The following is a 41,664-nucleotide window of genomic DNA, read 5'->3' on the forward strand; positions in this document are numbered from 1 at the left end:
AGGAAGTCGTACACGAGCTCGGCGGGTCCGTTGACGCGTACGGAGTCCTCGAAGGACAGCACCAGATCATCCAGCCGCCCCCACCGCTCCGCCAGGCCCTTGAGACGGCCGAGCTCCGCCCGGCTGTTGGTGTCCGTGGCCCGGTTGACCCACTCGACGTCCTCGGGACGGTCGTCCGCCACCGTGAAGTCGTGCAGCAGGGTCAGCCGCGAGGAGCCCTCCCCCAGCTCCTCGACGATCCAGGTGCCGCCCATCCCCGTGAGCGGGGCGGCCGGGATCTCCTGGCGGAACTCGATGCGCCGCGCGGCGGGATCCAGCGTGCGGCGTGACGTCCAGGACTTGACCGCGCCGTTGGCGGTCGCCCACATCCGCAGCCGCTCGCTGGTCCCGTCGAACTCCAGCCGCTCCACGTGCACGTTCGGCGGGAAGAACAGCGGCCACCGCTCCGTGTCCGCGATGAACCCGTAGACGACCGCCGCCGGTGCGGCGATCTCCACGTCGTGCGATGTGCGGTGAACCCGTTCAGCCGACACCTTCACTACCCTTCTCTCTTGGTCGAAGCCCGAAGCCCGAAGCCCGAAGCCCGAAGCCCGAAGCCCTGGGCGCGAGGCTCAGAAATTGCCGAGGCCGCCGCAGACGTTGAGGGCCTGCGCGGTGATCGAGGCGGCCGTCTCGGTGGCCAGGTAGCCGACCAGCCCGGCGACCTCCTCCGGGGTCGAGTAGCGGCCGAGCGGGATCTTCGCCTCGAACTGTTCCTGTACGTACTCCTGCGTCGTGTCCCACGCGGCGGCGTAGCCCTGGCGCACGCGCTCGGCCATGGGCGTCTCGACGTAGCCGGGGCAGACGGCGTTGACCGTGATGCCGGAAGGGGCCAGTTCCTTGCCGAGCGCCTTGGTGAAGCCGACGACGCCGTGCTTGGAGGCGCTGTAGGGGGCGCCCAGCAGGACGCCCTGCTTGCCGGCGGTCGAGGCGATGTTGATGATCCGGCCGTAGGGCGCGTCGCTCATGCCGCCCTTCTTCAGCACCTCGCGGGTGAGCCGGAACACGCTGTTGAGGTTGGTGTCGATGACGTCGTACCAGAGCTCGTCGGAGATGTCGGCCGTAGGACCGCCACCGCTGCGCCCGGCGTTGTTCACCAGGATGCCGATCGGGCCGTACGCCTCGACGGCGGCGGCGACGAGCTTCGTCACCGACTCGGGGGACCGGACGTCGGCCGCGATGCCGTCGGCGTCGATGCCCTCCTCGCGGAGGTCCTCCACGGTCTGCTTGACCTGCTGCTCGGTCCTCGCGCACAGGAAGACCTGGTGGCCTCGGCGGCCCAGTTCGCGGGCCACGGCCAGGCCGATACCACTCGTTCCGCCGGTGATCAGCGCGACGGGCTTCGTCGTTGTCGTCATCGGTTTCCTTCCAGGAGCGCCTTGGTGACTCCGACCGTGTCCCGTGGCGCTTGAGGTCCGGCGGAAGGGCGCTCAACCCCGCCGGGAGGCCCGGGGTTATCACGCCGTGATAACCCGGAGGGCCGTACCGGGGCGCCGGGACGGGGGCTTGAGGGATCTTCCAACCGCGTGCGACCGGCCCCGCCCAGGCTGGCGGGTGGCCGAATCGACCCAAGGAGACCCCCATGACGCTCGCGCCCGAGTTCGCCCAGAGCCCTGCCCCCGCCGCCTGGTCCGCTTCCCTGCACGCGGAGGTCCAGCAGTTCTACGCGCACCAGATGCAGTTGCTCGACCTCGGCGAGGCCGAGCAGTGGGCGCGGACCTTCACCGAGGACGCGACGTTCGCCGTGCCGACCCTGCCCGAGCCGGTGCGCGGCCACGCCGGGCTGATCGCGGCGACGAGCCGGGCCGCGGCCGAGCTCGCGGCGGCGGGCCAGCGACACCGCCACTTCATCGGCATGTTCGACGTCCGCCCCCGGCCCGACGGCGCGGTGGACGTCCGCTCCTACGCGATCGTGTACGCCTCGCAGATCGGCGGCGAGTCCCGGGTGCACCGCGTGTGCGTCTGCGAGGACGTCCTGGTGCGCGACGGCGGCGAGCTGCGGGTCTCCGCCCGCACGGTCACCCGCGACGACCTCGCCTGAGCGCGACCACCCGCCTGAGCGGCGCTCCACCGGCGCCCGGCCGCCTCTCCACTCCGGCCGGTCAGCCTCTGCCAGAGAAACGACTGCCACACCGACTGCCACCCGATGGGGGTTTCCCGACATGACGCAGACGACGATCGCCCGGCCGGAGGTCTCGGCCCTTCAGCAGGCCGTCCAGGGCGCCGCTGACCGGCTCGTCGAAGCCGGAGCCGCAGGCGTGCAGTTCCGGGTCGCCCGGGGGGACGAATCCTTCGTGGTGACGTCCGGCATCGCGGAGCTGGGCACCGATCGTCCCGTTCCCGCCGACGGCCGCTTCCGCATCTCCTGCATCACCAAGCCATTCGTGGCCGTCGTGGTGCTCCAGCTCGTCGCCGAGGGCAAGATCGACCTCGACCGCAGCGTCGAGAGCTACCTGCCGGGTCTGCTGCCGTACGGCGAGAAGATCACCATCCGCAACCTGATGCAGCACACCAGCGGCCTGTACAACTACATGGACTCGTTCCAGAAGCCCGGCGACCGCTTCCTGCGCGACCGCTACAAGCACTACGAGCCCGAGGACCTGATCGCCATCGCGGCCGCCAAGCCGCTGGAGTTCGAGCCGGGCACCAAGTTCGCGTACTGCAACACCAACTACTTCATCGTCGGCCTGCTCATCAAGAAGGTGACCGGCCGCTCGTACCGCGACGAGATCCGCGAGCGGGTCCTGGAGCCGCTCGGGCTGAACGAGACCGTGCTGCCCGGCGACGACCCGAACATCCCCGAGCCGCACGCGCGCGGCTACATGCAGATCGGCGGCGAGCCGGTGGACGTCACGCTGATGAACCCCTCCGAGGCCGGCTGCGCGGGCGAGATCATCTCCACCACCGCGGACCTCGACCGCTTCTTCTCCGCGCTGTTCAGCGGCAAGCTCCTGAACGAGCCGGAGTTCACCGAGATGACCACCCCGCTGCCGCCCGAGATGATCGAGAACCTGCCCATGGGCATCGGCTACGGCCTGGGCATCATGAAGCTCGAGAACGACAACGACCTCGACCTGTGGGGCCACGGCGCCGGCATCCCCGGCTACGCCACCTTCGCGGCCACCACCCGCGACCTGAGCGCCCGCGTGCAGCTCTCGTTCACCATCGGCGACAAGGACTTCGGGCCGGACGCCGAGCAGGCCGTCATCCGCGGCGTCAACATCGCCCTGTGCTCGTGAGGTCACGGTGACGAATCCTGAGGAAAAGGCCGTGAAGGAGGCCGTGGAAAAGGCCGTCATCGTCACCGGTGGCGGTACGGGAATCGGAGCGGCGACGGCCCGCGCATTCGCCGAGAGCGGCGCCCATGTGCTCATCGTCGGCCGCAGTGAATCGACGCTCAAGGAAACCGCGGACGGTCATGACCGTATTCGCGTTCTGGCGGCGGACATTCACGACCACGACGCGCCGGAACTGATCATCGGAACCGCGCTGCGCGAATTCGGGCGGCTCGACGTCCTGGTCAACAATGCGGCCGTCACCGGATTCGCCTCCCTCGACGGCCTGGACCGTGACTCCGTGCGCGCCCAGCTCGGCACCAATCTGATCGCCCCGGTGTTCCTGACCCAGCGGGCGCTGGACGCCCTGGAGGCGACCGGCGGAGTGGTCGTCAACGTCAGTTCCGCGGGCTCGCTCGGCCGCCGGGCGTGGCCGGAGAACTCCGTCTACGGCATGGCCAAGGTCGCCCTCGACTTCCTCACCCGTACCTGGGCGGTGGAGCTAGCCCCGCGCGGCATCCGCTCGGTCGGCATCGCGCCGGGCGTCGTCGACACCGGCGTCGGCGTGCGGGCCGGGATGCCCCCGGAGGCGTACGAGGCGTTCCTCGGCGAGATGTCGAAGAGGGTCCCCTCGGGCAGGGTCGGCCGACCCGAGGACATCGCCTGGTGGATCGTCCAGCTCACGCGGCCGGAGGCCGCCTACGCCAACGGCACGGTCCTGGCGGTGGACGGCGCGCTGTCCGTGACGTGACCTGGTGTCAGATCGTGCGGAAGGCCCCCGGGGATTCCGGGGGCCTTCCGGCATGGACGTACGTACGTCAGCGGGCGACCGTGGCCGTGACGTAGCGGACCGGGACGTCGATGTGGACCAGGCCGTCCTCGCCGCGCAGGGCGTCGAGCGCCGTGATGAGCCGGGCGCGCAGGGAGGCCGCCTCGCCGGCCGGCAGGTGCTGCCACAGCAGGCGCATGCCCTGGGTGTGCGACCAGTCGACCCACGCCTCACCGGAGCGGGCCGTCATGTCCACCGACTCGTCGACGATACGGACGTCGCCGAAGCCCGCCCTGTCCAGCGCGGCCGTCAGGTCCGCCGGGTCCTCCAGCCAGGAGTGGAGCTGCCGCTGGAGCTGCTCGGGGTGCCAGGCGGCCGGCAGGTGGCGCAGCAGGGACATCGGGATCAGGTCGGTGAACAGCGGCGGCAGGAACGGGAAGGTGTCCCGGGTGAACACCGGGCTGGTGAAGGCGATCCGGCCGCCGTCGCGCAGCAGTCCGGCGTAGCGGGCGAGCGCGGCCCGGGCGTCCGGCAGGAAGATGACGCTGTAGCTGCCGAGCACCAGGTCGAAGGAGCGGGCGGGCAGGTCGGGGTGCTCGCCGTCCATCACCCGCAGTTCGACGTTTCCGATGCCCTGCCGCGCCGCCTCGCGGCCGGCCTCCTCGATCATGGCCTCGGCGATGTCGATGCCGAGCGCGCTGCCCGCGGGGCCCACCAGCCGCGCCGCCGGCAGCAGGGTGGCGCCCAGGCCGCAGCCGACGTCCAGGAGCCGCTGGCCGGGGCGCGGGCCGGCGAATTCCACCAGCCGCTCGCCCATCGGCGTGAAGAATTCCACCCCGAGCCGGTCATAGGTCGCCGCGGCCCCGTTGAAGGCGGCGGTGACTTTCGTCTTGTAGGTCGCTGTGTCCGTGTCCATGTGCCACATGCTGGGGCCCCCGCCACGCGCGGAGCTGGAGGATTCATCGAGGATCGGTGGACGGCGGCCGCACAAATGCCTGGAGAACAAAAGGAGTCGGGAATTCTTCCCTTGCCCGGCCCCGGCGTCCGCACACAGAATACGGCCAGTAGCCGCCGCCCTTGGAGGCCGCCGTGGAGGGAATTCGATGAGTAGCCAAATAGCTGCTGTACGCCGCATGATCGAGGCGTACAACACCGGTAAAACCGAGGACGTCGCGGAATACATCCACCCGGAATACCTCAACCCGGCGACGATGGAGCACATGGACCTGCGCGGTCCCGACTCCTTCGCGATGGCCGTCAAGTGGCTGCGCATGACGTTCTCCGAGGAGGCGCACCTGGAGGAGGTGCTGCTGGAGGAGCGCGGCGACTGGGTCCGCGCGAACCTCGTCCTGTACGGCCGGCACATCGGGGACCTGGTCGGCATGGCGCCGACCGGCCGCCGCTTCTCCGGTGAGCAGATCCACCTCATCCGGTTCGTCGACGGCAAGATCCGCGACCACCGCGACTGGCCCGACTACCAGGGCACGTACCGTCAGCTCGGCTCGCCGTGGCCGGAGCCGCAGGGCTGGAGGGCCTGACCATGATTCTCGTCACCGGAGCCACGGGCAAGGTCGGCCGCGAGGCCGTCGAGCAGCTCACCGCCCAGGGCCGGCAGGTCAGAGCGCTCAGCAGGAAGCCCGATGAGGCGAACCTGCCCGAGGGCGTCGAGGTCGTGGCCGGCAGCCCGGCCGACCCCGCGTCGCTGGCCGCCGCGTTCGCCGGCGTCACCTCGGCGCTGGTCGTGCTCTCCGGCGATGTGGCCGGGGAGGCCCGCAACATCGCCAAGGCCGCCGCGGCCGCGAGCGTCGAGCACATCGTGTTCCTGTCCTCGGCGAGCGTGCTGCACCCGCTGCCGCACGGCATCGCCGACGAGCACCGGGCCGCCGAGGAGGCGATCACCGAGTCCGGCGTCGCCACCACGTTCCTGCGCCCCGGCCCGTTCCACGCCAACACCTCGTGGTGGATCAAGACCGTCCGCGAGAGCGACTCGGTGCGCTGCTGGATCGGCAACAACCCCGGCGCGCCGATCGACGAGTACGACATCGCCTCCGCCGCCGTCGCCGCGCTCACCCAGGACGGCCACCGCGGCAAGGCGTACGTCCTGACCGGCGGCGAGGTCCTCACCTCCGAGGAGCAGGCCCGCATCCTGAGCGACGTCCTGGGCCGCTGCTTGAACTTCTCCGTGGCGCCGCAGGAGGAGGTCGTCGAGGTCTTCGCCGGCATCACCGGCGACCGCCCGGCGGCCGTGACCAACGTGGCCGCGCTGCACAGCCCCCAGGTGCCGTGGGCCACGCCCACGACGGCCGTGAAGGACCTGACCGGCCGCGACCCCCGTCCGTACCGTGCCTGGGCGGCCGCCAACGCCGCGCTGTTCGGCTGAGGAAAGGCACAGAGCAGACATGGCGAACGACATGACGACGACCGGGGCGAACGGCCCCGTCCTGGTGATCGGTGCCACCGGCCTCCAGGGCGGCGCCACCGCACGGGAACTGGTGCGGCGCGGCCGGGACACGGCGGCGCTGGTGCGCGACCCGGAGTCGGACGCGGCCCGCGCGCTCGCTGCCACCGGCGTACGGCTGGTCACCGGCGACCTGGACGACGAGGCGTCGCTGCGCGCGGCCATGGAGGGCGTGCACGGGGTCTTCTCCGTGCAGAACTTCATGACCCCCAAGGGCCTGGGCGGCGAGGTCCGCCAGGGCCGCGCGGTGGCCCGGGCGGCGAAGGCCACCGGGGTCGCGCACGTGGTGTACAGCTCGGTGGGCGGCGCCGAACGCCACAGCGGCGTGCCGCACTTCGACTCCAAGCGGCACATCGAGCGGTACCTGGAGGAGCTGGGCGTGCCGACGACGGTGCTGCGCCCGACGTTCTTCATGGACAACTTCGCCGCGCACGGCCCGCAGAACGTCGACGGCACGCTGGTCGTGCAGTTGGCGCTGAAGCCGGACACCCGGGTGCAGTTCATCGCCGTGGACGACATCGGCTTCTTCGCCGCCGAGGCCTTCGACCGGCCGCAGGAATACCTGGGCCGGGCCGTGGAGCTGGCGGGCGACGAGCTGACGGCCACCGGGATCGCCGAGGCGTTCGCCGCCCGCAGCGGCCTGCCGGCCCGCTTCGAGGAGCTGCCGCTCGACGCGGTGGCGGCCAACCCGTACATCCCGAACGCCCCGGAGATCGCCCTGATGTTCGAGTGGTTCCAGGAGCACGGCTACCGCGCGGACATCCCCGCGCTGCGCGCCGCGCACCCGGGGCTCCAGACGTTCGCGACGTACCTGAAGGGCATCGACGTCTGACGCGTACGCACTCCTCCACCAGGCCGGCGGCTCTCCCCTGCGGGGGAAGGGCCGCCGACGCCTGCCGCCACGGTGTCACTCCCCGCCGGCCGTTTCGCCGGACGTCCCGCGCAGCCCATGCCGGTCCGCCCAGGAGGAGACCGCCGCGGCGATCTCGGCAGGGCGGTCCTCCGGGGTGTGGTGCCCGGCCGGGACGTCATGGCGCGCGACCTCCAGCGCGGCCATGTGCTCCGCGCACCAGGCGACGAGGCCCGGGCCCATCATGGCCCCCGGGCCGGGTGCGAAGTCGATCAGCAGCTTCGGCACGTCGCCACTTCCGGCGAGCCACGCGCCGTACGCCTCGACGCGGGCCACGACATCGGCCGGCTCGCCTCCCAGGGGCATCGCGCGCGGCCACTGGAGCAGCGGCCGGCGGCTCTCCCGCGTCGGGTAGGGCCGGAGGTACGCCTCCAGGTCGGCGGGGTCGAGCGGGGTGGCGACCGTGCCGGGCAGGCCCTTCTCGACCATGAGGTTGTCGTCGAGGATCATGGCCTCCCCCACCCCTTCCGTCTTGATGGCCCGGAACAGTTCGCGGCCGCCCTCGGGGAACTCCTCCCAGGCCATCGGCTTGACGATGGTCTCGGTGAAGGCGATGCCCCGGACGCGGCCGGGGTGGCGGGCGGCGAAGTCGAAGGCGAGCGCGCCACCCCAGTCGTGGCCGACCAGGACGACGCCGTCGAGGCGGAGCGCGTCGAACCAGGCGTCGAGGTAGCGGGCGTGGTCGTCGAAGGTGTAGGCGATGTCGGGTTTTCCGGAGCCGCCCATGCCGATGAGATCGGGGGCGAGCAGGCGTCCCGGGCCGACGGCCGGCAGGACGTTGCGCCACAGGTGCGAGGAGGTGGGGTTGCCGTGCAGGAAGACGATCGGCGTGCCTGACCCGCGCTCGCGGTGGGCGATCGTCGAATCGAGGACGGGCGTGGTCGGCATGGTTTCTCTCCCGGGAGTGCGTCGAGGGGGCGTGCGGCCAGGTCCCATCAGCGGAAGGCGGCGGTGCTGCGGGCGGCCCAGTCCGTGAACGGCCGGGGCGCGCGGCCCAGGACCCGCTCGACGTCGGGGCTCACCCGGCGCTCGGCCGGCAGCGGGTCCCCGAGGATGGCGAGGGTGCCCTCCACCACCGGCTCGGGCATGAACGCGAGCATCTGCTCCCGCGCCTCCTGGCGGGTCTGCTCGACGAAGCGGACCGGCTCGCCGAGTGCGGCGCCGATGGCCGCGGCCCGCTCGCGCGGGGTGACCGGGGCAGGGCCGGTGAGCTCGTACACGGCACCGGCGTGGCCGGGCCCGAGCAGCGCGGCGGCGGCCACCTCGGCGACGTCCGCCGGGTCGACCACCGGCAGGCCCACGTCGCCGAACGGGGCGGCGGCCAGCCGCTTGGCGCGGATCGACCCGGCCCAGGCCAGGGCGTTGGAGCCCAGGCCGCCGCAGCGCAGCACGGTCCCGTCGAGGCCGGAGCCGCGCAGCGCGGCCTCGAAGGCGGCGGGGTGGCGGTAGGCGTCCGGGCGGGTGGCGACGCCGAGGGAGGAGACCAGGACGACGCGGCGGACCCCGCCGGCCTTCGCGGCGTCGAGGATGCCCTGCGGGTCGTCGCCCGCGACCAGCAGGAACAGCGCGTCGGCACCGTCGAGCGCGGGGCGCAGTCCGTCGGGGTCGGCGAGGTCGGCCCGCACATGGCGTACGCCCGCGGGCAGTTCGCGTGCCTCGCCGCGCGAGACCGTGGTCACCGCCTCGCCCGCCCGGGCGAGGATGCGGACCAGCTCACGGCCGACGTTCCCGGTGGCTCCCGTCACTGCGATCATGGAGCGGCTCCTTGTTAGTTAGTTGACTAACTCACTTGAGGCATGACCGTAGCACGGGATCAGGGCGAGATCTACAGTTGGTCAGGTGACTGACTCACCGAAGCCCAGGGCGCGGGCGGCCGACAAGCGCCGCCGCCTCACCACCGCGGCAGCACAGGTCCTGCACGAACAGGGCGTCGAACGCACCACCCTCGCCGACATCGCACGCGCGGCCGGCGTCCCCGTCGGGAACGTCTACTACTACTTCAAGACCAAGGACGACCTGGTCCGGGCCGCGTTGGCCGAGCACAGCGCGCACCTGGACGAACTCACCGGTGCGCTGGACCGGTTGCCCGACCCGCGCGAGCGTCTCAAGGGCCTGATCGAAGCCTGGGTCAGCAGGCGCGACACCGCCGCCCGCTACGGGTGCCCCACCGGCACCCTCGCCGTCGAGCTCGACAAGCGCGCCGACGGCCTCCTCGACGCGGAGGCCGGCGTCGTGATCCGCCGGCTGCTGGACTGGGCCGGCCACCAGTTCCGCGCCCTGGGTCTGCCCGACCCCGACGACCTCGCCGTCACCCTCGTCTCCGCCTACCAGGGCATGTCGCTGCTGGCCAACGCCCTGCGCGACCCGGACATCATGACCCGCGAAGGCGCCCGCCTCCTCCGCTGGCTCGACTCCCTGGAGGCTCCGGACCGGAGCGCCCGACCCGGGCGATGATCCTGCTCGGGCGGCGCGGCGACGAACCGCGTGGGCGCCCGGCCCCGGTGAGGCCGGGCGCCCCGCGTGACGTCAGGCGCGGCAGGTGGGCAGCCCGCCGTGGTACTCCGTCATCTCCCGGAACAGGGCCGGGACGTCCAGCGCCTCCCCCGGCGCCGCGCCGCGCTCCTCCGCGTAGGCCCGGTGCAGGTTCGGCACCAGCCGTTCGGCGTCCAGCAGCCCCTCGAAGGGGCCGGGGCCGGTGGCGCGGGCCAGCTCCAGCGGACTCGCCCCGTCGGCGACGCCCTGCCGGGCGAGGCCAAGCAGCCAGCGGAAGTACGCCTCGTTGGCGTCGAGCACCTCGGGGCCGCCGACCGGCCCGTGGCCGGGCACGACCACCAGCGGGTCCAGCCCGCGCATCCGCTCCAGGGCGTCCAGGGAGCCGCTGACGGACCCCATCACGCAGAACGGCGTCACGCCCGACATCACCAGGTCACCGGTGAACAGCACCCGCTGCTCGGGCAGCCACACCACGGTGTCGTTGGTGGTGTGCGCGGCCGGGCCGAGGTGCAGCAGTTCCACCCGCACCCCGCCGGCGTGCAGGGTGAGCGCGTCGCGGAAGGTGACCTCGGGCAGGGCGAGTTCGATGTCGCCCCAGCACACGTCCGGCCACAGGGAGGTCAGGTGCAGCCCGGCGGCCGCCATGTCGGAGCGCGTCCGCTCGTGCGCGACGACCAGGGCCTCCGGGAAGAGGTGGTTGCCGAACGTGTGGTCGCCGTGGAAGTGCGTGTTGACCAGCGTGCGCGGCGGCGTGCCCGCGACGCGCAGCACCTCCTCGCGAAGCCGCCGCGCGCGGGCCTCGGTCGCCGCCGTGTCGACGAGCACGGCACGGCCGTCGTCACCGGCGACCAGGCCCGCGTTGTTCAGGCACCAGCCGCCGTCGGGCTGCACGAAGGCGTACACCCCGTCGGCGACCTCGGTCAGCTCCCCCGCGAGGGCGACGGCGGTGCTCACAGCACGTCCGAGGGGACGAAGCCCAGCTCCTTGAGCATCGGCAGGTAGTTGAACACGTCGTAGTGCTCGATGATCTGGCCGGCGTCGTTGAAGCGCAGCTCCTCGAGCATGAACCAGGTGACCTTCTTGCCGGTCGGGGCCTTGCCCATGAACTCGCCCAGGTGGGTCGCCGTCACGGTGATCCGCAGGATCACCCGGTCGCCCTCCGAGACGGCGCTCTTGACGTCCAGGTGCAGGTCGGGGAAGGCGGCGAGGCCGCCCTGCATCGCGCCGATCATCTGCTGGGTGTCGACGGGACGGTCCTCGGAGAAGTGCCGGATGTCCGGCGCCCAGTGCTTGAGGATGCCGTCCAGCTCCCAGCGGTTCCAGGCGGCGGCGCAGTCGAGCGCGATCCGCTTGTTGCGCTCCTGGACGGACTGGACGGACGGCTCGGTCAGCGTCGTGGACATGGTGGGGTTCCTTTGCGGTGGTGAGAGGTCAGGGAAGGAGTACGTGCCTGCCGGCGGAGCGCCCGTCCAGCAGCTCCCGCGGCACGGCGCCGGCGGTCATGCGGCCAGCTCCTCGGAGACGGGGGCGAAGTCGGCGGCGTGGTCGGCCGCCCACTGGGCGAACGTCCGGGCGGGCACGCCGGTGACGCGCTCGACGGTGTCGGCGACCGAGGGCGGGTTGACCACCGCGTCGGCCAGGTAGCCCAGCACCATCTCCACGACCGGCGCGGGCATGGCGTGGCCCATCAGTTCACGGGCCTCGTCGGGGGTGATCTCCTCGAAGCGGATCTCCCGCCCCAGCGCACCGGAGATGGCCCGCACCTGGTCGGCCTGGGTGATCGCCTCCGGCCCGGTCAGCACGTACGCCTTGCCCGCGTGCCCGTCCTCCAGCAGCGCGGTCACCGCCACGGCGGCGACGTCCGCCTCGTGGATGAGGACGCGCGGGGCGTTGCCGTACGGGGCGCGCACCACACCCTCGGCGCGGATCGAGTGGCCCCACTTCCACAGGACGTTGGTGGCGAACTCGTCGGGACGCACGAACGTCCAGTCGATGCCGGACTCCTCCACGGCCCGCTCCACGGCCCGGTGGTACTCACCGCTGTGGTTGTCGCCCGACTCGTCCAGGACGGAGGACGAGGACAGCACGACGATACGGCTCACCCCGGCCTCCTTGGCGGCCGCGACGACCTCGCGGGCCGTCTCCGGGACCGGGAAGAGGTAGAGGCGCTCCACCCCGCGCAGCGCCGCGCGCAGCGTGTCGGGACGGGTGAGGTCACCCTCGTGGACGTCCACGCCCTCCGGCAGCCCGGCGGTGGCCGGATTCCTGGTCAGCGCCCGCACCGTGGCGCCCGCGGCCACGAGCCGCTCGACCACATGACGGCCGACCGATCCTGTTGCACCTGTCACCAGAACTGTCACGCCTGCTCCACGAGTTCGTTGGCCAGTAAGTGCTGCCCAGCGTCGGGAACCCCGCTGGAGAATGCCCGGAGAGGCGGTCGACCGCCTCGACCCCGCCTCAAGCGGAAGGGGGAACCATCAGATCGGTTACCACTCCCCATAGGACACGAAGGCGAGGCAGCGTTTTGTCCGCTCCCACCACCGCGCCCGGAAAACCCACGTCCAAGGACGACCGCAAGAAGAGCAAGAAGAAGAGATTCGAACTGAGCCGCCGGGGCCGCAAGCTGACCCTGGCCATCCACGTCGTCACGTCCGTCGGCTGGGTCGGCCTGTCACTGTCCATGGCCGTCCTGGCCTTCATGGGGTACACCACCGACGACGCGGCGGTCGCCAAGGGCGTGTACTACGCCATGTACGTGTTCGACGACACCAGCGTCACGGTGTTCAGCGTCGCCGCGTCGATCTCCGGCATCGTGCTGTCCTGCGGTACGGCCTGGGGTCTGCTGCTGCACTGGTGGATCGTCGCCAAGTGGGTCATCACCCTGTTCATGACGATCTTCGCGTGGTTCGTCATCCACCCGATCGTCATGAAGGCCACCGAGAACACGGCGGAGGCCGGCGGCGCTCCCCCGCGCCCGGGCTGGCCCGCCGACTTCCTGGTGTGGAGCGTGCCCGCGCTGTTCGTGCTGCTGACGGCCGCCGCGGTCATCTCGGTCTACAAGCCCTGGGGCCGCACCGCCCGGGGCCGCCGCGCCACCGTCCGCCCGCGCCGCGCCTGATCCTGCGCCCGGTCAGCCCCTTGGAACCTCCGGCCCGCCCGTCAAGGCGGGCCGGACGGCGTTCACAGGGGCGTTCAGGGGCGCGTTCAGAGGGCGTTCAGGGCGCCTGCCGGGGCGCGACGGGCGGCGTCCAGGGCGGCGCACCAGTGCCCCGGGTGCGGGGCGCGCAGCAGGCCCGTACCGATGAGCAGGCCCTGGAAGCCCGCCTCCAGGAGCCGGGCCGCGTCGGCGGGATCGGCGATGCCGCTGGCGCTGACCGCGCAGCGGGTGCCCGTGGCCCGCACGGCCGGCAGCAGCGCGGCGCTGCGGTCGAGGTCACCGGGCAGCCGTTCACGGGTGGCGATGTCCTTGTTGTTGACGGCGACCACGCACTGCGCCGCCCTCGGCACCGCCGCCGCCTCGGCCGCGTCGGCGACCTCCACGAACGGGGTCAGCCCGAGGTCCAGGGCGTGGTCCACCAGCCGCGCCAGCACGCCGGCGGGCAGGAGCTTCACGGTCAGCAGCACGGCGGAGGCGCCCAGTTCACGAGTGCGTTCGAGCTGGCGCCGGCTGGTGACGAAGTCCTTGCGCAGCAGCGGCAGGCGGGTGAGCGCGGCGACCTCGCGCAGCAGCTCCTCGCTGCCACCGAACCACCGGCCGGTGACCACCGAGACGCACGGCGCCCCGGCCTCCTCGTACGCGGCGACGACCTCGGGCACCGTACGCGGCCACATGAGGTCGGTGCCGTCCGCGTCCCGCCGCTTGACCTCCATGATCACGGGACGTGGAGCGGACAGCAGCGCGTCCGTGAACGTCATGACGCCTCCCTCCAGGCACGGGTGACCGCCGCCGCGTTCGCCCGGGCGAGCAGCCCGTCCTCGCCACGGGCGGCGGAGTCCACGTCGATGCCGAGGAACCGGGGGTGGGCGACGGCCCCGCCGAACCGGTCCCGGTTGCGCGCGCCCAGCCCGCCCGCGAGCAGGAACGGCCGCTCCATGCGGTCGGCCAGCCCCGTCACCGTGGCGTCGTCCAGGCTCACCGCCGTACTGCCCACCCGCCCGCCGGCGCCGACCGCGTCGAGCAGGAAGCAGTCCGTGCCGGCCCGCTCGTACGCGCCGATCAGCCGTGCCTCCACGCACGAGGTGCCCTCGACGTGCAGCACCTTGACGATGCGTACGCCATCGGGGACCAGCGCCCGCAGGGCGCGGACCATGCCGGGCGGCTGGTAACCGTGGAGCTGTATCCAGGACGGGCCCTGGCCGCCCGTGAGGCGGGCCAGCGCCTCGGCGTCGGCGGAGAAGGTGACCAGCACCGCCTCCAGGCGCCCGGTGGCCCGCGCCTCGGCGGCGAGCCCGGCCAACTGCCCGGCGGACAGGTCCGCCCGGCCCCCGGCCACCCCGTGCCACAGCCCGACCAGGTCCGCCCCGGCGTCGGCGACGCCCCGCACCTCGGCGGTGGTCGTCGCACCGCAGATCTTGACCAGCACTACGCCGCCTCACCGACGAGGGAACCCTCCGCGAATCGGTCCCCCTCGCCCTCGAACAGCCTCGGGTGCGCGGCGCGCAGGTCGCCGATCACCCACTCGTAGGGCAGGTCGTCGAACTCGCCGTGCGTCCGCAGGAACTCCATCTGCCGCCGCCCCTTCAGATCGAAGGGGTGGTGCAGGCTGTCGGCGGTGCCGTCGAAGTCCAGCGGCGCCATCCGGTACAGCTTGCACAGCGTCTTGTTGAAGACCGGCGTCGCCTTCACCCACCGGCCCTCCAGCCACACCGAGGTCAGCCCGTGCTGGTGGAACACATCCCCGCCGAGCAGCTCCTTCAGCCGCTCGGAGGCGAGGTGGTTGCGTACGTCGGTCAGGACCAGGCGCGCCGGTATGCCGAGCGAGCGCAGCCCGGCCGCGTACAGCACCGACTTGTGCAGGCACATGCCGGAGCCGGTGCGCACCACCTGGCCGGCGCGCAGCCCCTCGCGGGACAGGTCCGCGCCGTACACCTCGTAGCGGATGCCGTCGCGCACCGCGTAGTACAGGGCCACGGCCCGCTCGGTGGGGGTGGTGGCGCTCGCCGGCAGCGCGCGGCGGACGAAGTCGCGCACCTCGGGGCTGTCGTGGTCGATGAACTCGGTCGCTGCCAGCGCGGGCTGGAGGGTCATGGTGGCGTGTTCCGCTTCCGTCGTAGGGTGATCACAGGCCGAGCATCGAGGCGATGCGGTTGCGCTGGATCTCGGACGTGCCGGAGTAGATGGTCCCGGCGACCGAGTTGCGCAGCTCCTTCTCGATGCCGTACTCGGCCATGTAGCCGTTGCCTCCGAAGATCTGGACGGCGGCGAGCGCGGAGGCGACGTTGGCCTCGCTGGTGACGAGCTTGGCGATGGCGATGTCCCGGGTGACGTTCTCCCCCGCCGCCATCTTGCGGGCGGCGGAGTACAGCCAGTGCCGGGCCGTCTCCACCCCGATCTCCATGTCCACGATTCTGTGGGAGACGGCCTGGTACGAGCCGATCGGCTGCCCGAACTGGGTGCGGGTGCGCGCGTACTCGGCGCAGCGCTCCACCCGGTCGCGCATCTCCCCCGCGTTGATGACGAAGGAGCACAGGATCTCCCAGCGCATCACGTGGTCCAGGACGAGGAAGCCGCCGCCGGGCCGGCCCACGACCCGCGAGGCGGGCACGCGGCAGTCGTCGAAGAACAGCTCGCACAGCGGCGAGGTGCGCAACCCCATCTTGGCGACCGGCCGCCCGACGCTCAGGCCGGGCGTGTCGCGGTCGACGAGGAACGCGGTGATGCTCAGCGGGCCGGGACGGTCGCTGGTACGGGCGTAGACGGTGACCACGTCGGCGACCGGCCCGTTGCTGACGAAGGCCTTGCTGCCGTTGAGCACGTACGCGTCGCCGTCGCGCACGGCGCGGGTACGCATCGCCAGCGCGTCCGAGCCGCTGTCGGGCTCGCTGATGGCGTGGGCGCCGATCAGGTCGCCCGAGCACAGCCCCGGCAGGTAGCGCTCCTTCAGCTCCGGCGAGCCGAACCGGTGCAGGGGGACGCCGGTGCTGACCAGGTGGCTGCACACGGAGAAGTTCAGCCCCGCGTCGCGGCAGCCCTGGCCCAGCCCCTCCAGGACGTACATCGTGGTCAGCAGGTCCTGTCCGAGCCCGCCCCACCGCTCCTCGAAGGGCAGGCCCAGGATGCCCGAGGCGCGCAGCAGGTCCCACTGCTCGCGGGGGAAGGCGGCCTCGGCGTCACGCTCGACGTGTCCGGCGCTGAGCTTGTCCAGCAGCGGCGCCAGACCGTCGCGCAGCCGCTGCTGGTCGTCGGTCCACGTGATCATCAGTACTGGGAGAACTCGGCCGAGTCGAGGTTGTGGACCTCGTCGCCGCGCAGCGCCGGGGTGAACATGCACACCAGGCGCAGGTCCTCGTCCGGGCCGGCGATCAGCCAGTGCGCGTCGTGCTTGTCGAGGGCGTAGAGGGTGCCGGGGGTGATGGGGTGGGAGGTGCCGGCCATGTCGACGATCTCGCCGCTGCCCTCGATGCAGTAGCAGGCCTCCAGGTGGCGGCGGTACTCCAGCCGCGACTTGGTACCGGCCCGCACGATCGTGTCGGTGACGGTGTAACCGAGGCCGTCGGATTCGGTGAGGAACCGGCGGCTGAGGCCGTTGCCCCAGTCGACGCAGCGGACGCTGTCGAGCTTGCGGACGATCATGGGTGGGTCCCTTCGTTCGTACGGTGGGGGGCGGTGGGGCGGCGCAGCTCCGCGACGAAGGAGGCGAACTCCTCCACCGGGTCGCGCCGCCGGTCCAGGGCCTGTTCGATGCGCGCCACGCCCGCGCTGCCGACGACCGCCGCGTCCGCGCCGAGCGCCTCCAGGGCGGCGATGTCGGCCCGCGTACGGACGCCGAAGCCGACCGCGACCGGGGCGCGGGTGGCGGCGCGCAGTCCGCCGAGGGCCGCGGCGAGCCGCTCGCGGTCGGGTGCGGCGGTGGTGCCGCTGCGCCCGTAGTGGGCGACCAGGTAGAGGTACGCGGAGGCGTGCCGGGCCGCCTCCGCCGCGGTCGCGGCGTCCGAGACGGCGTAGCAGGTGGTGACCAGGGGCAGCCCGGCCCGGTGGGCGGCCTCGTAGTGGGCGGTACGCAGCCGGGGCGGCAGCCCGTGCAGCAGCAGCCCGTCGCAGCCGGCGTCGGCGACGGAGCGGGCGAAGTCGCCCAGGTCCGTGCCCTTGACGGTGTGGCTCCAGTCGGCGAGCAGCGCGATCCGCAGCCGCCGCAAGCTGGGGCGCACGGCGGCCACCGCGTCCAGGACGGCGGCCAGGGTGACCCCGCCGGCCAGCGCCCGGTCGGCGGACCGGCGGATCACGGGGCCGTCGGTGACGGAGTCGGGGAACGGAACGGCCAGTTCGAGGCAGTCGACGTCGCTGTCGTCCAGCATCGCGGCCAGCTCCGGCAGCGCGCCGAGCGGCGGATCGCCCGCGTTCACGAACACGGCGAGCCCGGGCCTGCCGGGCCGCCGCCGCGCGAAGAACCCGCGCCCGGCGCCGCCGTCCGGACCGCCGCCGTCCGGACCGCCGCCGTGCGCACCGGTACCGCCCGCCCCGGAGGCCGCCCGCACAGCGGCCCCCGAGGCGGCACGGGCGGCACCCGTGCCGGAGGCACCGGACGATCCGCCAGTACCACCCGTCCCGCCCGCCCCCGAGGCCCCGTTCCGGCAGGACGCCAGGGACAGGGCGGCCACGCCCGGGACGGCGGCCGGGGCGAGGCCCGACAGAGGTGGTGGGCCGGGCACGCAGCCCGACACCGGGGCGACGGTGAGGAGACGTTCAGGCATGGGCCGCCTCCAGCGTCCGCAGCCGGTCGACCAGTCCCAGCGCCGAGCCGTCGTGCAGCGTGGCGTGCGCGGCGCGCAGCGCCTGGTGCCAGTCACCGGTCAGCCGGCCGGCGACCGCCAGGGCCGCGGCGTTGAGGCAGACGGTCTGCGTCGCCGCCGGGCCGCCGCGCCCGGCCAGCACGTCCCGGAACAGCTCGGCGGCGCCCCCCGCCCCGCCCTCGGCCTGCGCCAGGTCCGCCAGGCGCCCGGCGCCCAGGCCCAGCGCGGCGGGCGTGAGCGTGAACTCGTCCTCGCCGCCGTCCTCGTAGGCCCGCACCCGGTTGGCGGTGAAGGCGAGGAGCTCGTCGGCGCCGGCGTCGTTGCCGGCCAGCCACACCGTACGGCCGGTGGCGCGGGAGGTGTGCCCGGCGGCGTACCGCAGGGCCTCCAGCGCCTCGGGGCGGGACACCCCGGTCACCTGGGCGCGCACCGGCATGTCGGCCAGGAAGGGGCCGAGGGCGTTGACGAACGCCCCCAGCAGGCGCATGTCCAGCGGGGCGACGGCCCGCGCGAGCAGCGCGATCTCCGCCGGGTACACGAAGTACCCGGCGAAGGCGATGCCGCACCGCTCCAGGACCTCCTGGGTCTGCTCGTACGACGTCGTCGGCGCGATCCCCAACCGCTCCAGCAGGTCCAGGGAGCCGCAGGTGCTGGTGTAGGCCCGCGAACCGGTCTTGACGACCCGCACGCCCATGGCCGCGGCCACGAACGCGGCGGCCGTGGAGATGTTGAAGGTGCGCGGCCCGCCCCCGGTGCCGACGATGTTGACGGCCGCCCCGAACGCGTCCGCCGGGCGGGCGGGACGGCGCTCGGCCAGCGAGTCCAGGAACGCGCACAGGGTGACCCGGTCGGGCATCCGGGTGGACAGGGAGGCCAGCAGAGCCGTGGCTTCGCCCCTGCGCAAGTCCCCCGCGTGGAGCCGGTCCCAGAACGACCGCCACACCGGCAGCTCCACCGGACGGTCCCGGCCGATGAGCGAGACGACGGCTTCGTGCATGGCTACGCGGCCCCCGCGTGCTCGCGCGGCGCGTCCGCGAGGAACGCGGCGATGGCCGCGACGGAGGTGAAGGACTCCGGGTCGAGGTCGACGGCGTCGGTGTCGACGCCGTAGCGGTCCTCCAGCCAGGCGATCACCTTGAGCAGCCCGAGGCTGTCGATGATGCCGTTCTCCATGAGGTCGTGGTCGTCGGCCAGCTCGTGGGCGGCCACGTCCGGCAGGAACTCCTCGACGATGAACTCCCTGACGGCCTGGGCGTACTGCATGTCAGTTCTCCTTGGTGAAGTGGGCCGAAGCGACCCGGTCGCGGTCGACCTTGCCGGTGGAGGTCCGGGGCAGCGCGTCGTCGGTGATGCGCAGCACCGAGGGGACCGCCGCCCGGGGCAGCCGGCGGGCGAGGTGCCCGCGCAGCGTCAGGCTGTTGAGGCCCGAGTCCGGTGAACGCCGCACGACCGCGTGCAGCAGGCGCCCCGCGATCGGGTCGGGCAGGGCCAGGACGGCCGCCTCGGTCACATCGCGGTGGCCGAGCAGGACGTGCTCCACCTCCTGGGCGTTGACCCGCACCCCGCGCACCTTGACCTGGTGGTCGGTGCGGCCCTCCAGGGTCAGCGAGCCGTCCGGGTGCCTGCGCACCAGGTCGCCGCTGCGGAAGTAGCGCCGGCCGTCGTCGCGCACGGGATGCGGTACGAAGACCTTCCTGGCGGCCGCGGCGCCCAGGTAGCCGCGCGTCTGGAACGGTGTGGAGACCAGCAGTTCACCCGTGCCGGGCCCGTCCAGCACCGCGCCCTCGGCCGTGACGACGAGCGCCTCGACGCCGGGCAGCGGGACGCCGATGGGGAGGGGCGGCGAGGCGGGGGCGCGGGTGTCGACCTCGTGGACGTAACTGTCGTTGGTCTCGGTGCACCCGTAGATGTTGTGGAGCCGGGCCCCGGGCAGCAGGCCGGGCAGCCGGTCGAGGAGCGGCCCGGGTATGGCGTCGCCGGTGAACATGGCGTGCCGCACGGCGGGCAGGGCCGCCCCGGTGGCGTCCGCCGCGTCGGCGAGCAGCCGGAAGAACATGGGTACGGCCTGGACGACGTGCACCTCGTGCCGCTGGAGGAGCCCGAGCAGGCGCGCCCCTTCCAGGGCGTGGTCGGGGTCGACGAGGACGACACGGCCGCCGTGGGCGAGGGTGGTCCAGACGTCGAGCAGGCACAGGTCGAAGTTGAGCGGCGCGTAGTTGAGGACGGTGGTGCCCGGTCCGATGCCGAAAGCGCCGGCTGCCCAGTCGGTGAAGGCGTCGATGGCGTCCGCGTCCAGCGGGACGATCTTCGGCAGCCCGGTGGAACCGGACGTGGTCAGCAGCAGGGCCGGCCGGCCGGTGGGCGGCGCGGGGGGCGCGGGCGCGCCGGCCTCCGCTTCGGCGACGTCGCACGGCCGCAGCACGTGCCGTACGCCGGCCTGCTCGTGCAGCTCGTCCAGGGCGTCCTGCCCGAGCGTCGCCGCGGGCAGCAGGACCGGCCGCCGCTCCAGCAGGCATGCCAGGACCAGCGCGATCGTGGCGGGTGACTTCACGGCGGGCACCGAGACCGGCTCGTCGCCCGGCAGTTGTGCGATTCGGGCCCGCTCCCGCGCCGTGCGGTGCAGCAGCGACCCGTAACTGATCTCCTCGTCCCGCCACACCAGGGCCGTCGCACGCGGCGCCCGCCGCGCCTGCCCGACGATGCCGTCGAGCAGACCCCGACGGCCCTCTGCCGCGCCCACGCTTCCGCTCACGGCTCCTCCCCCAGCTCGCCTTGCGCTCCTGTGGGTTCCGATGGTGGTTTCGCCGTCTGGAGGATCGATGGAGCCCCGCTGAACTCTTGTGCGTACCCCCGCACATACGAGGGGGCCGCGTCACCGGGCAGGTGACGCGGCCCCCTCGGGGCCGTACGGTTCGTGCGGCGCTCAGCCGGCGGTCAGCTCCACGAGCACGTCCGCCGGGTCGCTGTGCGGCGCCCCGGCGGGCCACCACGCGCCCGACTCCTCGCGGTAGGGGTACCACCGCCCGTCGCGGCCCAGGCGCAGTTGGATGCCCTGTCCGGCGAGGGTCCAGTGGTTGTCCCGGACCTCCAGCTCGGGCAGCTCGTCCGCCTCCCAGCCCGCCGACAGCGCCGCCCGGGCCCGGGCGGTCTCCTGGGCGGACGGCGACCAGGTGCGCTCCAGCACCTCCAGCCCGGCCGCCCCGCCGGTGCGCCAGGCGGCGGCCGCGCGGTCCAGCTCCCCGGGCGGCCTGCCGCAGCTCTCGCGCAGCCGCGCCGGCACCCTCGGGTCCGGGTGCGTGGCGGCGATCCGCACGGTGTCCTGCCACAGGTCCAGCGGCGGCGCGGGCTCGGCGGTCAGCCCGAGGGCGTAAGCGAGCAGTCCGCGCGCCCGGACGGCCGCGTCGGCGACCAACTGCTCCAGGGGGTCGGCCTCGATGCCGGTGACCGGCTCGTCGGTGCCGGCCGGCGCGGCCGGCAGCGGCGGCAGGGCGGGCAGCGGCGACGCTTCACGGGTCCACGCCGCCACGGGGTCGAGGCCCGGCGGCGGACCGGCCGCGTCCTCGCCGCCGCCCTCGCCCTCGTACCCGTCCTCGTCCTCCTCCTCGACCGAGTCCTCGTCGTCCTCGTCCGCGCCCGTCATCGCCCGCAGCAGCAGCTCCGACTTGAGCTCCTCCACGGCCTCCTCGGCGTCCCTGCCCCGCACCAGCGGCAGCAGCCACGGCTCCGTCTCCAGCAGCCACGACACCTGGTAGCACAGCGCCGTGGCGTGCGGGCACGGGTGCTCCAGGGCGTCGCAGTCGCAGTCCGCGTCCAGGTCGCCGTACCCGGGCAGCATCCGTACCCGGGCGTCCTCCACGGCCTCCAGGAGGTCCTCCGGCAGCTCACCCGCGAGGAGTTCCTCCGTCACGGCCGGCCGGTCGGCGGCCTTCTCCCAGAGCAGCTCCCACTCCCCCGCGTCCAGCTCCGCGAGCGTGACCACGGTCGTGTACGCGGCCTCGCCCCCGTACACCTCCGCCGAGATCCGCCCCGGGCTGACGGTGATCGGGCCGATCCGCCCGGTGCGCGCGAAGGCCCGGCCCTTCTTCAGGGACTCCTCCTCCGGCCAGGTGTCCTCCACGGCCTCGGTCCACGCCTTGGCCCAGAACGACTGGCCGCGGGCGCGCCCGCCCTTGCGCGCCGGGAAGGCGGGAAAGCCCCGTGCACCGCTCTCCTGTGCCTCGCCCATCACTCGCTCCTCAGCTCGACCAGGTTGGCCAGCTCGTCGTTCGTCAGCTCCGTCAACGCCTGCTCCCCCGTGCCCAGCACCGCGTCCGCCAGCTCCTTCTTGGACTCCAGCAGCGCGGCGATCCGGTCCTCGACGGTGCCCTCGGCGATCAGCCGGTGCACCTGGACCGGCTTGGTCTGGCCGATACGGTACGCACGGTCCGTGGCCTGGGCCTCCACCGCGGGGTTCCACCAGCGGTCGTAGTGCACGACGTGATCGGCCCGGGTGAGGTTCAGCCCGGTGCCCGCCGCCTTCAGCGACAGCAGGAACACGGGCACTTCCCCGTCCTGGAAACGCTGCACCAGCTCCTCGCGCTTCGGCACGGGCGTGCCGCCGTGCAGGAGCTGCGCGGGTACGCCCCGCTCCCGCAGGTGCCGCTCCAGCAGTCGCGCCATGGCGACGTACTGGGTGAACACCAGCGCGGCGCCGCCCTCGGCGGTGATCGTGTCGAGGAGTTCGTCGAGCAGCTCCAGCTTCCCGGAGCGCCCGGTGAGGGGGGCCGCGCCCTCCTCCTTGAGGAACTGGGCGGGGTGGTTGCAGATCTGCTTCAGCCCGGTGAGCAGCTTCAGGACCAGACCGCTGCGGGCGATGCCCTCGCTGCCGCGGATCTGCGCCATCACCTCCCGTACATGTGTGCGGTACAGGGCCGACTGTTCGGCACTGAGCGAGACCGGTCGGTCCGTCTCGGTCTTGGGCGGCAGCTCCGGCGCGATGCCCGGGTCGGACTTGCGGCGGCGCAGCAGGAACGGGCGTACGAGACCGGCCAGGCGCTGGGCCGTGGCCCGCTCCCCCGCCCCCTCGGCACGCTCCGCCTCGATCGGCGCCATCCAGCGCCGGCGGAACTCCCCGTACCCGCCCAGCAGTCCGGGCGTCGTCCAGTCGAGGATGGCCCACAGCTCGGAGAGGCTGTTCTCCACGGGCGTGCCGGTGAGCGCGACCTTCGCGTCGGCACCGATCAGCCGCAGCGCCTTCGCGGTGCTGGAGTGCGGGTTCTTGACGTGCTGGGCCTCGTCGGCGACGACCATGCTCCAGCGGTGCCCGGCCAGCCGCTCGGCGTCCAGCCGCATGGTGCCGTACGTCGTCAGGACGAACCCGTCGTCGGCGCCCTCCAGGGTGCGCCCGGTGCCGTGGAAGCGGCGGACGGCGGTGCCGGGCGCGAACCGGCCCACCTCCCGCTGCCAGTTGCCCAGCAGCGAGGCCGGGCAGACGACGAGCGTCGGGCCGGCGCTGTCCTCGTGCTCCTGGCGCAGCAGGTGCAGCGAGATGAGCTGGAGGGTCTTGCCCAGGCCCATGTCGTCGGCGAGGCAGCCGCCCAGGCCCAGCGAGGTCATCCGGTCCAGCCAGCGCAGCCCCCGGAGCTGGTAGTCGCGCAGCGTGGCGGTGAGCGCGGCGGGCTGCCGGACGGGTTCACTGCCGCCGTCCGGGTCGGACAGTCGGGCGCGCAGCGCCAGCAGCCAGGCGGTGGGCGCGACGGGCACCTGCTCGGTGCCGATCCGCGCGTACCCGCTCAGCGCGACGGCGAGGGCCTCGATCGCGGTGAGGGAGCCCACCTCCCGCTCGCGCGCCTTGCGGGCGAGGTCCGCGCCGACGAGGGTCCACCTGCCGCGCAGCCGTACGACGGGCCGGCCGGTGCCGACCGCCGCCATCTCCTCCTCGGTGAGCGGGTCGCCGTCGAGGTCGAGCTGCCGGCGCAGATCGACCGTGCCGTCGCCGCCGAAGAAGGAGCGCAGGTCGGTGGGTGGCGGCAGGTCGGCGCCGACGACGGCGCGGGCGGTCAGCGACCGGTGGGCGTCCTCGGGCCACAGGACGTCGATGCCGTGGGCGCGCAGCCGGCCGGCCCCGTCGCCCAGCAGGTCGGTGACGTCCCGGTCGGACAGGTCCATGGCGCGCGGTACGGGCAGCAGCCGCTCCAGCGGTGGCCACACGCCCGCGGCGCGGCGCACGGCGAGCACGGTGTCGGCCTGGGCGCGCGGGCCCAGCGCGTGGTCGGCGCTCTCGAACAGCTCGCCCGCGTCGAGCGCCAGGGTCGGGTCGGCGAGGCTGTGGGCGCGCGGTACGAGCCGCAGGGCGGGCGGTTCCACTCCCCCGCCGTCCGCGTCCCCGCGCCCCGCGAGCTCGACCCGCAGCGAGACCCGTACCCCGGAGTCGAGCCCCGCCGAGATCTCCTCGGCCCACGCCCGCAGTTGCGGCACGTGCTGCGGCTCGACCGCCGCGAACGCCGCCCGGCCGGTCGCCGCGTGCGCCGCGGGGGTGCGCGGCAGGGTGTCGGCGACGGCGTCCAGGAACGCCCGTACCAGAGCCTCCGGTTCGGCCAGGCGCACGTGCGCGCCGCCCGTGCCCGGCAGGGCGGCGGCGTACGCCTCGGGCGGCGCGGCGGCCGCCAGTTCCCGTACGCGCCGCACGTCGTCCAGGTCCAGGGGCCCGGTCCGCCAGGCGTCGTAGCCGCCCGGGGTGACGCCCGGCAGCAGCCGCTCGCGGGCCGCCAGGTGCAGGGCGATCGCGGCCGCCCGGCCCCAGAACGCGGCGGCCGAATGGGCCGTCTCCCCCGGCCTGGCCGCGCGGGCCAGCACCGGCAGGGCGTCGGCGACCGACAGGCGCACGACCGGGACGGTGCGGGTCACGGGCGCCCCGTCCTCGACGGTGACGACGTCCGCCTCGCCGGCGTCCCCGCACCCGTCCCGGCCCACCGGAGGCGGGCCGCCCTGCGGGTCCCAGAACACCACCTTGCCGGCGCGGGGCGGGTCGGCCGCTTCGAACAGCGCCGCGCACCGCGTGAGTTCGCCGGTGCGCACACCCGTCGTCACTGTCATGTCCCTCTGGAATCCTTTCCGTCCGGCGTGGCCGGTTTCAGCCGTCGAGCCGCTGGTAGCGTCGCACGGCCAGAGGGAAGAAGATCGCGAAAATGACCACCGGCCAGATCACGGCCAGGACTATGGCCTGATCCGACGCCCATGTCCCGGTGTCCCAGCCGGGGTTGCCGAACAGTTTCCGCGTCGCCGTCACCGTCGCCGACAGCGGATTCCACTCGGAGACCGCGGCGAGCCAGCCCGGCATGGTGTCCGGCGAGACGAACGCGTTCGACAGGAACCCGAGTGGCCACACCAGCGTCTCCGCGGCGGTCACGGCGGCCGTGTCCCTGAAGACGAGACCCAGGTAGATGCCCACCCACAGCAGCGCGAAGCGCAGCAGCAGGAGCAGGCCGACCGCCGTGAGAGCCGGGCCCAGCCCGCTGTTCGCCCGCCAGCCGACCGCAAGACCGCACAGGAGCATCAAGGTCAGGCCGAGGACCGAGTTGAGCATGTCGGCGATGCTGCGGGCGGTCAGCACCGCCCCGGAGGACGTGGGCATCGCACGGAACCGGTCGGTGACGCCCTTGTTGGCGTCGCCGATCACGGCCAGCATCGTCACCTCGATGCCGAAGACCATCGTCATGGCGAACATGCCCGGCATCATGAACTCGCGGTAACTGCCGCCTTCGGGCACCTGCATCGCGCCGCCGAGCAGGTACCCGAACATCAGCACCATCATGATCGGGAAAAGCATCCTGAGGATGACCGGAGCGGGGTTGCGGGCCCAGTGGGCCAGGGCACGGCCGGTCAGGACCCAGGAGTCGGACAGGGCCCAGCGGGCACCGCCCGTCGCGGTCGTGAGCTGCGGGGCTGCGGTGGTCACACCGTCACCTCTTCCTTGTTCTCGTCGCGGACCGTCCGGGCCGCCCTCGTGTCCGAGTCCTTGACTGTGTCCTTGTCCGTCCCCGTGAGGTGCAGGAACACCTCGTCCAGGGGCGGGCGGCGCAACGCGATGTCCTCGGCCACCACCCCGGCGTCGCCGAGCGCGCGTACCGTCTCGGTCAGCGCGACGACCCGGTCCTGGACCGGCACACCCAGCCGCCAGTTCTCCGCGTCGGTGTCGGGAACCCGACCGGTGACCCGCGCCAGCACCTGGGTCGCGACGGCGAAATCGTCGGCGTTGCGGACCGTGATGTCGATCCGGTCGCCGCCGATCGTCGACTTCAGCTCGTCGGGCGTGCCCTCGGCGATCACCCGCCCGCCCGCGCCGCCCTGCGACGCGATGACCGAGATCCGGTCGGCGAGCTGGTCCGCCTCGTCCAGGTACTGCGTGGTCAGCAGCACGGTCGTGCCGTCGTCGACCAGCGAACGCACCGCCGCCCAGACCTCGTTGCGGCTGCGCGGGTCCAGTCCCGTCGTCGGCTCGTCGAGGAAGAGCACCTGGGGCGCGACGATCAAGCTGGCCGCCAGGTCGAGGCGCCGGCGCATACCGCCCGAGTAGTCCTTGACGGGCTTGGTGCCCGTGTCGGTGAGCGCGAACTGCTCCAGCAGCGCGTCCGCGCGCTCCTCCGCCGCCCGCTTCCCCAAGTGGTACAGCCGGCCGAACATCACCAGGTTCTGCCGACCGCTGAGCACCTCGTCGACCGCCGCGTACTGCCCGAGCAGACCGATCCGCGTGCGCACCTCCGCGCTGTGGCGGACCACGTCGAAACCGGCGACCTCGGCGCGGCCCTCGTCCAGCCGGGTCAGCGTGGACAGGATGCGCACCGCGGTGGTCTTGCCCGCGCCGTTGGGCCCGAGCAGCCCGTGCACGGTCCCCTGGGCCACCCGCAGGTCGAACCCGCTCAGGGCCGGGGCCTCGCCGTACCGCTTGCACAGGTTCTCGGCGAGGATCGCGTGTTCAAGTCCCATTGGTGTCCTTCCCCCGGGGTGGATGACGTGTGCTGAGCAGTGTCGGCGCCGGTGCTCGGCTCCCCTTCGAGCCCCGCTCGACCCGCAGGCGGAAGCGTCGGGACGTCAGCGCACACCCACCGGCCCGGAGGAGCACGTGGTCACCTTCATCAACCGCTTCACGGTCACTGGCCCCGCCGAGGAGTTCGAGCGGCTCTTCGACGACACCTCGGCCTTCTTCCGTGACCGTCCCGGTTTCCTCAGCCACCGGCTGCTGCGCCACACCGAGCAGCCCGGCAGCTACGTCAACGTCGCCGAGTGGGCGGACGCCGAGTCCTTCCGCGCGGCCGTCACCCACCCCGACTTCGCCCCGCACGCCGCCGCCCTGCGCACGCTGAGCACCAGCGAGCCGAACCTGTACGCGTCGGTGATGGAACGCACGGCCAACCGCTGAGCGCCCCAAACGCCAGAGCGGGCGGCCCCCGACAAACAGGGGCCGCCCGTTCTCGCATCCCGTCCCAAGCCATCCCGTCCCAAAGCCTGGCGCGCCGCCTTCACGGACAACGCATGCTGGAACACGTTCCTCCGCCCGCACCGGCGTGGGGCGACCACCACCTCCACCGCCTGGAGGTGGTCGCTGGAGATCCCGTGACGGCGCGTCACGCCCCAGCCTTAGTACAGCGTCCGGTACACGTCCGCGAGCCGGGCACCGCACCCACCTCGAACGCCCTGCGGTTCGGAGCGGTCGGACTCCCCCACTCAGACGGCGGCGCGCTCGGACAGCGCCCGGTTGACCAGAGCCAGGTACGCACGCGGAGTGTCGGCCTCGTCGATGGCCTCCTCGTCGAGGACCAGATCGAAGTCGCGCTCGATGCGCCCGGTGGTCTGGAGCAGCGCGAGGGAGTCGTAACCGAGGTCTATGAACGGGACGTCCAGGATGTCCCCGTCCAGGTCCACGCCCTCGTCCTCGCCGGCGCACTCGCGCAACAGGGCGGTCAGATCGGTGAGTTCCAGCAGATTCACGGCATACCTCTTTCTTCGGTACGGACTTCTCTACGGGCGTCGGGGTTATCACGGCGTGATAACCGGCTGGGGCCATCACGCCGTGATAACCAGGCGGCGCGGACAGCCGGCCCGGGGGCTATCACGCCGTGATAACCGGACCGTGCGATGAGGCGGCCGGCCCGAGTGCCGGCCGCGCGGGTTATCACGCCGTGATAACCCGGCCGCGTGCTCAGGCGGCGGCGCGGACCACCGCGGCGGAGTTGAAACCGCCCCGCCCACGCGCCAGCACCAGCGCGGTCCGCACCTCGACGTCACGGCGCGGCGCACCGGTGACCAGGTCCAGGGGGCAGTCGTCCGCCGGGCGCACGGTGCCGGTGGTGGGCGGGATCACCCGGTCGCGCACCGAGAACAGGGCCGCTGCCAGGTCCAGCGAGGACCCCCCGGCGGCAAGTCGGCCGGTCATGCTCTTGGGCGCGGTCACGGGTACGCCGCGCTCCCCGAACAGCTCGGCGAGCACCCGCGCCTCGGCGCGGTCGGCCGCCCGTTCACCGGCGGCGTCGGCGAAGACCACGTCGACCTGGTCGGGGCGTACCCCGGCGTCGGCCAGGGCCAGCTCGGCCGCGGCGCCGAGCCGTGACCCTCCCCCGGTGCCCGGGGCCGGGTCGAAGGTGGACGCGTACCCGGCGACCGTCCCGTACACCCGGGCGTCCCGGGCGCGCGCGGCACCGGCGTCCTCCACCACCAGCAGGGCGCCGCCCTCGCCGGGGACGTACCCGTTGGCGTCGGCCGAGAACGGCAGGAAGGCGCGGCCGGGGTCGTCGCTGAGGCTGATGCGCCCCTCCGCGAGGTGCGCGGTCCACCCCCACGGGCACAGCGCGGAGTCGACCGCGCCGGTGATGACGAGCGAGGAGCCCTTGCGGAGCTGGCGGCGGGCCTGCCCGACGGCGTCGAGCCCGCCCGCCTGCTCGGTCACCAGCACACCGCTGGCGCCGCGCAGCCCGTGCCGGATGGAGATCTGGCCGGTGTTCACCGCGTAGAACCAGGCGAAGGACTGGTACGCGCTGACGTGCTGACTGCCCTTGCTCCACAGGGCCTGCAACTCACGCTGGCCGAACTCGAAGCCGCCCGCCGAACTCGCGGTGACCACACCCGCCGCGTACTCGGGCAGCTCGGCCGGGTCGACACCCGCGTCGTCCAGGGCCTCCTTGGCGGCCACCAGCGACAGCCGGGTCACCTGGTCGGTCTGCGACAGCAGCCGGCTCGGTACGTGGTCCTCGGCGACGAAGCCGGGTACCTCGCCCGCCAGCCGCGCCGGGTAGCCGGAGGCGTCGAACCGGGTGAGGGACCGGATGCCGCTCTCACCGCGCAGTACCGCCGCCCACCAGGCCTCGGCACCGAGCCCGTTGGGCGCGGCGACACCGATACCGGTGACCACGGCGACGCCGGTTCGGACCGGCGCGGGGGACGTAGTGGTCGTCATGCGCTCACTCCCAGGTGCGGGCGGGTCAGGACCATGGCGCTCTGGAAGCCGCCGAAGCCGCTGCCGACGGTGAGGACCGTGTCGGTCACCTGCTCACGGGCGACGAGCGGGGTGTAGTCCAGGTCGCAAGCGGGGTCGGGTTCGTGGAGGTTGGCCGTGGGCGGAACCGTGTTGTGCTCGATGGCCAGGGCGCTGGCCGCCACCTCCAGGGAGCCGATGGCGCCGAGCGAGTGCCCGATCATCGACTTGATGGAGCTGACGGGCACCTCGTGGGCGCGGGCACCCAGGCTGCGCTTGAACGCGGTCGTCTCGTGCCGGTCGTTCTGCTTGGTGCCCGAGCCGTGGGCGTTGATGTAGTCGACGTCGCCGGGGTTGAGCCGCGCCTCGTCCAGGGCGGCGGTGATGGCCTCAGCCATCTCCGTCCCGTCCGACCGCAGACCGGTCATGTGGTACGCGTTGCTGCGGCTGGCGAAGCCGGCGATCTCGGCGTACACATGCGCACCGCGCCTGCGGGCGTGCTCCAGCTCCTCGATGACCAGGACGGCCGAACCCTCACCGAGCACGAACCCGTTGCGCGTCCGGTCGAAGGGCCGCGAGGCCGTCTCCGGCTCGTCGTTACGGGGGCTGGTGGCCTTGATGGCGTCGAAGCAGGCGACGGTGATGGGGGAGATCGGCGCCTCCGTGGCACCGGTGACCATGACGTCGGCGCTGCCCTCGCGGATCAGCTCCACCGCGTGCCCGACGGAGTCCAGCCCGGAGGTGCAGCCCGTCGAGACCAGCGACACCGGCCCCTGGGCACCGACCGTGTGGGCGACCTCGGCGGCCAGCGAGCTGGGCACGAAGTAGTCGAAGAGATGGCCGACGGCCCGCGTGTGGTCGACGAGCCAGTGCGCGCCGTTCTCGCTGACCGACGCGTACTCGACGTCCAGCCCGGTGGTGCAGCCGACGGCGCTGCCGAGGGTGACCCCCGTGCGCAACGGATCGAGTTCCCCGACCAGCCCGCTGTCCGCCAGCGCCTCCCGCGCACTGACCACCGCGAACTGCGCGGCCCGGTCGAGCCTGGCGGCCTCGGCCTGGCTGAACCCGTGCGCCTCGGGATCGAAGTCCACCTCGGCGGCGATACGCGAACGGAACTGGGCCGGGTCGAACAGGGTGATGCCTCGGGTCGCCGTGCGGCCTGCGGTGAGCACCGACCAGAACTCCTTGGTACCCACCCCGCCCGGGGCGACCACTCCGATACCGGTGATCACAACCCGTCTCATCGGCTGTCCCTCACAGTTGTCCTCCAGGTGTCACGACCACCTCAGCTACCGTCCGAGCGTCGCCGATGGACCTGGAGAATGGCTTGAACATGCCTCCCACAGCAGATCGCCCCGCACAGGCAACCTGTGCGGGGCGATCTGCTGTGGAACCCACGGTCAGGACATCGAGGAGGCCGGCCTCACGGCCTCCCGCGCCGAGAGCAGCCGCCGCAGCAGCTTCTCCCGCTCCTGGGGAAGCATCTTCTCCAGTACGAGATCGGCGACCTTGTCCCCGTCGTGCCAGGGCATCTTGATCCCGGCGAGCTTGGGCGGACTGGGCGCCTCACGGGGCGCGGGTACGTCGTCGGTGGGGCCGGGGTTATCACGCCGTGATAGGTCGGCACCGATCGCGGGGGTATCACGCCGTGATACCTCGTCCCCCGCCCCCGGGTTATCACGCCGTGATAGCTCAGGACCGACCCCCGGGTTATCACGCCGTGATAGGTCGCCGTCCCTCTGCGCGCTCTCCACCTCGGAGCCATCACGCCGTGATAGCTCCGAAGCAAGCCCGGGGTTATCACGCCGTGATAGGTCGTCGGCCTCGTCGGACCTCCCCGCCGGGTTATCACGGCGTGATAGGTCCGCTCCCCCACCCCGCTTGCGCTCACTCGCGGCGGCGGCACGCGCGTCGGCCTCCCGCACCTGCTCGGCGGGGGAGAGCTTGGACAGATTGCGCACGTGCTCGATCTTGCGGTGGCCGGCCACGAGATCGGCCTGCAACTGCGGGTCGAGGTCGAGGATGGACAGCTTCGACGAGATGGTGGACTGCGCGATGCCCAGCCTCTTGGCGGCCTTGTTCTGCGACCCGTAGAACTCGACGAGCTTGCGCAACGCGTGGGCCTGCTCGAGCGGGTTCATGTCGTCGCGGTGGACGTTGGCGACGAACGCCGCTTCCAGCAGGGACTCGTCCGTCGAGACGAGGTCGTTGTCGACGCTGACCTTGATGGTCCGCGCCTCGGCGAGCCGGGCGGCAGCGAGCCGGCGGTGTCCGTCGACGACGATGTACCGGGCTCCCTCCTCGATCTCGGAGGCACGGTCGGGCCGCTCGCTCAGATAGGCGTCAACGGTCGCGACGGTGATCGCGTTGATGAGCCCGATCTCGCGGATGCTCTCCGCCAGCCCTTCGAGGTCCCGGAGTTCCTCGCGGGGGTTGTCGGGGTTCTGGCTGATGAGGCCGACGGGCAGCTCCGTCGGATCGGGGACGCCCACGGTGGGGGCCGCGGTGGCGGCCCCGATCGCGGCGCGGCGGGCACTGACGGGACGGGCCTGCCCGAAGGAGGCTCCCGGCCCGAGGTTCTTCGCTTTGCTCACTTGCTGATCTCCCTGGCGAGGGCGCGCAAGGCGACGGACTGCTCGCAGCGGGGGGCGTAGGCGAGGAGCGGACGCTTCACCCGCACGGCCTCCTTCTGTTCCTTGAGGTCGCCGATGACGCCGACGACACGGGGATCCTTTATGTCCATCCAGGACTGCAACGACGACGTGGCGATGTACCCGCGCCGGGCGTCGTAGTGGTTGACGACGATGCCGAGGTAGTCCAGGTCCAGTGCGAGGTCGCTGCGCATGTCCTCGATCTGCGAGGTGAGCAGATCGTAGGCGTCGGCGCTGCTGTCCTCGGCCTGGACGACGATGAGGACACCGGAGTTGCCCGCGACTTCCTCCGGGCGCCTGCGCCCGTAGTACGAGGCGGCGTCCATGCTCAGGCCGAGGCTGGGCGGGCAGTCGACGAGGACGACGTCGTAGTCGGCCTCAAGGGGAGCGAGGGCACGCTCCAGAGCCGCCTCACGGGCGCGCACGGAAGCCAGCCGCACATCGAGCAGGAACGCGTCCGTACACGCCGGCAACAAGTCCAGCCGTCCCCCGAACCGCTCCTCGTCGATGGAGACGATGACGTCCCGCAACTCCCCCTTCCCATCACCGGCCATGTGATTGGTCAGCGAGTCGCCGCCCATGGGCAGCGGCTCGTGACCGAGCTGCTTGGTGAGGTGGCCCTGGGGGTCGAAGTCGACGAGGAGGACGCGCTGTCCGAGACCGGGGAGGTCTTCCAGCGCGAGCGGATCGTTCCCGGCATCGCCGCCGTCCTCCTCCAGCAGAGCGGCGAAGTGCTTCGACACCCGCACCGGCACGAGCACGGCCGGGTCCTCGGCGAGGGCTTCACCGGCGCCCGCCGTGATGGCGGTCTTGCCGACCCCGCCCTTCTGGTTGCAGACGACGATACGGCGGGTGATCGCCGGCCGCTTGACGGCGGGGGAGGGGTTGCTGTCGAGCCACACCTGAACGGACTGGGCGAGCCCCTGGATGAGGGACACCCCCCGGTCCTTGCAGTCGACGCGGAACCCTGCCCACTGCTCGGGGGGGAGGAAGGTGGCGAAGGACTCGGCGCCGGAGGTGTCGATGGGGGAGAGGTTGGACCCGAGGCCGCGCCAGGTGGTGATGCCGGCGTCCACGGCGTCCTGGATGTCGATGCCGAACTGCGCGGCACGGACTTTCAGCTCCTGACGGAGCCGGGAAGGCAGCTTGGAGACGACCTTCTCCCGGTCGTTCCTGGTGTCTGGTGACGTCATAGAGAGTCACTGTACTAACGTCGGAGATCATCTGAGTGCTCGACACGTTAGTTAGGTGACACAGAAACCCGCGTGGCCTATCACGCCGTGATAACCCCACCCACCCACCACCCCTGGTCCCCCTCCCTCCCCACCACCCCGCGATAGGGTCCGGGAGAGACACGCGCGGAGGGACACTGGATGGGCATCGTCGGCGACGGCCTGGAAAAGGCCGAGGCGAAGACGGCCACGCGCCCCATCCCCAAAGGGGCTCCCGCGCAGATGCGCTTCCTGGTCAAGCAGTTGAAGAGCACGAGGGCCGTGGCGGACCTGCTGGGCATCTCCCAGCGCACGGTCGAGCGTTACGTAAAGGACCAGATCAGAACACCCCGCCCCGAGCTCGCCACCCGCCTCGCGCGCGAGGTCCGCAAGCGCTGGCAGCCCCGCGTACGGGAACGGGCCAAGAAGCAGGCCGCCACCACCACCGGAATCGTCGTCGAGACGCGGGCCCGCTTCGGCTTCACCGCCGCCCCGGGCACCACCGACGACGGCCGTATCCGCCTGATCACCCAGCACCTGCCCCCCGAGTACGCCGCCCGCCTCTTCGAAGCGCAAGCCGCCGGCGCCACCGACGCCGAGCTCCAGGCCGTCCTCGCCGAGGGACTCCAGGAGATCTACTTCAAGGACAGCGGCCGCCGCGCGGACGGCCTCCTCGTCGAGTTCACCGACATCGACTATGTGGAACTCGACTTCTGAGTTCCGCTTGCCATCACCACAAGCAGCGGCATACTGAAGGAACGCTTTTGCGTACAGGTGCAGAAGGCCCCGGCAATCCGCCGGGGCCTTACTGCGTCTCCTGCGTGTCCTGCGTCTCCTGACAGCTCCGCTACGCCACGGCGTGCAGCCCGCCCGAGCCGGCCTTCGGGGGCCGCTTCTGGTACTCCGGCACCAGGATCGGCGGAGGTCCACCGGTGGCGAGCTGCTGCGTCATCTCCTTCTGCATCTCCGCCTCCGACGAGTAGCCCGCGATGGCCGGGTTGAGCGCGTACCGGTGCCCGCGACCGTTACCGGACCGCAAGACGAGCCCCCGGTCGACGAGGAGGCTCATCGCCCGGCTCATGGAGGCCTGGCCGACCCCGAGGACCTCGTCGATATCGGCCTGGTTCATGTCGACGACACCACCGGGCTCCGATCGCTCGAACATCACGGAGAGCACGTTGATGGCGGTCGGGGTGAGCTCCAGCTTGTGGAGCATGCCCATGAGTCCTGTCGTGGTCATCAGCATGGCAAGTCCCTCTGTCAGCCGATTTCGGTCCTGGAGAACAACGTCAACGCTTCCCCGAGCTCGTCGGGAAAATTGCTCGCGAGCTGCAAGGCGCGCAGCCTGGCCAAGAAGTCTGCCTGCTCGTTGCCGTTGCCGTTGAACGCGACCCGTGGGTTCAGCTCGTACGTGCTGCGCTTCAGCTTACGAATCAGGTTCATCTCGCACAGCCGGTCCAGCGGCTGGCCGATGCTCGTCCGCTGTACGCCGAGATCCTCGGCGATCTCCGCGTGGGTGGTCTGGATCTTCCCCTTCCGCTGCCTGCCGATCATGTTCGACAGGATGGCGCCCTGCAACGGGCTGATGATGTGGTGCGTCAGGCAGTAGGGGAGCACCCGGCGCAGGAAGTAGTTGCTGACGAGGGAGTACCCCTCCTCGCCGAGGAAGTCGTGCGGCGCCCGCCGGTAGACGACCGCCTTCACCTCGTGCACCGGGCCACTGCCGAACTGCTCCGCGATGACCCGCGCGAGGTCGGCGTTGTTGTCCGCCCCGGCCGGCTGAAGCACAGGACGCCCGGCCGGTGTTGGCGCTCGGCTGTGACGTCGTGCGGACTGGGCTGCTGGTGCCATGTCATGATCCTTTCGCGTACAGGTGCCGAGCACCTTACGGCAAAAGTTGCGTCCATCCGCATGTACGCGCCGGAACTCTTGCGTCCAGTCGCAAGTTTGTGTCGACCATCACCGACGTCGGTTGACCCCGTCCCCAACCGCCGAAACATGCGTCCATCCGCAACTTAGGAGCCAACCTTGCGAACAGACGCAACTTTCACCCGCGAATGTGGGCGGACACCGACATTCAGAGCCCCCGAATGTCGGTGGCCACCGACATTTACTTCCGTAAACCCCCAGCTCAGAGCCGCAATTCAGCCGCACCCCTCTTAACTACAGAGGGGGCACCGCCCGTCAGCCATCCGCCCCCCGGGCACGTGCCCCAACCACTCGGTGGAACCAGGGGCCTTCGCCGGCCCCTGGACCCCGCTGGCCCCGGCACTCGCCGACGCGAATCCCTATCGTCGTGGCTCACGCTGTGCGCGTCGGCAAGCACCGGGGGACGCGTCCCCACCTGCACCTGAGTGGCGCAACAGCCCGGCTATGAGGGGTGGACGAGTGCGCAGCACCCTTTGCCCCACCACGCCCATTGGTCGCTCTTCTTCCGGCTCCGCAGCAGTAAATCCGGTACTCACTGCGACAGTTGCATCCCCGCTGTCCGGGACACCGTCCGGACAAAGGCCCTGACTATCAGCACAGCCAGTACGGACACTGAGCCCTGGCCCGGTGTCCTGCCGTTCGCCGTAAAGAGCACCCTTGGCCTGTTGCCCACTCGGCTGCCTTTGGGCCGCCGGCTGATCGGCATCCGTGCACGCCCCGCCCGGAACACGGCGGCGCCCGCCCGCACCGCAAAGCGGTCAGCCGTACATCGCCACGCGGTAGAGAGCCGCAAGCGCGTCGTCGATGGGATGGGGCTGCGGCCTGCCGGAGGAGTCGAGCCTGTTCCACCTCTGCATGTTCACCGCGACGGACATCTGCCGCTTGCCGTCGGCACGGATCATGGCCAGCGCTCCACCACCCCAGACCGTGCCGCCGTGGCCCCAGAAGGTGCCCCGGCCGGGGCCCTCCATCGGGTGCAGGCCGAGGCCGTAGTCGATCGTCTTTCCCTCCTGGGAGATGACCGGGACGGTGCGTTGCATCTGCGCCAGCGACGACGGGCTGACGATCTCCCCGGCCAGCAGCATGCCGTAGAAGCGGTTGAGGTCCGAGACGGTTGATATCAGCGAGGCCGACGGCCCCACCCACGACATGTCGTAGACGCTGTAGTCGCGCGGCGGGTCGATCATGCCGAACCACGCCTCGTAGAGCTGCGAGTGCGGCCCGTCGACGTACGGTCCGTCGGGGAGTTCGGTGTGTCGGAGCCCGGCGCGCTCGATGACGTTCCGGGTGATGCACCGCTCGGCCGTGGTGCCGGTCACCTGTTCCAGGAGTTGGACGAGGAGCAGGTAGTTGGTGTTGGAGTACACCCCCGGAGTACCGCCCGGGGCGCCGACGGCAGGTGCGGTGACCCCCATCTCGATCAGTTCGGTCGGTTCGAACCGCGTGAACTGGTGGTCCTCCAGGCTCTGGGGTCCGGTGTCCGCGAGGTTGGGAAACGCCTTGAGCGAGGGGTACGCGTACGGGAGGTACTCGGCGAGGCCGCTGGTGTGGTTGATCAGCATCCGGACCGTGATCGCGTCACCGCGTTCTCCGGGGACCAGCTTCGGAAGGTACCGGCTGATCGGTGTGTCGAGACCGATCCGGCCGCTCTCGACCTGCTGCAGGACCGCGGCGGCGGTGAAGGTCTTGGTGATGCTGCCGACGCGGTGGCGCATGTCGGCGGTGACGGGACGGCCGGTGACGACATCGGCGACCCCGGCGGCGCCGCGCCAGACCTGGTCGCCGTCTCGTACCTCGGCGAACAGTCCCGGCATCCCGGCGCGGTGGACGTCTTCGATCGCCGCGTTCAGTGCCGCGCAATCCAGTGGGTTCTTCACGTCATGCGTCCTTTCGTGTTCCCCGGGGTGAGCTCCGCATCGGTCGCTGACCCGGACAACAGGGCACGAGTTGCATGCCGGCCCGCCCGGCATGCCCATGTCCTCATTATGCACGCGGTGCGTGCAACACCAAGTGCATAAGTTAGGCTGAGATCCGGCGAGAGGAGCACGATGGCAGGCCGAAAGCGTTGGTCAACCGATGAGATCCTGGACGCGGCGGCGGAACTGCTGCGCACGAGCGACGCGGATTCGTTCAGCGTGCGCAAGCTGGCTGCGGCCCTCGGGACCGATTCCTCCAGCCTCTACCGGCACTTCCGCAGCAAGACCGAGCTTCTGCGCGCGGTCGCCGACCGGATTCTTCTGGCCGCGATGGACGACTACCGCCCCGAGGGCGACTGGAAGCAGCGCATCACGTCCCTGGCCCTGCATGTGAGAGAGGCCTTCGGACGGCAGCCCCAGCTCGCCACGGTCTGGGGACGCTACGCATCAAGTGGCACCGGTTCACGGCTGGTCATGGAAGAGGTGCTACAGGCCCTGCGCGCGTCCGGGCTGCCCGACGAGGAGATCCCGGCGCGCTACCACCGGATCGCCGTCCTCATCGCCGCGTTGATCGCCTCCGAGGCCGGCGTCAGCACCGTCACCCCCGGAGAGTACGAACAGGGCATGGAGCTGTTCCGCGTGGCGGTTCTGGGCGCCGACCCCGAACGCTTCCCGACCCTGGCCCACTTCGCCCGCGACGTCCGTCCCCTCGGGGTGGATCGCCGCGCCGCGTTCGAAGAGATCCTCGCCGCCCAACTCGCCCACATCGAGGCCGCAATCAGTCCGCGCTAGCCGACCAGTTCGAGAGTCGCGTCACCGCCCTCCCGGCGGCTACAGATGGAAGAACGCCAAGATGAACAGGAGGAACAGTGCGAGCGCCCCTGCCGCTCCCACAACGACCAACAGCAGCATGATCTTCGGCTTCCGCGCCGTCGCCCACTCCGCTCCCTGGTAGATCGCGGTAAGGGCGAGCAGCGCGACCTCGACGTACAGCAGCGCCGCCACGCTCACCCCCACAACCGCGCCGGCGATCCAGAAGCGTAGCCAGAGCGCCGCCAGCAATAGCGGGATCACGACTGCGCCCGACAGCCCGCCGACGAGTTCGACCCACCACGGCCGGTCGCCCATCCAGGGGAGCTTGGGGATGCCAGTAACGTCGAAGAGGTCGAGGGAGGCCCAGATGCCGAGCACGAGGATCAGGCAGAGGGTCAGGACCGCGATCCCGCGGTAGTACCACTCCACCCCCTTCGACCAGCCCGTTCCGCTGCCTTGGAGCATCGTCGCCGTCGCCACCGCCGACCAGACCAGCCACCGCCGGATCAGCGCGGTGCCGGCGTCCCCCATCGCGTCGCGCAATACGCGGTCGGCCTCCACACGCCGAACGGTGTGGCCCTCGGTCGAGGTGTACGTCTGGTTCTCTGGTGGGTGGATCAGTCCGTCGTGCAGCAACGTGGCCGGAAGATGCCTCCCGGTCTTCGGCACGAGCCAGGTGAAGAGTGCGGGCACCGAGGTCAGATCGCTGAGGAAAGTCCTGATGTCCGCAGGCGCCAGAAGTTCGCCGAGGTGCCGGTCGCGGTAGGCGATGCGGCGCTGCATCGCGAACTGCTCGCGGCCGCCATCGGTGTGCCGGACCAGCTCGATCCGGACGGGTGGGAACTCTTCCCTTGCGGCAGCGTCGACGTCACCGTCGTATAGCCGCCACGGTTCCGGGGTGAACGGCTGCGTGCGATTCCGCCTCATCGAGTGGCCTCGTATGCTCTGGGCTCCTCGTCATTCCGGTTGGGCATGGGCAGGCGGTCGATCCTGAACAAGCCGTCGGATGCGGACATGGGTACCTCCCTCTCGCCACACGGGTTCACATCTTTTCCCTTCCGGCGGTCGGTGGCCGCTATCCGTCTCTTTGACGGTTTGTCACCCGCCTGCCTCACCGCTGCCCACACGTTGTCGGGGCAGCGAGGCCGGAAGAGCGCAGCATAATGGTTCATGTGGTCGACAATTGGGCACATGGACGTCCCTGAGCTGCTCGAATCAGCTTCCCTGTTGGTCCCGGAAGAGACCGCCACCGAGAACGACATCACGGTGCGAGACGTCTGGGACTACCTCGTCCACGACGAGTGGGAGATCGCCTTGAGCCTGCTGGAGGAGTTCGGGCATGCTCGCTCGCTCCCTCTGGCGTTTTGGGAGAAGCTCGCCGAATCGGCTGATCAGCTCAAGCTGGAGCGGAGTGCGGCTTGGTGCCATTGGCGGTGCTCCGAGATCCGCAACGGCGTGATCCGGGCGGACCTGACGCTTCGTCCTGCTGCCGAGGCGCGACGAAAGACGCCAATCTCGGGCGCCGGTGTTCTGCGGCCCATGTGGGACATCGGGCTCCTCTCACCCACTGGTGAACGTGCGGTCAGTATCGCTGGGCTGTGGATTGAGAACATGCCCATGCTGGAGCCCGGCGGGCGAGCCACGGTTCGCCTTGTGCCCCTCACTCCCTCTCATTGGACGCACGTCGAGCCCGGCCGGCAGATCACCATGCACGAGAACCGAACCGTGGCCGGCACCGCAGTCATCCTGGAGGTTCACCGCCCTGCCATCGCCGAGCCCGCGGGATGATGTGACTGGCTCCCAGCCTGCCGTACTTGGTGGAGCACTCACAGGCGCCCGCCGACACCGGGGGGCGGCCGGTGTTGCCACTGCGACGGCACGGGGCTTGCCCGCCCGCTGTGGGAGCCGGCCTGACCTGCTGGGCAAGCTGCAGCCCCAATCCTTGGGCGCGTAGAGACATCTTGGCGGTTGGGCCCGCGGGCTTGTGGTCAACCCGCTGGGCCGGACTCGGGGTGTGACCGAGATACGCGCCGAAGGGCCCGTCCCGTATGTCAGAGGGACACCCGTGCTGTTCTGCCAGCGGCAGAAGACCGGCCGGGCCGGGCTCGACGATCAATACAGTCCAGTCTCATGACGACGATTACGACGCGTACGGTCGAGTACCCGGCCGACGGTTTGACGATGGTCGGGCACCTCGCGCTCCCGGCCGGTGTCGACCGCCGGCCCGCGGTGCTGCTCGGACCAGAGGGCATGGGGCTCAGCGACGTCGAGCGCCGCCGGGCCGATGCTCTCGCCGAGCTGGGATATGTAGCGCTGGCCTTCGACCTTCATGGCGGGCGCTATCTGGGTGACCCCGAGGAGATGCTGGCCCGTTGCATGCCACTGCTCGCTGATCCCGACCGGATGCGGGGGATCGGCCATGCGGCGCTCGACGTGTTGCGCACCGAGCCCCGGACCGACCCCGACCGGATCGCCGCCATCGGCTACGGAACCGGGGGCGCCATCGCGCTGGAACTCGGGCGCGGCGGCGTCAACCTGCGCGCGATCGGGACAGTCAACGCAACTACCACGGGCCGACCGGGCGAGGCAGCGCGCATCCGCTGCCCGGTGTGGGCCGGGGTCGGATCGGAAGACCCGATCATGCCGCCCGCGCAACGGAACGCGTTCACCGCTGAGATGCAGGCCGCGGGCGTCGACTGGCGCCTCGCGGTCTACGGCGGAGCCTTGCACGCCTTCCACCACCCGCCGGTCGACCACCCCGTGGTCCCCGGCGTCGGCTACCACCCACAGCACGCGCAGCGAGCCTGGCGCGACGTCGTCGACCTGCTCGCCGAGTGCCTGCCCGTGACGGAGGACCTGGGGGCATGACCCAGGCAAACATGCCGGCGCCAGGCCTGGCCGGCGTCGCGCACTGACCCTCAAGCCCTCAGAGCAGACCCGCATTCGGGCAGTTGTGCGATCGCGGAGACGTATTCAGAACTGCCGCAGCAAATACCGGATTTACTGCGACGGAGCCCTGGCCGTGATCGTCGCTTGGTGGCCCGTAAGGGCCTCCGAACGGTCGGGGAGGTTGTTGTTGGTCTGCCGGTTCAGGGCATGGGTGTGCTGTGGTGGATTGGTGTCGAGTCGCACGTATGCGGTCAGGGGCTGGGCCGTGCCATGCTCGGTTCCGCTCTGGACGTTCTGGCCGGGTTCGGGGCCATGCAGGTGATTCTGTACGTGGACGACGATGCCCCGTCCGGGGACGAGCGCTTTCTATGAGTCAGTAGGGTTCACGGAAATCGACCGGCTGTACTCCTACACCCTGTGATACGGCAGCACGCGGCTGTCCAAGCCGCCACAGGGGACTGTTCCGTGACTCCGTGTTGGGTGAGTGCTTGTCAGGTCCCGTTGACGCAGCTTGCGCGGGACAGAGTGACGTGGTGGATGCCGCTGGTATGAGCAGCGCTGCGCCCGCCCTGCGCCAGAGTCCATCTACAGCTCGAAATGAAGCACCGTGCTACGGTGTGGACCCGGCGCTACAAGGCTGTCCACCTCAAGCCCCGCCGCCGGGCAGTAGCGAGCACCCTCCTCGCTGCTGCTGTCCGCGTCAGCGGGCGTACCCGGGGAGCGAAGCGGACCGGGTACCTGACATAGACTCAAACACCTTCGCAGAAGCCGCTGAAGCCCCCAGGCCGAGGCCGGGGAGCGAAGCGAGCCGGACCAACCCCCGCGAAGCGAGCCCCCGCCGAGCGAAGCGAGACGGGTCTCCCTAGCCTCCCCGCGAAGCGGGGAGGCGTCTCACGGCCGAGCGAAGCGAGGCCG

43 protein-coding genes are annotated in these 41,664 nt (G+C 71.6%); 13 read left to right on the top strand and 30 right to left on the bottom strand.

Annotated elements, in window-relative coordinates:
• Both AB0J57_RS33920 and fabG read right to left on the bottom strand, forming a co-directional pair.
• Window positions 1-533: aromatase/cyclase (locus AB0J57_RS33920; protein WP_366132254.1), on the bottom strand; the 533-nt coding region annotated here is incomplete at its 3' end.
• A gap of 78 nt (window positions 534-611) precedes the next feature.
• Window positions 612-1,397: a 3-oxoacyl-ACP reductase FabG gene (fabG, locus tag AB0J57_RS33925; protein WP_366132255.1), complete on the bottom strand. Its 786-nt coding sequence runs from the start codon at window positions 1,395-1,397 to the stop codon at window positions 612-614.
• A 224-nt stretch (window positions 1,398-1,621) separates the two neighbouring features.
• Between fabG and AB0J57_RS33930 the strand changes: the two genes are divergently transcribed.
• The 3 genes from AB0J57_RS33930 to AB0J57_RS33940 all read left to right on the top strand — a co-directional run bounded on the left by AB0J57_RS33930 (window position 1,622) and on the right by AB0J57_RS33940 (window position 4,065).
• Window positions 1,622-2,080 (top strand): nuclear transport factor 2 family protein, encoded by a 459-nt coding sequence (locus AB0J57_RS33930; RefSeq protein WP_366132256.1) that lies wholly within the window; start codon window positions 1,622-1,624, stop codon window positions 2,078-2,080.
• Between the two features lie 121 nt (window positions 2,081-2,201).
• On the top strand, window positions 2,202-3,278 hold the full coding sequence (locus AB0J57_RS33935) for a serine hydrolase domain-containing protein (protein WP_366132257.1): 1,077 nt from the start codon (window positions 2,202-2,204) through the stop codon (window positions 3,276-3,278).
• Between the two features lie 31 nt (window positions 3,279-3,309).
• Complete coding sequence (locus AB0J57_RS33940; RefSeq protein ID WP_366132258.1) at window positions 3,310-4,065, top strand: SDR family oxidoreductase; 756 nt, start codon at window positions 3,310-3,312, stop codon at window positions 4,063-4,065.
• A gap of 67 nt (window positions 4,066-4,132) precedes the next feature.
• Here the strand turns inward: AB0J57_RS33940 and AB0J57_RS33945 are convergent, their stop codons facing one another.
• Entirely contained in the window at window positions 4,133-4,999 is an 867-nt protein-coding gene (locus AB0J57_RS33945) for a class I SAM-dependent methyltransferase (RefSeq protein WP_366132259.1), read from the bottom strand.
• Between the two features lie 187 nt (window positions 5,000-5,186).
• Here AB0J57_RS33945 and AB0J57_RS33950 point away from each other — a divergent pair, with 187 nt between their 5' ends.
• Genes AB0J57_RS33950 through AB0J57_RS33960 form a run of 3 tightly spaced genes read left to right on the top strand, consistent with a single transcriptional unit; the run spans window position 5,187 to window position 7,373 of the window.
• A complete protein-coding gene (locus tag AB0J57_RS33950) occupies window positions 5,187-5,621 on the top strand; it encodes an ester cyclase (RefSeq protein ID WP_366132260.1) in 435 nt (144 codons plus the stop codon).
• On the top strand, window positions 5,591-6,463 hold the full coding sequence (locus AB0J57_RS33955; protein WP_366132261.1) for an NAD(P)H-binding protein: 873 nt from the start codon (window positions 5,591-5,593) through the stop codon (window positions 6,461-6,463). The genes AB0J57_RS33950 and AB0J57_RS33955 overlap by 31 nt, the downstream gene beginning before the upstream one ends.
• 19 nt (window positions 6,464-6,482) lie before the next feature.
• Complete coding sequence (locus AB0J57_RS33960; RefSeq protein ID WP_366132262.1) at window positions 6,483-7,373, top strand: NmrA/HSCARG family protein; 891 nt, start codon at window positions 6,483-6,485, stop codon at window positions 7,371-7,373.
• A gap of 75 nt (window positions 7,374-7,448) precedes the next feature.
• Here AB0J57_RS33960 and AB0J57_RS33965 read toward each other — a convergent pair whose 3' ends face one another.
• Together AB0J57_RS33965 and AB0J57_RS33970 are read right to left on the bottom strand one after the other, a co-directional pair.
• Window positions 7,449-8,339, bottom strand: a complete 891-nt coding sequence (locus tag AB0J57_RS33965) for a haloalkane dehalogenase (protein WP_366132263.1) — start codon at window positions 8,337-8,339, stop codon at window positions 7,449-7,451.
• A gap of 47 nt (window positions 8,340-8,386) precedes the next feature.
• Window positions 8,387-9,205, bottom strand: coding sequence for an NAD(P)H-binding protein (locus tag AB0J57_RS33970; RefSeq protein WP_366132264.1), 819 nt, complete (start codon window positions 9,203-9,205; stop codon window positions 8,387-8,389).
• Between the two features lie 85 nt (window positions 9,206-9,290).
• Between AB0J57_RS33970 and AB0J57_RS33975 the strand changes: the two genes are divergently transcribed.
• The gene (locus AB0J57_RS33975) at window positions 9,291-9,905 is read left to right on the top strand and encodes a helix-turn-helix domain-containing protein (protein WP_366132265.1); all 615 of its coding nucleotides are present in this window, start codon (window positions 9,291-9,293) and stop codon (window positions 9,903-9,905) included.
• Window positions 9,906-9,977: 72 nt separating this feature from the next.
• On the opposite strand, the gene AB0J57_RS33980 is transcribed toward AB0J57_RS33975, so the two are convergent.
• From AB0J57_RS33980 to AB0J57_RS33990, 3 genes are all read right to left on the bottom strand, one after another.
• Complete coding sequence (locus AB0J57_RS33980) at window positions 9,978-10,898, bottom strand: MBL fold metallo-hydrolase (RefSeq protein ID WP_366132266.1); 921 nt, start codon at window positions 10,896-10,898, stop codon at window positions 9,978-9,980.
• The gene (locus tag AB0J57_RS33985) at window positions 10,895-11,347 is read right to left on the bottom strand and encodes an ester cyclase (protein WP_366132268.1); all 453 of its coding nucleotides are present in this window, start codon (window positions 11,345-11,347) and stop codon (window positions 10,895-10,897) included. Before AB0J57_RS33985 ends, AB0J57_RS33980 begins: the two co-directional genes overlap by 4 nt.
• 96 nt (window positions 11,348-11,443) lie before the next feature.
• Window positions 11,444-12,304, bottom strand: a complete 861-nt coding sequence (locus AB0J57_RS33990; protein ID WP_366132269.1) for an NAD(P)H-binding protein — start codon at window positions 12,302-12,304, stop codon at window positions 11,444-11,446.
• 164 nt (window positions 12,305-12,468) lie between these two features.
• Between AB0J57_RS33990 and AB0J57_RS33995 the strand changes: the two genes are divergently transcribed.
• Window positions 12,469-13,062, top strand: coding sequence for a DUF2269 domain-containing protein (locus AB0J57_RS33995; RefSeq protein WP_366132270.1), 594 nt, complete (start codon window positions 12,469-12,471; stop codon window positions 13,060-13,062).
• Window positions 13,063-13,148: 86 nt separating this feature from the next.
• Here AB0J57_RS33995 and AB0J57_RS34000 read toward each other — a convergent pair whose 3' ends face one another.
• The 13 genes from AB0J57_RS34000 to AB0J57_RS34060 all read right to left on the bottom strand — a co-directional run bounded on the left by AB0J57_RS34000 (window position 13,149) and on the right by AB0J57_RS34060 (window position 26,858).
• Entirely contained in the window at window positions 13,149-13,859 is a 711-nt protein-coding gene (locus tag AB0J57_RS34000) for an indole-3-glycerol-phosphate synthase (protein ID WP_366132272.1), read from the bottom strand.
• Window positions 13,856-14,527, bottom strand: coding sequence for an N-(5'-phosphoribosyl)anthranilate isomerase (locus AB0J57_RS34005; RefSeq protein WP_366132274.1), 672 nt, complete (start codon window positions 14,525-14,527; stop codon window positions 13,856-13,858). Before AB0J57_RS34005 ends, AB0J57_RS34000 begins: the two co-directional genes overlap by 4 nt.
• Window positions 14,527-15,192 (bottom strand): transglutaminase-like domain-containing protein, encoded by a 666-nt coding sequence (locus AB0J57_RS34010; protein ID WP_366132275.1) that lies wholly within the window; start codon window positions 15,190-15,192, stop codon window positions 14,527-14,529. The genes AB0J57_RS34005 and AB0J57_RS34010 overlap by 1 nt, the downstream gene beginning before the upstream one ends.
• Before the next feature lie 31 nt (window positions 15,193-15,223).
• Window positions 15,224-16,363 (bottom strand): acyl-CoA dehydrogenase family protein, encoded by a 1,140-nt coding sequence (locus tag AB0J57_RS34015; protein WP_366132276.1) that lies wholly within the window; start codon window positions 16,361-16,363, stop codon window positions 15,224-15,226.
• Window positions 16,363-16,737 carry an ectoine synthase gene (locus tag AB0J57_RS34020; RefSeq protein ID WP_366132277.1) on the bottom strand — a complete coding sequence of 125 codons (375 nt, stop codon included), beginning with the start codon at window positions 16,735-16,737 and terminating at the stop codon, window positions 16,363-16,365. Before AB0J57_RS34020 ends, AB0J57_RS34015 begins: the two co-directional genes overlap by 1 nt.
• The gene (gene trpA / locus AB0J57_RS34025; RefSeq protein WP_366132278.1) at window positions 16,734-17,855 is read right to left on the bottom strand and encodes a tryptophan synthase subunit alpha; all 1,122 of its coding nucleotides are present in this window, start codon (window positions 17,853-17,855) and stop codon (window positions 16,734-16,736) included. The genes AB0J57_RS34020 and trpA overlap by 4 nt, the downstream gene beginning before the upstream one ends.
• A complete protein-coding gene (locus tag AB0J57_RS34030; protein ID WP_366132279.1) occupies window positions 17,848-18,891 on the bottom strand; it encodes a hypothetical protein in 1,044 nt (347 codons plus the stop codon). Before AB0J57_RS34030 ends, trpA begins: the two co-directional genes overlap by 8 nt.
• Window positions 18,892-18,893: 2 nt before the next feature.
• Window positions 18,894-19,157 carry an acyl carrier protein gene (locus AB0J57_RS34035; RefSeq protein ID WP_366132280.1) on the bottom strand — a complete coding sequence of 88 codons (264 nt, stop codon included), beginning with the start codon at window positions 19,155-19,157 and terminating at the stop codon, window positions 18,894-18,896.
• Window position 19,158: 1 nt separating this feature from the next.
• A complete protein-coding gene (locus tag AB0J57_RS34040) occupies window positions 19,159-20,646 on the bottom strand; it encodes an AMP-binding protein (RefSeq protein ID WP_366132281.1) in 1,488 nt (495 codons plus the stop codon).
• Window positions 20,647-20,817: 171 nt separating this feature from the next.
• Window positions 20,818-22,119 carry a hypothetical protein gene (locus AB0J57_RS34045; protein WP_366132282.1) on the bottom strand — a complete coding sequence of 434 codons (1,302 nt, stop codon included), beginning with the start codon at window positions 22,117-22,119 and terminating at the stop codon, window positions 20,818-20,820.
• Window positions 22,119-24,968 carry a DEAD/DEAH box helicase gene (locus AB0J57_RS34050; RefSeq protein ID WP_366132283.1) on the bottom strand — a complete coding sequence of 950 codons (2,850 nt, stop codon included), beginning with the start codon at window positions 24,966-24,968 and terminating at the stop codon, window positions 22,119-22,121. The genes AB0J57_RS34045 and AB0J57_RS34050 overlap by 1 nt, the downstream gene beginning before the upstream one ends.
• Before the next feature lie 37 nt (window positions 24,969-25,005).
• On the bottom strand, window positions 25,006-25,830 hold the full coding sequence (locus AB0J57_RS34055) for an ABC transporter permease (RefSeq protein ID WP_366132284.1): 825 nt from the start codon (window positions 25,828-25,830) through the stop codon (window positions 25,006-25,008).
• Window positions 25,827-26,858 (bottom strand): ATP-binding cassette domain-containing protein, encoded by a 1,032-nt coding sequence (locus tag AB0J57_RS34060; protein WP_366132285.1) that lies wholly within the window; start codon window positions 26,856-26,858, stop codon window positions 25,827-25,829. The genes AB0J57_RS34055 and AB0J57_RS34060 overlap by 4 nt, the downstream gene beginning before the upstream one ends.
• Before the next feature lie 136 nt (window positions 26,859-26,994).
• Here AB0J57_RS34060 and AB0J57_RS34065 point away from each other — a divergent pair, with 136 nt between their 5' ends.
• Complete coding sequence (locus AB0J57_RS34065) at window positions 26,995-27,291, top strand: antibiotic biosynthesis monooxygenase family protein (protein WP_366132286.1); 297 nt, start codon at window positions 26,995-26,997, stop codon at window positions 27,289-27,291.
• Between the two features lie 305 nt (window positions 27,292-27,596).
• On the opposite strand, the gene AB0J57_RS34070 is transcribed toward AB0J57_RS34065, so the two are convergent.
• The 5 genes from AB0J57_RS34070 to AB0J57_RS34090 form a co-directional block, all read right to left on the bottom strand.
• A complete protein-coding gene (locus AB0J57_RS34070) occupies window positions 27,597-27,860 on the bottom strand; it encodes an acyl carrier protein (protein WP_366132287.1) in 264 nt (87 codons plus the stop codon).
• Between the two features lie 211 nt (window positions 27,861-28,071).
• Window positions 28,072-29,322: a ketosynthase chain-length factor gene (locus tag AB0J57_RS34075; RefSeq protein ID WP_366132288.1), complete on the bottom strand. Its 1,251-nt coding sequence runs from the start codon at window positions 29,320-29,322 to the stop codon at window positions 28,072-28,074.
• Entirely contained in the window at window positions 29,319-30,584 is a 1,266-nt protein-coding gene (locus AB0J57_RS34080; protein WP_366132289.1) for a beta-ketoacyl-[acyl-carrier-protein] synthase family protein, read from the bottom strand. The genes AB0J57_RS34075 and AB0J57_RS34080 overlap by 4 nt, the downstream gene beginning before the upstream one ends.
• Window positions 30,585-30,740: 156 nt before the next feature.
• Window positions 30,741-31,934, bottom strand: a complete 1,194-nt coding sequence (locus tag AB0J57_RS34085) for a ParB/RepB/Spo0J family partition protein (RefSeq protein ID WP_366132290.1) — start codon at window positions 31,932-31,934, stop codon at window positions 30,741-30,743.
• The gene (locus AB0J57_RS34090) at window positions 31,931-33,184 is read right to left on the bottom strand and encodes a ParA family protein (RefSeq protein ID WP_366132291.1); all 1,254 of its coding nucleotides are present in this window, start codon (window positions 33,182-33,184) and stop codon (window positions 31,931-31,933) included. Before AB0J57_RS34090 ends, AB0J57_RS34085 begins: the two co-directional genes overlap by 4 nt.
• A 180-nt stretch (window positions 33,185-33,364) precedes the next feature.
• On the opposite strand from AB0J57_RS34090, the gene AB0J57_RS34095 reads away from it, so the two are divergent.
• Window positions 33,365-33,919 carry an XRE family transcriptional regulator gene (locus AB0J57_RS34095; protein ID WP_366132292.1) on the top strand — a complete coding sequence of 185 codons (555 nt, stop codon included), beginning with the start codon at window positions 33,365-33,367 and terminating at the stop codon, window positions 33,917-33,919.
• 130 nt (window positions 33,920-34,049) lie between these two features.
• Here AB0J57_RS34095 and AB0J57_RS34100 read toward each other — a convergent pair whose 3' ends face one another.
• The 3 genes from AB0J57_RS34100 to AB0J57_RS34110 form a co-directional block, all read right to left on the bottom strand.
• On the bottom strand, window positions 34,050-34,442 hold the full coding sequence (locus tag AB0J57_RS34100; protein WP_366132293.1) for a helix-turn-helix domain-containing protein: 393 nt from the start codon (window positions 34,440-34,442) through the stop codon (window positions 34,050-34,052).
• Window positions 34,443-34,462: 20 nt separating this feature from the next.
• Window positions 34,463-35,053, bottom strand: a complete 591-nt coding sequence (locus tag AB0J57_RS34105) for a replication/maintenance protein RepL (RefSeq protein ID WP_366132294.1) — start codon at window positions 35,051-35,053, stop codon at window positions 34,463-34,465.
• 836 nt (window positions 35,054-35,889) lie between these two features.
• Entirely contained in the window at window positions 35,890-37,008 is a 1,119-nt protein-coding gene (locus AB0J57_RS34110; RefSeq protein WP_366132295.1) for a serine hydrolase domain-containing protein, read from the bottom strand.
• Between the two features lie 171 nt (window positions 37,009-37,179).
• Here AB0J57_RS34110 and AB0J57_RS34115 point away from each other — a divergent pair, with 171 nt between their 5' ends.
• A complete protein-coding gene (locus tag AB0J57_RS34115) occupies window positions 37,180-37,839 on the top strand; it encodes a TetR/AcrR family transcriptional regulator (protein WP_366132296.1) in 660 nt (219 codons plus the stop codon).
• A gap of 39 nt (window positions 37,840-37,878) precedes the next feature.
• Here the strand turns inward: AB0J57_RS34115 and AB0J57_RS34120 are convergent, their stop codons facing one another.
• Entirely contained in the window at window positions 37,879-38,787 is a 909-nt protein-coding gene (locus AB0J57_RS34120) for a DUF1353 domain-containing protein (protein ID WP_366132297.1), read from the bottom strand.
• A gap of 264 nt (window positions 38,788-39,051) precedes the next feature.
• Here AB0J57_RS34120 and AB0J57_RS34125 point away from each other — a divergent pair, with 264 nt between their 5' ends.
• Window positions 39,052-39,648: a hypothetical protein gene (locus AB0J57_RS34125; protein ID WP_366132298.1), complete on the top strand. Its 597-nt coding sequence runs from the start codon at window positions 39,052-39,054 to the stop codon at window positions 39,646-39,648.
• Between the two features lie 342 nt (window positions 39,649-39,990).
• Entirely contained in the window at window positions 39,991-40,728 is a 738-nt protein-coding gene (locus tag AB0J57_RS34130) for a dienelactone hydrolase family protein (RefSeq protein ID WP_366132299.1), read from the top strand.
• Window positions 40,729-41,664: the final 936 nt, after the last annotated feature.

This window comes from Streptomyces sp. NPDC049837 (assembly GCF_040674455.1).
Classification (GTDB): domain Bacteria; phylum Actinomycetota; class Actinomycetes; order Streptomycetales; family Streptomycetaceae; genus Streptomyces.

Bases quoted from the DNA above. Each gene is read 5' to 3' on its own strand.
- fabG (WP_366132255.1), bottom strand. From the start codon at position 1,397: ATGACGACAACGACGAAGCCCGTCGCGCTGATCACCGGCGGAACGAGT.
- AB0J57_RS33930 (WP_366132256.1), top strand. From the start codon at position 1,622: ATGACGCTCGCGCCCGAGTTCGCCCAGAGCCCTGCCCCCGCCGCCTGG.
- AB0J57_RS33935 (WP_366132257.1), top strand. From the start codon at position 2,202: ATGACGCAGACGACGATCGCCCGGCCGGAGGTCTCGGCCCTTCAGCAG.
- AB0J57_RS33945 (WP_366132259.1), bottom strand. From the start codon at position 4,999: ATGGACACGGACACAGCGACCTACAAGACGAAAGTCACCGCCGCCTTC.
- AB0J57_RS33950 (WP_366132260.1), top strand. From the start codon at position 5,187: ATGAGTAGCCAAATAGCTGCTGTACGCCGCATGATCGAGGCGTACAAC.
- AB0J57_RS33960 (WP_366132262.1), top strand. From the start codon at position 6,483: ATGGCGAACGACATGACGACGACCGGGGCGAACGGCCCCGTCCTGGTG.
- AB0J57_RS33965 (WP_366132263.1), bottom strand. From the start codon at position 8,339: ATGCCGACCACGCCCGTCCTCGATTCGACGATCGCCCACCGCGAGCGC.
- AB0J57_RS33970 (WP_366132264.1), bottom strand. From the start codon at position 9,205: ATGATCGCAGTGACGGGAGCCACCGGGAACGTCGGCCGTGAGCTGGTC.
- AB0J57_RS33985 (WP_366132268.1), bottom strand. From the start codon at position 11,347: ATGTCCACGACGCTGACCGAGCCGTCCGTCCAGTCCGTCCAGGAGCGC.
- AB0J57_RS34000 (WP_366132272.1), bottom strand. From the start codon at position 13,859: ATGACGTTCACGGACGCGCTGCTGTCCGCTCCACGTCCCGTGATCATG.
- AB0J57_RS34010 (WP_366132275.1), bottom strand. From the start codon at position 15,192: ATGACCCTCCAGCCCGCGCTGGCAGCGACCGAGTTCATCGACCACGAC.
- AB0J57_RS34015 (WP_366132276.1), bottom strand. From the start codon at position 16,363: ATGATCACGTGGACCGACGACCAGCAGCGGCTGCGCGACGGTCTGGCG.
- AB0J57_RS34020 (WP_366132277.1), bottom strand. From the start codon at position 16,737: ATGATCGTCCGCAAGCTCGACAGCGTCCGCTGCGTCGACTGGGGCAAC.
- trpA (WP_366132278.1), bottom strand. From the start codon at position 17,855: ATGCCTGAACGTCTCCTCACCGTCGCCCCGGTGTCGGGCTGCGTGCCC.
- AB0J57_RS34030 (WP_366132279.1), bottom strand. From the start codon at position 18,891: ATGCACGAAGCCGTCGTCTCGCTCATCGGCCGGGACCGTCCGGTGGAG.
- AB0J57_RS34035 (WP_366132280.1), bottom strand. From the start codon at position 19,157: ATGCAGTACGCCCAGGCCGTCAGGGAGTTCATCGTCGAGGAGTTCCTG.
- AB0J57_RS34045 (WP_366132282.1), bottom strand. From the start codon at position 22,119: ATGGGCGAGGCACAGGAGAGCGGTGCACGGGGCTTTCCCGCCTTCCCG.
- AB0J57_RS34050 (WP_366132283.1), bottom strand. From the start codon at position 24,968: ATGACAGTGACGACGGGTGTGCGCACCGGCGAACTCACGCGGTGCGCG.
- AB0J57_RS34060 (WP_366132285.1), bottom strand. From the start codon at position 26,858: ATGGGACTTGAACACGCGATCCTCGCCGAGAACCTGTGCAAGCGGTAC.
- AB0J57_RS34075 (WP_366132288.1), bottom strand. From the start codon at position 29,322: ATGACGACCACTACGTCCCCCGCGCCGGTCCGAACCGGCGTCGCCGTG.
- AB0J57_RS34080 (WP_366132289.1), bottom strand. From the start codon at position 30,584: ATGAGACGGGTTGTGATCACCGGTATCGGAGTGGTCGCCCCGGGCGGG.
- AB0J57_RS34090 (WP_366132291.1), bottom strand. From the start codon at position 33,184: ATGACGTCACCAGACACCAGGAACGACCGGGAGAAGGTCGTCTCCAAG.
- AB0J57_RS34095 (WP_366132292.1), top strand. From the start codon at position 33,365: ATGGGCATCGTCGGCGACGGCCTGGAAAAGGCCGAGGCGAAGACGGCC.
- AB0J57_RS34100 (WP_366132293.1), bottom strand. From the start codon at position 34,442: ATGACCACGACAGGACTCATGGGCATGCTCCACAAGCTGGAGCTCACC.
- AB0J57_RS34105 (WP_366132294.1), bottom strand. From the start codon at position 35,053: ATGGCACCAGCAGCCCAGTCCGCACGACGTCACAGCCGAGCGCCAACA.
- AB0J57_RS34115 (WP_366132296.1), top strand. From the start codon at position 37,180: ATGGCAGGCCGAAAGCGTTGGTCAACCGATGAGATCCTGGACGCGGCG.
- AB0J57_RS34120 (WP_366132297.1), bottom strand. From the start codon at position 38,787: ATGAGGCGGAATCGCACGCAGCCGTTCACCCCGGAACCGTGGCGGCTA.
- AB0J57_RS34125 (WP_366132298.1), top strand. From the start codon at position 39,052: ATGGACGTCCCTGAGCTGCTCGAATCAGCTTCCCTGTTGGTCCCGGAA.
- AB0J57_RS34130 (WP_366132299.1), top strand. From the start codon at position 39,991: ATGACGACGATTACGACGCGTACGGTCGAGTACCCGGCCGACGGTTTG.